At 66.8% G+C, this 57324-nt stretch carries 50 protein-coding genes and 1 tRNA gene (2 of these 51 running past the window's edge); 21 read left to right on the top strand and 30 right to left on the bottom strand.

Features of this window, described 5'->3' with window-relative positions:
* Both EQZ23_RS17785 and EQZ23_RS17780 read right to left on the bottom strand, forming a co-directional pair.
* A protein-coding gene (locus EQZ23_RS17785) for an ATP-binding protein (RefSeq protein ID WP_240663676.1) crosses the window boundary here: on the bottom strand, positions 1-1360 show its 5' portion. Its footprint begins 572 nt before the window's first position; only the first 1360 of its 1932 coding nucleotides appear in the window; it begins with the start codon at positions 1358-1360; its stop codon lies off the left edge, out of view.
* Positions 1361-1419: 59 nt separating this feature from the next.
* Positions 1420-2142, bottom strand: a complete 723-nt coding sequence (locus EQZ23_RS17780; RefSeq protein ID WP_128455786.1) for a S24 family peptidase — start codon at positions 2140-2142, stop codon at positions 1420-1422.
* 85 nt (positions 2143-2227) lie between these two features.
* On the opposite strand from EQZ23_RS17780, the gene EQZ23_RS17775 reads away from it, so the two are divergent.
* The 7 genes from EQZ23_RS17775 (at position 2228) to EQZ23_RS17750 (ending at position 4990) form a co-directional block, all read left to right on the top strand.
* Complete coding sequence (locus EQZ23_RS17775) at positions 2228-2590, top strand: hypothetical protein (protein ID WP_128455785.1); 363 nt, start codon at positions 2228-2230, stop codon at positions 2588-2590.
* The gene (locus tag EQZ23_RS17770) at positions 2587-3084 is read left to right on the top strand and encodes a hypothetical protein (RefSeq protein WP_128455784.1); all 498 of its coding nucleotides are present in this window, start codon (positions 2587-2589) and stop codon (positions 3082-3084) included. Before EQZ23_RS17775 ends, EQZ23_RS17770 begins: the two co-directional genes overlap by 4 nt.
* Entirely contained in the window at positions 3081-3401 is a 321-nt protein-coding gene (locus tag EQZ23_RS17765; RefSeq protein ID WP_128455783.1) for an ogr/Delta-like zinc finger family protein, read from the top strand. Before EQZ23_RS17770 ends, EQZ23_RS17765 begins: the two co-directional genes overlap by 4 nt.
* A gap of 111 nt (positions 3402-3512) precedes the next feature.
* Entirely contained in the window at positions 3513-3968 is a 456-nt protein-coding gene (locus EQZ23_RS17760; RefSeq protein ID WP_128455782.1) for a hypothetical protein, read from the top strand.
* A 151-nt stretch (positions 3969-4119) separates the two neighbouring features.
* Positions 4120-4290: a hypothetical protein gene (locus EQZ23_RS19930; protein WP_164913490.1), complete on the top strand. Its 171-nt coding sequence runs from the start codon at positions 4120-4122 to the stop codon at positions 4288-4290.
* A 90-nt stretch (positions 4291-4380) separates the two neighbouring features.
* Positions 4381-4569: a hypothetical protein gene (locus tag EQZ23_RS17755; RefSeq protein ID WP_121886724.1), complete on the top strand. Its 189-nt coding sequence runs from the start codon at positions 4381-4383 to the stop codon at positions 4567-4569.
* An 85-nt stretch (positions 4570-4654) separates the two neighbouring features.
* Positions 4655-4990, top strand: coding sequence for a hypothetical protein (locus EQZ23_RS17750; RefSeq protein WP_164913489.1), 336 nt, complete (start codon positions 4655-4657; stop codon positions 4988-4990).
* Between the two features lie 11 nt (positions 4991-5001).
* Here EQZ23_RS17750 and EQZ23_RS19925 read toward each other — a convergent pair whose 3' ends face one another.
* Positions 5002-5154 carry a hypothetical protein gene (locus tag EQZ23_RS19925; protein ID WP_164913488.1) on the bottom strand — a complete coding sequence of 51 codons (153 nt, stop codon included), beginning with the start codon at positions 5152-5154 and terminating at the stop codon, positions 5002-5004.
* Between EQZ23_RS19925 and EQZ23_RS17745 the strand changes: the two genes are divergently transcribed.
* Complete coding sequence (locus EQZ23_RS17745) at positions 5154-6491, top strand: tyrosine-type recombinase/integrase (RefSeq protein WP_128455780.1); 1338 nt, start codon at positions 5154-5156, stop codon at positions 6489-6491. The genes EQZ23_RS19925 and EQZ23_RS17745 overlap by 1 nt on opposite strands.
* A 21-nt stretch (positions 6492-6512) precedes the next feature.
* On the opposite strand, the gene EQZ23_RS17740 is transcribed toward EQZ23_RS17745, so the two are convergent.
* A tRNA-Thr gene (locus EQZ23_RS17740) sits at positions 6513-6588 on the bottom strand.
* Between the two features lie 133 nt (positions 6589-6721).
* On the opposite strand from EQZ23_RS17740, the gene EQZ23_RS17735 reads away from it, so the two are divergent.
* Together EQZ23_RS17735 and EQZ23_RS17730 are read left to right on the top strand one after the other, a co-directional pair.
* A complete protein-coding gene (locus EQZ23_RS17735; RefSeq protein WP_128455779.1) occupies positions 6722-7864 on the top strand; it encodes a hypothetical protein in 1143 nt (380 codons plus the stop codon).
* A 76-nt stretch (positions 7865-7940) separates the two neighbouring features.
* Entirely contained in the window at positions 7941-12557 is a 4617-nt protein-coding gene (locus EQZ23_RS17730) for an NAD-glutamate dehydrogenase domain-containing protein (RefSeq protein WP_128455778.1), read from the top strand.
* Between the two features lie 156 nt (positions 12558-12713).
* On the opposite strand, the gene EQZ23_RS17725 is transcribed toward EQZ23_RS17730, so the two are convergent.
* The 8 genes from EQZ23_RS17725 to EQZ23_RS17690 form a co-directional block, all read right to left on the bottom strand.
* Positions 12714-13829, bottom strand: coding sequence for a PepSY-associated TM helix domain-containing protein (locus EQZ23_RS17725; RefSeq protein ID WP_128455777.1), 1116 nt, complete (start codon positions 13827-13829; stop codon positions 12714-12716).
* Positions 13830-13948: 119 nt separating this feature from the next.
* Entirely contained in the window at positions 13949-14737 is a 789-nt protein-coding gene (locus tag EQZ23_RS17720; protein ID WP_240663661.1) for an OmpA family protein, read from the bottom strand.
* Between the two features lie 107 nt (positions 14738-14844).
* The gene (locus EQZ23_RS17715) at positions 14845-16062 is read right to left on the bottom strand and encodes a DNA replication/repair protein RecF (protein WP_128455776.1); all 1218 of its coding nucleotides are present in this window, start codon (positions 16060-16062) and stop codon (positions 14845-14847) included.
* Between the two features lie 45 nt (positions 16063-16107).
* Complete coding sequence (locus EQZ23_RS17710) at positions 16108-16911, bottom strand: Coq4 family protein (protein WP_128455775.1); 804 nt, start codon at positions 16909-16911, stop codon at positions 16108-16110.
* Between the two features lie 52 nt (positions 16912-16963).
* The gene (locus tag EQZ23_RS17705; RefSeq protein WP_128455774.1) at positions 16964-17392 is read right to left on the bottom strand and encodes a type II toxin-antitoxin system VapC family toxin; all 429 of its coding nucleotides are present in this window, start codon (positions 17390-17392) and stop codon (positions 16964-16966) included.
* Positions 17379-17636, bottom strand: a complete 258-nt coding sequence (locus EQZ23_RS17700; protein WP_128455773.1) for a type II toxin-antitoxin system prevent-host-death family antitoxin — start codon at positions 17634-17636, stop codon at positions 17379-17381. Before EQZ23_RS17700 ends, EQZ23_RS17705 begins: the two co-directional genes overlap by 14 nt.
* 55 nt (positions 17637-17691) lie before the next feature.
* On the bottom strand, positions 17692-18810 hold the full coding sequence (gene dnaN, locus EQZ23_RS17695) for a DNA polymerase III subunit beta (protein WP_128455772.1): 1119 nt from the start codon (positions 18808-18810) through the stop codon (positions 17692-17694).
* Positions 18811-18954: 144 nt separating this feature from the next.
* Positions 18955-19608, bottom strand: coding sequence for an outer membrane beta-barrel protein (locus EQZ23_RS17690; RefSeq protein WP_128455771.1), 654 nt, complete (start codon positions 19606-19608; stop codon positions 18955-18957).
* A gap of 142 nt (positions 19609-19750) precedes the next feature.
* On the opposite strand from EQZ23_RS17690, the gene EQZ23_RS17685 reads away from it, so the two are divergent.
* Positions 19751-20434: a histidine phosphatase family protein gene (locus EQZ23_RS17685; protein ID WP_128455770.1), complete on the top strand. Its 684-nt coding sequence runs from the start codon at positions 19751-19753 to the stop codon at positions 20432-20434.
* An 83-nt stretch (positions 20435-20517) separates the two neighbouring features.
* A complete protein-coding gene (locus tag EQZ23_RS17680; RefSeq protein WP_128455769.1) occupies positions 20518-20982 on the top strand; it encodes a hypothetical protein in 465 nt (154 codons plus the stop codon).
* Between the two features lie 75 nt (positions 20983-21057).
* On the opposite strand, the gene EQZ23_RS17675 is transcribed toward EQZ23_RS17680, so the two are convergent.
* The 3 genes from EQZ23_RS17675 to EQZ23_RS17665 form a co-directional block, all read right to left on the bottom strand.
* On the bottom strand, positions 21058-21801 hold the full coding sequence (locus tag EQZ23_RS17675) for a class I SAM-dependent methyltransferase (protein WP_164913487.1): 744 nt from the start codon (positions 21799-21801) through the stop codon (positions 21058-21060).
* Between the two features lie 64 nt (positions 21802-21865).
* Positions 21866-22138 (bottom strand): DUF1488 family protein, encoded by a 273-nt coding sequence (locus EQZ23_RS17670; protein ID WP_128455767.1) that lies wholly within the window; start codon positions 22136-22138, stop codon positions 21866-21868.
* 95 nt (positions 22139-22233) lie between these two features.
* Complete coding sequence (locus EQZ23_RS17665) at positions 22234-25440, bottom strand: autotransporter outer membrane beta-barrel domain-containing protein (protein ID WP_128455766.1); 3207 nt, start codon at positions 25438-25440, stop codon at positions 22234-22236.
* 150 nt (positions 25441-25590) lie between these two features.
* On the opposite strand from EQZ23_RS17665, the gene EQZ23_RS17660 reads away from it, so the two are divergent.
* Positions 25591-26076 (top strand): hypothetical protein, encoded by a 486-nt coding sequence (locus EQZ23_RS17660; protein WP_128455765.1) that lies wholly within the window; start codon positions 25591-25593, stop codon positions 26074-26076.
* A gap of 37 nt (positions 26077-26113) precedes the next feature.
* On the opposite strand, the gene EQZ23_RS17655 is transcribed toward EQZ23_RS17660, so the two are convergent.
* The 4 genes from EQZ23_RS17655 to EQZ23_RS17640 all read right to left on the bottom strand — a co-directional run bounded on the left by EQZ23_RS17655 (position 26114) and on the right by EQZ23_RS17640 (position 31448).
* Positions 26114-28483, bottom strand: a complete 2370-nt coding sequence (locus tag EQZ23_RS17655) for a TonB-dependent receptor (protein WP_128455904.1) — start codon at positions 28481-28483, stop codon at positions 26114-26116.
* 2 nt (positions 28484-28485) lie between these two features.
* Positions 28486-29463 (bottom strand): FecR domain-containing protein, encoded by a 978-nt coding sequence (locus tag EQZ23_RS17650; protein ID WP_240663660.1) that lies wholly within the window; start codon positions 29461-29463, stop codon positions 28486-28488.
* 51 nt (positions 29464-29514) lie between these two features.
* Positions 29515-30030: a sigma-70 family RNA polymerase sigma factor gene (locus EQZ23_RS17645; protein WP_128455764.1), complete on the bottom strand. Its 516-nt coding sequence runs from the start codon at positions 30028-30030 to the stop codon at positions 29515-29517.
* A gap of 95 nt (positions 30031-30125) precedes the next feature.
* Positions 30126-31448, bottom strand: coding sequence for a S1 family peptidase (locus EQZ23_RS17640; RefSeq protein WP_240663659.1), 1323 nt, complete (start codon positions 31446-31448; stop codon positions 30126-30128).
* Positions 31449-31607: 159 nt separating this feature from the next.
* Between EQZ23_RS17640 and EQZ23_RS17635 the strand changes: the two genes are divergently transcribed.
* Positions 31608-33638, top strand: a complete 2031-nt coding sequence (locus EQZ23_RS17635) for a S9 family peptidase (protein WP_128455763.1) — start codon at positions 31608-31610, stop codon at positions 33636-33638.
* A gap of 161 nt (positions 33639-33799) precedes the next feature.
* Here the strand turns inward: EQZ23_RS17635 and EQZ23_RS17630 are convergent, their stop codons facing one another.
* Positions 33800-34735, bottom strand: a complete 936-nt coding sequence (locus EQZ23_RS17630; protein ID WP_128455762.1) for a DUF808 domain-containing protein — start codon at positions 34733-34735, stop codon at positions 33800-33802.
* A gap of 136 nt (positions 34736-34871) precedes the next feature.
* Here EQZ23_RS17630 and EQZ23_RS17625 point away from each other — a divergent pair, with 136 nt between their 5' ends.
* The 3 genes from EQZ23_RS17625 (at position 34872) to EQZ23_RS17615 (ending at position 39093) form a co-directional block, all read left to right on the top strand.
* Positions 34872-35882 (top strand): adenosine deaminase, encoded by a 1011-nt coding sequence (locus tag EQZ23_RS17625; protein WP_128455761.1) that lies wholly within the window; start codon positions 34872-34874, stop codon positions 35880-35882.
* Positions 35879-36859 (top strand): bile acid:sodium symporter family protein, encoded by a 981-nt coding sequence (locus tag EQZ23_RS17620; RefSeq protein WP_128455760.1) that lies wholly within the window; start codon positions 35879-35881, stop codon positions 36857-36859. The genes EQZ23_RS17625 and EQZ23_RS17620 overlap by 4 nt, the downstream gene beginning before the upstream one ends.
* Before the next feature lie 77 nt (positions 36860-36936).
* Positions 36937-39093, top strand: a complete 2157-nt coding sequence (locus EQZ23_RS17615; protein ID WP_128455759.1) for a histidine kinase dimerization/phosphoacceptor domain -containing protein — start codon at positions 36937-36939, stop codon at positions 39091-39093.
* A gap of 58 nt (positions 39094-39151) precedes the next feature.
* Here EQZ23_RS17615 and EQZ23_RS17610 read toward each other — a convergent pair whose 3' ends face one another.
* The 8 genes from EQZ23_RS17610 to rpmI all read right to left on the bottom strand — a co-directional run bounded on the left by EQZ23_RS17610 (position 39152) and on the right by rpmI (position 48068).
* Positions 39152-39967 carry a TonB-dependent receptor gene (locus EQZ23_RS17610; RefSeq protein ID WP_164913486.1) on the bottom strand — a complete coding sequence of 272 codons (816 nt, stop codon included), beginning with the start codon at positions 39965-39967 and terminating at the stop codon, positions 39152-39154.
* A gap of 449 nt (positions 39968-40416) precedes the next feature.
* On the bottom strand, positions 40417-41985 hold the full coding sequence (locus EQZ23_RS17600; RefSeq protein WP_128455757.1) for a peptide chain release factor 3: 1569 nt from the start codon (positions 41983-41985) through the stop codon (positions 40417-40419).
* Positions 41986-42333: 348 nt separating this feature from the next.
* A complete protein-coding gene (locus EQZ23_RS17595; RefSeq protein ID WP_128455756.1) occupies positions 42334-43218 on the bottom strand; it encodes an aldose 1-epimerase family protein in 885 nt (294 codons plus the stop codon).
* A gap of 182 nt (positions 43219-43400) precedes the next feature.
* Positions 43401-45815, bottom strand: a complete 2415-nt coding sequence (gene pheT / locus EQZ23_RS17590; protein ID WP_128455755.1) for a phenylalanine--tRNA ligase subunit beta — start codon at positions 45813-45815, stop codon at positions 43401-43403.
* Positions 45812-46927 carry a phenylalanine--tRNA ligase subunit alpha gene (pheS, locus tag EQZ23_RS17585; RefSeq protein WP_128455754.1) on the bottom strand — a complete coding sequence of 372 codons (1116 nt, stop codon included), beginning with the start codon at positions 46925-46927 and terminating at the stop codon, positions 45812-45814. The genes pheT and pheS overlap by 4 nt, the downstream gene beginning before the upstream one ends.
* Before the next feature lies 1 nt (position 46928).
* Positions 46929-47255, bottom strand: coding sequence for a GIY-YIG nuclease family protein (locus tag EQZ23_RS17580; protein ID WP_128455753.1), 327 nt, complete (start codon positions 47253-47255; stop codon positions 46929-46931).
* 224 nt (positions 47256-47479) lie between these two features.
* Complete coding sequence (gene rplT / locus EQZ23_RS17575; protein WP_031395288.1) at positions 47480-47845, bottom strand: 50S ribosomal protein L20; 366 nt, start codon at positions 47843-47845, stop codon at positions 47480-47482.
* A 19-nt stretch (positions 47846-47864) separates the two neighbouring features.
* Positions 47865-48068, bottom strand: coding sequence for a 50S ribosomal protein L35 (rpmI, locus tag EQZ23_RS17570; protein WP_031395289.1), 204 nt, complete (start codon positions 48066-48068; stop codon positions 47865-47867).
* Between the two features lie 182 nt (positions 48069-48250).
* On the opposite strand from rpmI, the gene EQZ23_RS17565 reads away from it, so the two are divergent.
* Positions 48251-50398, top strand: coding sequence for an AsmA family protein (locus EQZ23_RS17565; protein WP_128455752.1), 2148 nt, complete (start codon positions 48251-48253; stop codon positions 50396-50398).
* 455 nt (positions 50399-50853) lie between these two features.
* Here the strand turns inward: EQZ23_RS17565 and EQZ23_RS17560 are convergent, their stop codons facing one another.
* Both EQZ23_RS17560 and EQZ23_RS17555 read right to left on the bottom strand, forming a co-directional pair.
* Entirely contained in the window at positions 50854-52647 is a 1794-nt protein-coding gene (locus EQZ23_RS17560; protein WP_128455751.1) for a M14 family metallopeptidase, read from the bottom strand.
* Positions 52648-52658: 11 nt separating this feature from the next.
* Positions 52659-54803, bottom strand: a complete 2145-nt coding sequence (locus EQZ23_RS17555; RefSeq protein ID WP_128455902.1) for a TonB-dependent siderophore receptor — start codon at positions 54801-54803, stop codon at positions 52659-52661.
* Positions 54804-54975: 172 nt separating this feature from the next.
* Here EQZ23_RS17555 and EQZ23_RS17550 point away from each other — a divergent pair, with 172 nt between their 5' ends.
* The 3 genes in view from EQZ23_RS17550 to EQZ23_RS17540 are tightly spaced (each overlapping or abutting the next) and all read left to right on the top strand, a layout consistent with a single transcriptional unit that may run on beyond the window.
* Positions 54976-55704, top strand: a complete 729-nt coding sequence (locus EQZ23_RS17550; protein ID WP_128455750.1) for an ATP-binding cassette domain-containing protein — start codon at positions 54976-54978, stop codon at positions 55702-55704.
* Positions 55701-57137, top strand: coding sequence for a DUF3526 domain-containing protein (locus EQZ23_RS17545; RefSeq protein WP_128455749.1), 1437 nt, complete (start codon positions 55701-55703; stop codon positions 57135-57137). Before EQZ23_RS17550 ends, EQZ23_RS17545 begins: the two co-directional genes overlap by 4 nt.
* Positions 57137-57324, top strand: partial view of a DUF3526 domain-containing protein gene (locus EQZ23_RS17540; protein ID WP_128455901.1) — the start only. 1075 nt of this gene lie beyond the right edge of the window; the window shows 188 of its 1263 coding nt (coding positions 1-188); the start codon lies at positions 57137-57139; the stop codon falls past the right edge of the window. Before EQZ23_RS17545 ends, EQZ23_RS17540 begins: the two co-directional genes overlap by 1 nt.

Below are 57324 nucleotides of genomic sequence, written 5' to 3'. Positions count from 1 at the left end.
TGGTTATAGCTCCCTCCTCAAGGGCCATAACCAGTATCTGTATCTCATCCGGTAATAAGGAATCGCATTTCGTACCGAACATGCTGCGCAAGCCGGTCAGAGCCTCCTCCGGCAAAAGGCTGACCATCGGCAGCGTCAACGTTACCCGGTCAGGACGCTGTGTCTCCCTAATGCGAGGCGTACGAAGCTTTGCCCCATCCCAACTGGTTCGGATGCGATCCATCCCCGATCCCGCCTTATCTCCGGCCCCCATCATCTGGAACATGACCTGGAGAGCTTTATTCCGGCATTCACTTACCCCACCGCGGAGTAGTTGTTCTAATGACAAAAGTAGAGTTCCGGGATTCGACAGTTCGATCCTGTCTCCGTACCGATCATAAACTATGCCACCTTGCCCGAAATAATCAGAATGAATAATCGAGTTAACAACCGCCTCACGCAAGCCTTCTGCAACCGACGACTCATCAATTCGGTACGAATTAGCATCAAGCTGGAACGGCGTTTTTAACGTCATCGCGAGCCGGGGCATAATACGATTATAAAATTGGAAAAGATTGCCTTCCCAAGTGCCATCAAGGGTTATTCTATCGGACCAGCGCTCACTGGGTTGCGCGCCAAGGCGTTCTCGATAATCTAGATGAAATTGCGGTAAAGCCTCAGGTGAACGTATCGCTTGCTCCTGACCAAACATCAGAAGACCAGCAACAGTTAATCCTTCCTGATTGCTAACCCGGTCTCTACGCCAGCCGCCAAGCCGAGTTAGCAGCGATAAATCGTTTTCCAATAGCCAAGGATGGTTTGGCTGCGAGCTAGCGAAACGATTACGATACTGCGCTAAAGATTGAGCGTGGAGGTCTGATAGCGTGAACCCTTCTAGCAATCTGCTATCTGCTGACAAGATAGACTGATCGGCAAACATTCTGCGAACCTCTTCAGGGCTGCACTTGTAATCGCCGGTGTGATCTCGCCGATAAGTCCCACTAAATGGATCGTTATTTATATAAATCGGGCGCTGCTCACGCGACGCGCGGGGTACATTTATACGAATAACTGGGTTTAAAGACCCCATATCAACGATTGTTATCTCGTTGCTACTGAGGATATTAATATTTACTTTTTTGGAGTTGTGCAAACTGCTCCAAATATTATCCACCTGCTGGCTCGCGTCAGACACGCCATGCATGTCCAACGTAGTACCTTTTTCCGCGATGCCGAGATAGATCGTTCCGCCATTAGTATTTGCGAACGAGCTATAGGTTTCCCATAACGACCCAGGAACACCTCCTTTTGCGCTTTTGAACTCGAGATCACCGCTTTCATAGAAAGAGGGATCATCAAATAGGGACAACTGTTTTGGCATGTCGCTCAACCGATATTTTCGCTAAGATAATTATTCATGATGATCACCTAATAATTAGGTTAAAATCCCATCGCCTCATCCCAAGGCATCACGCGGTGGACTGAGGATACCTGTTCGTTCGGCACCTCGAACTCGGCAGCAGGGTTGAACTGACGCAGCACGACGACACCGGGGCGGCGTCGCACGAGCTGCTTGATCAGGACGTGGCGAACCTCTTCCCCATCGAACGTCGGGCCACGCAGCTGGACGACCACGTCGTCGCCAACGCCAGGTGAGCGCTTGGGGTCGACGAGAACGCGACGACCCGAATCGAAGCGTGGCTCCATCGAATGGCCTGCCACCGAAACAACGTAGAGGTCTGGCCTGCCGGTCACGCCGATCGGGCGTGCCATGAAATCGATAGGTGCGGACATATGCACCTCGGTTTGCTCGACATTCACTACGATCCCGTTGCTATCGCCGAATTCGAGATCGGCGCCGAGCGCGCTACCATAGATCGGCAGCGTTTTTGGCAAGCGGCGGAACGCGTCCTGTGAAAGCGGTTGATCCGCAAACGTGCGTTCGATGCCCTGTTCGCGACCGAGCAACCAGTCTGACGACGTGCCCAGATGTTCTGCAATAGCCTCAAGGCGCTCCGCGCCAGGCATAACACCGCGCTTCAAGATATTTCGGATCGCGTCGGGCTGGCCCGCTGCCGCCATCGATATTTCGCGTGCCGATACGTTAAGCTCGTCCAGCTTAGCCTGGACGCGTTCCTTCAAAATATCCGGCGTTCGCTTCATGCGGCACTCATGCCGCACACAAATACCCTGCGCGAGCGGAATATATTCCGTTGACACTGCGGACTAAAATCCGCATCAGTGCGGAATGGAAGCTGCATATGAGAACGCATTGCGAACGGTCGCCGAGGCGTATGACGTTGAAGTCGTCCGTTGGGGAGGCAAATCGCTCTCGCGAGTAGCGACTATCGTCGTCAATAGCGGCACATTTTTTAGTCGCTTGCGGGATGGAAAGACATTCTCTGTCACCAACCTGGAGAAGTTCGCGTCGTGGTTTCGTGTACCGGCCAACTGGCCCGATCGCGCGATCCCTCATGACGCGGCCACCGCGTTGACCAGTATCGGTCGCCCCCCTCTTCCTGCCAACACCATGCCGCACCCGTACCGCACGTATGACGCATCGGTCGATTGTAATCGCCCTGCGGTTTTCCAGTCGAAGGCCGCGCGATGACTAAGCCACGTATTCCCGACAGCTTTCCCGACGCGATGGGCAAGGTCCTCGCGCAACTCGGTCGCGAACGCGCGGCTGCGGTCGTCGGTAAATCGGTCAGCACGGTCTATGAGTGGGCGAAAGAGGACACGCCAACGCTCCCGTCGCTGATGGAGGCACTCGCTCTCGATACCGCGCATCGGCTTGCTGGGGGCGAGGACGCACCTTTCCGCGACGCCTTCAGCCATCAGCTCGATATCGAAGTTGATCAGCAGGACGCCTGCCGCCGCGCGCTTATCAGCGACTCGGTCGAGTTCATTGGCGAGGCAGGCGATCTGCAAGCCGCTCTTTTCATTGCCGTTCAACCCGGCGCTTCCCCGCTCGACCTCCATCGCGCGCTGGTTGAGGTAACGCAGGTTGAAGGCGTCGTGCGCCGCCTACGTCGGCGCCTGCCCCGTTTCCTTCGTCCCGCCATGTCGACGGGGCCGGGGAATGCCGGGGGGACCCATCAGTGACGAAGAAGAGAAACTACACACCCCGCGTTCCCGCGACGGTGTGCCCGCACTGCCTGACGCGCTCGATCGCCTATGACTCGGTCGAGATCGACCGGCTGACGCGCGAGATCCGCTATGTCTGCCAGAACGCCGATTGCGGCCACACCTTCGTGGCCCAGCTCGGCATCTTCCGCACGGTGCGGCCCAGCATGATCCCGAGCCCGGCGATCCGCCTGCCGCACGGCCAGTGGCGCTCGAAACCCGCCAACGACGACAACCGCCTGCCGGCCAACGATGATCAGCCTGACGCGGCGGAGGCTGCTCCTTCGCCCACCTGATCCCGTGACCTGATCCCCGCGGCCTCGGCCGCGCACGTCCTGAACCATCCCCCCGCCATCCGGAAGCACCCGCTTCCGGCACCGCTACCCCTTTGCCGAAAGGAATGCCCGATGATGCACGTCTTCCCGCGTACATTCACGATGCCGATGCAGCGAGGCGAGCGTGCCGCGACCGCCAGCGCCGCCCCCCTGACGCCGGCCAGCTACATCAAGCTGCGTCGCGAGGCTTCGGGAATGTCCACCAAGGAAGCGGCCGGCATGCTTGCACGGAACGCCGATGAGGTGGCACCCGCACTGGATCTGATCCACGCGCTGGAAACGCCCGGCAACACGGCTCGCCGCCCCGAAACGCTGGAAGCCCTGCGCAGCGTCTTCCCGTTCGATCCGGACGTCTACCGCCAGCTCGTGACCGATCCGGCCGACAGCCACCCCCGCATCTGCCGTGGCTGCGGTTGCAGCCTGTGGGATCCCTGCACCAGCGAAGAACATGGCGCGTGTGCCTGGGCGAGCGACAAAGCCTGCACCGCATGCCTGCCCGACACCGCGCCGGTGGAGTGCTGCCAGTGATCGCCGCGGCACCATGCAGCCCCGCCCGGCTGGAGCGCCGCATGCGCAACCGCCGCATCGCCAAGATCGTCGTGGCGATCCTGTTTGCGGTTGTCTGGATCCCCGTTGCGATCGTCATGGTCGTCGCCGGCACATCGGATCGGCGTCGCTGATGCTGCACGATGTCCTCACCGGCTTGGCGCTGACGCTGTTCGGTAGCGCAGGCGCAACGGCGATCGGCGTGATCCGCACGTCGCTCGCGCCGCAGTGGAGCCGGATTTGTCGGCTTGCCCTTGGCCATGTCGAACCGGCCAGCACGCCTCTCGTTGAAGCGGTGCGCTGATGCGCTGGTCCGCCACGAACAAGTCGCGCGCGATCGTTGCCACCGTGCTGCTCGCTTGGTTGCCGATCGTAGCGTGGTTGGTTCTGTGACGTGGCGGACGTCGCGGTCAGCGGCGGCGATCGCGCTCTCTTCGAAGGGCTCGGCCGCACTGGAAAACAGTGCGACGTCCTCGCCGTCCGCAAGGCTTTCGCCTCGGTCCGCTTCGACGACGGACAGGCCGTCCTCTGCCTCGCCAAGGATCTGCACCCGATCCAGCGACGCCCGCCGCCCATGTTCTGACCCGCTCGCCGCTCTTGGCGAAATGCTTTCTACAAGAACGGCCGCTGGCGCGACCGCTCGATCCCCTCGCACCAACAGGATCTCCATGATGATCAGCGCCGCTCCCTCCGAAGCTCGCCAGTCTCAGTCATCGTCACACCCAACCAACTGTTCCCCAAAGCGGGAACAGCGTGGCTTCCCGATCGAGATGCCACGCATGATGGGGCTGCAAACTGCCTACGAAATTCTCGGAGGCAAGAAGCAGACGCTGGCGGACATCTTGGGCGTCACCCCGCGCAACGTGAATTTCAAACTCAATGCCGAACGCGGCATCTCTAACCTTGACCTTCTGCTCACGGCAAAGTCGCTCGAAACCCGCGGCAACAAAATGCTGGAGCATGCCGCCAAGCTGCGCGCCGTGCTTGCCGAGGCAAAGGGCTGATGAACGCCCCGTCACTGATCAAACTGTCCCGCAAGCTGATGCGAGCGGCCGACGTCGGGAAAGGCGTCCGAATCGAGTCCCCCGACCTCGATCTGCTCGGAAGCCTCGGACTTTTCGACATCATCAATCGCGCCGTAGCCGACTACCTGAAAGAACAGACACAATGCCGCGACGCACTCCGCCGGTTTACCAAAGAGGGAAATATTGGCTCGCCCACGACGAACGGGCAGACGGAACCCTTCGGACACCCAATCTCTACATCTGGTGGTACGACAGCGGAACGCGACGCGAGCGCAGCACGTCGACGGCTACAAGCGACGTAGCGGCCGGCATTCTGGCGCTCGACAAGGTCTACCTTGCCGACAAGGATGAAGCGCCGGCATTCTGCCACGCATGCGGCCAGCCGCTCGCGCAGGCGCAGGCGTATTTGCTGACCGACGCCATCGCAGACTATAAAATCGAGTGGGGCAACACGCGCGCCTCGGCTGACACGATCTCGGGTCGCTTAGCGCACGCTGTCGCGTTCCTTGACGCGGAGCAGGCCCTTGGTGCGGAAGGCCGGTTCGGCCACTCCACCAGCTGCGCGACGGCGTGCGGCACTGTGTTCGTTAACGCCTTCCGCGCCTGGTCCCGCTTGCAGCCAGTCGAATGGCGCAACGGCAAGGGCGAAGTCACCGTGTCGCGCCCACGGTCGCCGTCCGCGACCGAGGCATCGATCGCGCAGCTGATCGCCGTGCTGAATCACGCCGCCAACGCAGAGCCGGCGCGCTCCGATAAGCGGCCGATCTACAAGCCTCTTCCCGCCCGCCAGGTGCAACGCCAGCGCCGCACCCGAATCGGTGTCGAGGAATTGGCGAAGATGTTCGCCTATGCGGCCCAGCCCGATCGTCAGCGCGGATCGCTCCACGCGTTCCTCGTCGCTTCGGTCTGCACGATCGCGCGGCCCGGTGCCGTCGTCGACATCAACGTCGCGCCAGATCGCGAGCAGTGGTGGCCAGGCGCGCCGACGATCGACCTGAATCCCCAGGGCCGCACGCAGAACAAGAAGCACCGCGCCGTCCTGCCGGTTCTGCCGCTGCTCGATCGCTGGCTGCGCGAAGAATACGAGACGTACATGGCGCTTCCCATTCCGGATCGCGCCGGTCGGGGCTGGCTCGTGAACTATCACGGCCGCGCCATTCAGGACGTCGATCGCGCGTGGGATACAATGCTCACGAACCTCGACATGCCGGCCGGCCGCGAGTGGCGTCCATACCTGCTGCGCCACAGCCTCGCGACGCTCGTCCGTAACAACGGCGCGGAGAAGTGGGATCTCGAAGGCTTCATGGGCCACCGCGCCGGAAGCCAAACCGAGGTCTACGCCATCGGTGAATTCCCAACCGTCGTGCGCGCCCTGAATCGCATCATCGCCAAGATCGAGAAGCGTGCGCCGGGCTCGATGCACCGGAACGCTACCGGAGCCGGCGTCGCTAAAAAGCTCGCTGGAGACAATAAAATGTGAGTGTTTTCAACAACTTGTCGATGGTGCCGCTTACAGGACTCGAACCTGTGACCCCCGCATTACGAATGCGATGCTCTACCAGCTGAGCTAAAGCGGCCCGACGGCGGATGTCTCCGGTCGAGGGGGCGGCGCATAACAGGGGGTTTTCGTGCTGACAAGCGGTTTGCGTATTTACGGGTCTTTTACCATGGCTTCGTATATGCCCGACCGTGAACTTGGGGGCGTTTGGCATGGATACGGTACGCGGGCGAGATGACGGGCGGGCCGGCGCTACGACCAGCGCGCACGACGCGGCGGACGCAGGCGTCAACGACGTGATGTTCGATCTCGGTGGCGACGAGCGGCGGATGCACGTGCGCGCCTACAACCACTGGGTGTCGCTGCTCGACGGACGCCCCTATCCGTCGATCGCCAACCTCGAGCCCGAGACGATCACCGATTTCGGACCGCACAGCGTGCTGCTCGATTTCAGCCACGGCATGGGCGACCCGAAAATCGCGTATCTGGGTCGTGCCCTGCGCGAGGAATGCGGCCTCGAAGGGCCGATCGCGACGATCGCCGACGTACCGCCCCGATCGCTGCTGTCGCGGCTGACCGATCATTATCTCCAGATCATCGCCAATCGCGCGCCGATCGGCTTCGAGGCGGAATTCGTCAGCAGTCGGGGGCGCACGACGCTGTACCGCGGGATCCTGATGCCGTTCGCATCGGCCGGCGAGACGATCGACTTCATCTTCGGCGTGATCAACTGGAAGGAACTTGCGGACGCCGACATGCAGGCGACGCTGTCGGCCGAACTGGACGCGGCCGTCCGCGCGACGCCGCAGGCCTCGGGCGAGGCCGCGCAGGTCTGGGCCGATGGTCCGAGCGGCGGCTTCGACAGCGCGGCTCCGGCCATGCAGGAGCTCGTGCTCGACGAACCCCTGTCGTCGGATACGCTGTCGTCGGATACGCTGTCCTCGGATACGCTGTCCGCCGGGATAGTGCCGAACGGGCCGCTGGGCGAGCAACTGGCGATGGCACGAGAGAGCGCTGCGCATTTCCGTGCCGCCGAAGCACGCGGCCGCGCCGCACTCCAACGGGCACTCAGCCGGGCACATGATTTTGCCGTCGCGGCCGAGCACGAAGGCGACGATCTCGCCGCCCTGCTGTCCGTCGCGGGCCTGCCGGGCGAGTCTGCGGCGATGGCGCAGATCGTCCAACTGGTCTTCGGCGCCAATTTCGAGGCGGGTCGGCTCTCGCTGTTCACCGACGTGCTGCGGCATGCGCGGCGGCATCAGGTGCCGGTCGGCGGGCTGCCGAGCTTTCTCGATGGCTATGACGGGGACCTGAGCGCGATCGCCGCCGCCGCCGCCGAGCACGCCGCGACGTAGGTGCACTGCAGCATATCCCTTCGCACCTGCCACAAGCCTTGAGATAGCTGGACGGCGGGCGCATAGGCCCCGACCTATGGCGAACCAATCGTTGAAAACGCTCACCGAAACCCTTGCGGGCCGGTTGACCGAACGGGCCCTTCCGGGCGAACTCAAGGACTTCGGCGCAAGCGAGGTCGCGCAGGCCGCGGCGTTCGTGGCCGCTACCGCCGCGCACCGCGACGACGGTGCGCCGGCGATCGCGATCGAGCCGATCAGCGCGGACGATACGCGGCGGCGCATGCGCCTCGCGATCGTCAACGACGACATGCCGTTCCTGGTCGATTCGATCGCCGCGGCGATCGGCGCGCAGGACATCGCGGTCGATCGGATCATCCACCCGGTCGTCCGCACGACGCGGACGCCCGATGGCACGCTGCACGCGATCGACGCCGATGGCCAGGGCGCGGGCCGCCCCGAATCGATGATCTATCTGGAGATGGAGCGTGCCGACGCGCGCGACCGTCGCGGGTTGATCGAGGACCTGACCGCGGTGCTGGCCGACGTCCGTGCGGCGGTCGGCGACTGGCGGGCGATGCAGGCGGCGCTCGACGACGATATCGCGAAGCTGCCCGAAGGCGAGGGCGCGGCGCTGCTGCAGTGGTTCCTCGACGGGCACCTGACGCTGCTCGGGCATCAGATCTGGCACCGCGACGGGAGCGGTCGTGCGGCGCTGGGCATCGCGCGCAACGAACACCGCGTGCCGATCCTCGCCACCGCGTCGCGCGCGCTGGCGATCGAATGGTTCGAGGCGGGCAACGATGCGCCGCTGTTGCTGAAGTCGAATCTGATCTCGACCGTGCACCGCGCCGTACCGCTCGACCTCGTCGTGGTGCCGGTGATGGAGGGCACCACGGTCGCCGGTCTGTCGATCTACAGCGGCCTGTGGACCAGTGCCGCGCTGGCCGCGATGCCGCGCGACGTGCCGGTCTTGCGCACGCGCCTGACGGCGATGAAGGCGAAGTTCGGGTTCGATCCGCGCGGTCATGCCGGCAAGGCGCTGACGCACGCGTTCACCGCGCTTCCGCACGATCTGGTGATCGCGTTCGCACCCGACGCGCTGGAGGATCTGGCGCTGACCGCGATGAGTCTTGCGGATCGGCCGCGGCCTGCGCTCGTACTGGTCCAGTCGGCGCTCGGGCGTCACCTGTTCGGGTTCGTCTGGCTGCCGCGCGACGAAGTCACCACCGGCCGCCGCGTCGCGATCGGCGACATGCTGGCGGAGGCGGCGAATGCGAGCATCCTGAACTGGTCGATCGCGCTGGAGGACGGCGAGGTCGCGATGATCCGCTACACGCTCGATCTGCGCGGCGAGGGGCGGATGCCCGACGCCGCGCCGCTCGCGCTCCGGTTGCAGCGGATGGTGCGCGGCTGGGTGTCGGACGTCGAGGCCGCCCTGGTCGAGACGTTGCCGCCGCCCCGCGCCGCCCGCCTTGCGCTGAAATGGGCGGCCGCGTTCCCGCAGAACTACCGCAACCTCAGCACGCCCGCGGAGGCCGCCGAGGACATCCAGCGGATCGCCGCGCTGACCGATGCCGATGCACGCGGTGTACGCCTCGTTCCGGGCGAAGCGGACACCGATCCGCAGCTGAAGATCTACAAGCTGGGCGGCGCGCTACCCCTGTCGGACGCGGTGCCGGTGCTCGAGAATTTCGGCTTCCGCGTGATCGGCGAGCTGCCGACGCGGTTGCGCGACGACAGCGTGCCGTTCGTGCATGATTTCGTGCTGGAGGCGAACGCCGCCGCACAGCAGAGCGACGCGAGCATTCTGGAGGGCGCGATCGCGGCGGTGCTGGAGGGCGCGGCCGAGAACGATGCGTTCAACCGGCTGATCGTCGAGCTGGGGATGCGTCCCGAAGCGATCGTATTGTTCCGCGCGTGGTTCCGGTACCTGCGCCAGGCCGGGCTTCCCTACGGGCTGACCACCGTGGTCGACGCGCTCCGGCGTGCGCCAAAGGTCGCCGCGGCCTTGATCGCGCGCTTCACCGCCGTCCACCACCCCGATCATCCGGGCAATGCGATCGAAGCGGATCAGGCGATCGACGCCGGGCTCGACGCGGTCACCGCGATCGACGACGATCGTATCCTGCGCGCCTATCGCAACCTGATCGCGGCGACGCTGCGGACCAACGCGTTCACGCCTGCTGCGTCCGAAGCGATCGCGTTCAAGCTCGACAGCCACTTGATACCGGGGCTTCCCGCGCCGGTGCCATGGCGCGAAGTGTGGGTCTATTCGCCGCGTGTCGAGGGCATCCACCTGCGCGCCGGCCCCGTTGCGCGCGGCGGCCTGCGCTGGTCCGATCGCCGCGACGATTTCCGCACCGAGATCCTCGGGCTGATGAAGGCGCAGCGCGTCAAGAACGCGGTGATCGTGCCGACCGGCGCGAAGGGCGGCTTCTATCCGAAACAGCTCCCTGCCCCGTCGAACCGCGACGCGTGGCTCGCGGAAGGCACCGAGAGCTACCGGATCTTCATCCGCACGTTGCTGTCGATCACCGACAACATCGTCGAGGGCGAGGTCGTGCATCCCGAGGGCGTGACGATCCTCGATGGCGACGATCCCTATTTCGTGGTCGCCGCCGACAAGGGCACCGCGACGTTCAGCGACGTGGCGAACGCACTGGCGCTGGAACGCGACTACTGGCTGGGCGACGCGTTCGCGAGCGGTGGTTCGGTCGGCTATGACCACAAGGCGATGGGGATCACCGCCAAGGGCGCGTGGCTGAGCGTCCAGCGGCACTTCGCCGAACGCGGCCTCGACGTGCAGCGCGAGAGCATCACCGTCGTCGGCTGCGGCGACATGTCGGGCGACGTGTTCGGCAACGGCATGCTGCTGTCGAAGACGCTGAAGGTGATCGCGGCGTTCGACCACCGCCACATCTTTCTCGATCCCGATCCCGATCCGGCGGCGAGCTGGACCGAGCGCAACCGCATGTTCGCGCTGCCGCGGTCGAGCTGGGCGGATTACGATGCGACGCTGATCTCGAAGGGCGGCGGCGTATTCGCGCGCACCGACAAGGTCATCAAGCTGTCGCCGCAGGTACAGGTGGCGCTCGGACTCACGGTGAGCGAGCTCGAGCCCGGCGCGCTGATCTCCGCGATCCTCAAGGCGCCGGCGGACCTGCTCTGGTTCGGTGGCATCGGCACCTATGTGAAGGCCGCGTCGGAGGCGAACGTCGCGGTCGGCGATCCGGCCAACGACCGGTTGCGCGTCAATGCCGAGGATCTGCGCGTCATCGCGATCGGCGAAGGCGCGAACCTCGGCGTCACGCAGGCGGCGCGCATCGCGTTCTCGGCACGTGGCGGGCGGATCAACACCGACTTCATCGACAATTCGGCAGGCGTCGACTGCTCGGATAACGAGGTCAACATCAAGATCGCGCTCAACCGCGAGATGATCGAGGGGCGCCTTGCTTACGAGGATCGCAACACGCTGCTCGCCAGCATGACCGACGACGTCGCGCACCTCGTGCTGGAGGACAACCGCCTCCAGACGCTGGCGCTGTCGATCGCCGAGGCCGACGGCGCGGTCGCGGTGCCGAGCTATGTCCGCGTGATCGAGATCTTCGAGGGCGCCGGGCGGCTCGACCGTGCGGTCGAGGGGCTGGCATCGAACGACATCCTGCTGCGTCGCGGCCAGGACGGGCTCGGCCTCACGCGCCCCGAACTCGCCGTGCTGCTGGCGACCGCCAAGCTCGGCTTGCAGGATGCGATCGAGCATAGCGATATCGCCAAGGACGATGCGCTCAAGCCCGACCTGCACGCCGCCTTCCCTGCGGCGATGCGCGCGCGGTTCGAGACGGCGATCGACGAGCATCGCCTGCGCCCCGAGATCGTCGCGACCAAGCTCGCCAACCGGATCGTCAACCGACTCGGCATCCTCTACCCGTTCGAACTGGCGGAAGAGGAAGGCGCGGCGATGGGCGACATCGCGGCGATGTTCGTGGTGGCCGAGCGCCTGTTCGACCTCCCGGCGCTGTGGGCCGAGATCGAGACGGGGGTGATGCCCGAAGTGGCGCGGATCGCGCTGTTCGATGAAGTGGCTGTCGCGACGCGCTCGCAGATCGCCGACCTGTTGCGCGTGTCCGCGCCGGGCACCGCTCCTGGCGAGGTGCTCGCGCGGCTGGCGAAGGGTATCACGCAGCTCGACAGCCAGACCGCGGCGTTGCTGCTGGAGGAGGCCAGTGCGCAGAGCAGTCGCATCGCGGGGCAGCTCGAAGCGGTCGGGGCGCCAGGCGATCTGGTGCGCAAGGTCGTGCGGTTGTTCGAGATGGACGGCGCGGTCGGCCTGGCCGATCTCGGCGAACGCATGAAGCTCGACGAAGCGGTGCTGACGCGGGCGTTCACGCATCTCGGCCAGGCGCTGGGGCTCGACTGGGCACAGGCGAATGCGGCGCGGATCAGCCCGACCGATCCGTGGGAGCGGCTGCTGATCGCCGGCCTCGCGCGCGATTTCCAGCAGTTGCGGCTCGAATTCCTAGCGCGGCGCGGGGCGCAGGATCCGCAAGGTGCGGTCGAGGCGTGGCTGACGGCGAACGCAACGCGGGTGGCGCAGTTCAAGGCGGTCATCGACCGCGCGCGCCACGCGGCGGTGCCGAACGCGGCGATGCTGGCGCAGATCGCCGGGCAAGCGCGGGTGCTGCTGGGGCGGTAACACGAGAAGCACCTCTCCCCCGCGGGGAGAGGGAGGGGCGCGCGCTTGCGTGTGGGAGGGCGAGGGGCATGAGGCTCGGGACGTTGATCCCAACTACCCCTCACCCTTCCGTCGCCTACGGCTCCTCCTTCCCTCTCCCCGAAGGAGCGAGGGAAGTCAGGCGGCCCGCGCGGCGCTCTTGGCGGCCAATTCCGCCTTCCATCCACGCGCGCGCCACCACATGATCACCCCGGTCACCGCCAGCACGGCCGGCAAAATACCGCCCAGGAAAATAACGACCTGCCACAGCCCACCCATGTCGGTGCCGTCGTGGATCCGCCGCATCCACCGCGCCACACCGCCCTGAGGCCGGGCGGGTGCCGCGGTCGCGCCGCCGGTGTCGTCCGCGATCTTCACCCCGACCGGCGTAGTCCCGCGCTCGAACGTCACGGTCCAGTCGGCACTGAGATCGGTCGGCCAAACCACGCTGCGCAGCGGAGCACCACCCGCCAGGGTACGCGCCTTGCCGATCGCCACGGCGAGCGGCTGCGCGGGCTTTGCCAGCGGTTTGGCGCGCATCATCGCCCCGCGATCGGGACCAGTTCGCGGCCGCGACGCCTCGCCGGTAATCTTGCCGAAGAACTGCGGGAACGAGATCCAGGCGCCGGTCAGCGACAGCACGAACAGCGGCAGCGCGATCCAGAACCCGAACAGGTGATGCAGGTTGGTATCGACGTCACGATGCCGCCTATACCGCAGCCCGCGCGACCATTTGCCGATCGTCGGCCACCACAGCCACAGCCCGGTAAAGCACGACACCATCATGAAGACGCCGATCCAGCCGACGATCGACCGCCCGACCCCGGGCAGTTGCAGGCTGCCGTGCAGGACATGAAGGAAGCGCACGAGCCCGCCGTTCGAAGGCGACACCTCCAGCACGCGCGCGGTCGGCGGATCGAGATACACCATCGTGCGCTGCGGCGGCCCAGGCCGCTTGGGCGCGGTCCCGGCAGCGGCGGCGATGACGACCGGTCCGCCATCCTCGGGCATCGTCAGCTGCGCGATCCGCTCGCCGTGCGTGAGCCGAGCCGTCGCTGCGGCGACATAGGCGTCCGGGCTAAGCACCGTCGTACCCGACACCGCATAGCGGCTCGGATCGACGATCCGGTCGAGCGCATCGTGCCACACCAGCGCCGCACCGCTCAGCGACACCGGAATGACCAGGATCGCCAGGATCAGCCCGATCCACTTATGGACCTGGAACCACGCCCGTCGCATCGCCAGCTTGCTCATCGATCGAATACCCCCTGTCCGCCGAGCGTGGCACGACAGGCAGCCTCAAGTCCATTCGCTCGCACGCCGGGGACCGCATTGCCGCTCCTTGAAAAGGGCAAGGAGCGGCAAGCACGTCGTCAGAACCGGTCGGCGCGCTGGCCGAGCAGAGTCACCTCGACGCGGCGGTTGAGGCGCATGCCTGCCGCGGTCGCATTGGTGGCTACGGGATCGCGCTCGCCGTGGCCGACGACGCTGAAGCGCGCGCGGACGACGTCCATGTCGTCGAACGCCTGGCGGACGCTGGATGCGCGCCGCTCGGACAGGTCCTGGTTATGCGCGTTGGTGCCGCGCGAATCGGTAAAGCCGTCGATCGCGACGCGGACGCCGGGGTTGGCGCGCAGATACCGTGCGAGCGGGCGAAGTTTCTCGATCGCGCCGGGGCGGAGCACCGCGCTGTCGGTGCGGAACAGTACGTCCTCCTGCAAGGTCAGCGTCGCGCCGCGCGGGGTCTGGCGGAAGCCGTAGTTGCGCATCGCGCCGCGATCCCAGGTCGTGGTGGTCTCGACGACCACCTCGCGCCCGCCGCGAAATCGATCGGGGTTGCGGCCATACGCGTCCCAGTCGAACCGGTCGCGGCGCGGGCCAGCGATCCGCGCGAATTCGCGGTTGGCGTCTTCGGCCTCGCGGGGGCTGATCCGACCGTCGCCGTTCGCGTCGAAGTTCGGCATCACGAACGCGCGGCCGCGGGGGCTGTCGCGGAGTTCGGGAAACAGCATCGGCACGCCGGCACCGACCAGCCGGTAGCCCGGGCGCGTCCACGGCGCCGTGCGCGGGTCGATGCGGGCCTGGCCCTGCGCGAGCGCGGGGGCGATTGTGACGGTCGCCATCAGCATGCCGAGGGCGGCGCGGGCGAAGTTGCGGGTCATCGTGGACTCTCCATTATCGTCGATGAGACGGGCATTGCCCGCGGCCGCTTGAACGCCCGGTGACGTCGATCGACAGCCCGCGTTCAGTCGACCATTATCTTCTTCTTTCAGTGGGTAGCGCGGCCGACGGCGATCCGCGTCGCGCGGCCGTCGATCGCATCGAACAGCGCGTCCTCGGTCCCGGTCATCCACACCTGCCCGCGTCCCGCCAGCCGGTCGAACAGTGCCGCGCGCCGCGCCGGGTCGAGATGCGCCGCGACCTCGTCGAGCAGCAACACCGGCGGCTGGCCGGTCCGCTCGGCCACTAGCTCGGCGTGCGCGAGGACGATGCCGAGGAGGAGCGCCTTCTGCTCGCCGGTCGACGCCAGCGAAGCGGCGCGCGCCTTGTCGAGATGCGTCACGGCGAGGTCGACGCGGTGCGGTCCGCCGAGCGTGCGGCCGGCGGCGGCATCGCGTGCGCGGCCTTGGGCGAGGTCGGCTTGCAGGCGCGACGTGTCGCCGGCCCAGCCTTCGAGTGCGAGGCCGGCGCGGGGGAACGCTCCGTCGGCTTGTCCCGCCAGTCGTGCGCCGAGCAGGTCGATCGTCTCGCGTCGGGCCGAATCGACCGCGGCGCCGTGCTCGGCCATTTGCGCCTCGAGCGCGGAGAGCCAGTCGCCGTCGGGTCTGCCCTCGTCGGCGAGCAACCGGTTCCGGGCGCGCATCGCCGCGTCGTAGCGGGCGGCGTGGTGGGCGTGGCTGGGGGCCAGTGCGAGCGTGAGACGATCGAGAAAGCCGCGGCGCTCGCCGGCGGGGGCGACGAACAGGCGGTCCATCGCCGGGGTGAGCCAGAGGATGGTGAGCCATTCGGCAAGCGCGTTGGCGGTGGTGGTGGCGCCCTGGATGCGGACGATGCGACGCTCAGGGGCGGAGGCGAGCGCGCCGGTCGCGACGTCGATCTCGCCGCTACCTTTTGGCACCCCGCCCACCTCTAACTCCCCTCCCGCTTGCGGGAGGAGGGGCGCGTCCTCGGAAGCGGACGCCAGTACATACGTCGCGACCTCCCCTGCCCCCTCCCGCAAGCGGGAGGGGAATGACGTGCCGCCCTCTCGTTCGCGGTGTGGGGACAAGGTGGCCGCGACGCCGAAGCCGCCTGCCCCGCTTTGTCGCGCCATCTCGCCGAGCGCGGCGCGGCGCAGCCCGCGGCCGGGCGCGAGCAGCGATACTGCCTCCAGAATATTCGTCTTGCCGGCCCCGTTCTCGCCGGTCAGCACGATGAAGCCCGGCCCGGCGGCGAGCGTCAGATCGGCGTGATTGCGAAAATCGGTGAGGACGAGGCGCGACAGCATCGCACCGCCCTTAGCGGCAATTTCCGCGCGCCGTCAGCCTTTGCCTCAGGCTGCAATCCGTTCGGGGACGATGGTCGCCTGTTCGAGCTTCGCCTTTTGCATGCTGAGGTACGAGGCGAGTTCGGGGCCGAGTTCGCGCTGCGCCCGCAGATAGGCGACCGGCGTGACGATCCCGAGCCGCGCACGCGCCGCGTCGAGCGGTTCGTGGAGCAGTTCCAGATAATCCTCGCCCGAAATCCACTTCGCTTTTCGCCCGTTGCGATAGCCTTCCCAGACCGCCTTCGCGAACAGCTTGCTGCCGGTGACGCGCATGCTCTTCAACGCTGCCGCCGTGCCGATCAGCGCCCAGCCGAGCCCGCCGACCTGCGCGAAACTGAACGCGACCAGCGCCGCCTCGCCCATGCTCTCGTCGGCCTTGTACCCGGTCAGCACGTGCCAGATGTCGTGCGTGTCGCGCACTCGCCGACCGAACCACGCATAGGGGTGCGCGATATCGTCCTCGCTCGGCTCGAGCCGCGAGACCTCGACCAGACCGTCGGCGGAATAGCCCGTCGTCTCGAGAAAGGTGCGATACGCCGCCCCGACCGTGCCGGGCGCGAAGCTCGCGACGAACGCGGGGTCGGAGAAACGCTGCGCCAGCTCGACCCGGTCATAGGCGATCCGCCCGCCCTGCTCGGTGGCGAGCAGCCGCGCGTAATTCATCGGCGCGTTGCCGACGTTGAGCGCGCGCATGATCCGGAACACCTGCGTCGTGTCGTCGCCGTTCGCCATGAGTTTCCGAACCGCGTCGATCGCGGTCGGCCAATCGCGACGACCCGAGGTACCGGGAAACGGAGGAAGCTTCGCCATCGAGTCGACTCCTTACTGACATTGCTGTTAGTATTGGGACCGTTCCTCGCGGTCAAGCTAGCAATAAATCGACAACCCCCACACCATTGTGGCGCGCCGCATTGGCCAACTGCTTGTCAAACGTCGCCAAACCCAGCGCGTGGTCGACCACGATAGCCAGATGCAGTGCATCACCTGATCGTAGACCCTTGGGTGGCGATGAAACGAGTCGCTGGGCGTCGACAAAATGGCGGGTTTCGATCGGTATCGATGATAACGAATTGAGCAGCACTACCGCAGCTCTCGTGGCTTGTGCGTGAGCGACGTCGTCTAGCTGACCAAGTCGATGCTTTAACGCGAGCGCGCCGGCTATCTCGGTGCCGACCCACGCGCTGGCGAACACCGCACCCGCCGATCGTTCGCGCATCCAAAGATCCGCGACGACACTGTGTGCCTCCTCGACAAGGAGGGCGACAAGCAGCGACGTGTCACAATAAATCATGACGGCGCATTTCCTCGACCGTCATGCTGCCATTGATTCCCCCGGCGTAATTGACCGTCGTCGCGCGCAACGCCTTCAGCGCGACGAAATCGATGGGCTGGCGGGGTGGCAGAGGCGGCGCCGCGGGCGTGACGCGAGCGAAGTACCGGCCATCACGCATGATCTGCACCGCCTCGCCAGCTTCGAGCCGGTCGATCAGCGTGTCCAGTTCGTCCCTGAGATCGGCAATGTTGATCGAGTCCATGATCCGGCTCCTGCCTGCCGCTCCGCCTATAGCACGGAGCGGCAGGCCAGCCGAATCACACCCGCATCGGCATCAGCACGTACAGCGCGGGCGACTTGTCGTTTTCGCGGATCAGCGTCGGCGCAGCGGCGTCGGCCAGATGCACCTCGACCATGTCGCCGTCGATCTGCGCGAGGATGTCCATCAGGTAGCGGCTGTTGAAGCCGATCTCGAACGGCAGCGCGACATACTCGCCAGGGACTTCCTCCGCCGCGGTACCGTTTTCGGGCGAGGTCACCGACAGCGTGATCTTGTCGCGGTCGAGTGCCATCTTCACCGCGCGGGTCTTCTCGGTGGCGATCGTCGAGACGCGGTCGACGCCTTCCATGAAGCTCTTGGGGTCGATCTTCAGGATCTTGTCGTTGCCGGTCGGGATCACGCGGCTGTAATCGGGGAAGGTGCCGTCGATCAGCTTGCTGGTCAGGATCGCCTGGCCGAGGTCGAAGCGGATCTTGGTCGGCGACAGCGAGACGCCGACCGAACCGTCGACCTCGTCGAGCAGCTTGCGCAACTCGCCGATGCATTTGCGCGGCACGATCACGTCGGGCATCGATTCGGCACCCTCGGGACGCGGCAGCGTGACGCGTGCGAGGCGGTGGCCGTCGGTCGCGGCGGCCTTCAGCACCGGCGTCGAGCTGTCGCCGTCCGCGACGTGGAGGAAGATGCCGTTGAGATAATAGCGCGTCTCTTCGGTCGAAATCGCGAAGCGCGTCTTGTCGATGATCTGCTTGAGCGTCTCGGCGGGCAGTTCGAACTGGGTCGGCAGCTCGCCTTCCGCGATCACCGGGAAATCATCGCGCGGGAGCGTGCCGAGCGAGAAGCGCGCGCGGCCTGCGACGATGCTCATCCGGCCTTCCGACGCGGCGAGCTGGACCTGGCTACCCTCGGGTAGCTTGCGCGCGATATCGAACAGCGTGTGCGCGGACACGGTGGTCGCGCCGGGCTGGTCGACCGCCGCGGCGATCGACTCGTTGATCTGGAGATCCAGATCGGTCGCCATCAGCTTCAGCGTGCCCTCGGCGGTCGCCTCGATCAGCACGTTCGACAGGATGGGGATGGTGTTGCGCCGCTCCACCACGGACTGGACATGGCTCAGCCCCTTGAGGAGCGTTGCGCGTTCGATCGTCGCCTTCATCAAATTTCCCCCCGCCACCGCAGCCGGACTCGGGGCTGGGGGCAATCCGCAGATGGCTTACCCAACAACAAAGGGTCGGAGCAAGCGCCCCGACCCTTCTTTGATCACGGTAAACGTCGCGTTAAAACACGCGCACCGTTTCGATCAGAAACGGAAGCCGTAGCTGGCGACCACCTGGTGACGATCCGTGTCGACGTCGAACCGCCCGCTGGTGCCGCCGTTCGCATAGTCGATGTTGCCGCGCTCATAGTTCGAATAGCGATATTCGAGCTTGGCATAGCTGTTCGGGCCGACCGCATGCTCGGCACCGGCACCGACGCGCCAGCCGCCCAGCTTGAAGTTGTTGTCGGTGGTCTGGCTGGTGCTGCCGGCGAGCACTTCGAGCTTCGAGTTGGTGTAGCCGCCCTTGACGTACAACATCGTCGTCGGGGCGACGACATAGCCCGCGCGCGCGCCGACATAGATGTCGCGGCCCTGCTTGACGCGGCCATAGCCGAAGTCGCTGGTATAGTCGTTGCGGTCGCTCTTCGCGGTCGAGCCGGTCAGTTCGGCCTCGGCGCCGAGCACGATGTTGTCCGACGTGGCGATGTCGTAGCCGATGCCGCCGCCATACAGCAGGCCGCCGATCTTCTGGTCGTCGCGTCCGTTGTTGTTGGACACGCTGCTGCCGGCGCCGGTGTGGTCGTAGCCGAGCGTGGCCTCGACGCGGGGACCGGTGAAGGTCGGGTTGGTCTGGGCGAGCGCGGGGGCTGCGACAGCCGTGGTGGCGAGCAGCGAAACGGCGATAAACTTACGCATTGGATACTCCATGATGTTCGTATCACCTCCAGAACACGAGGTGGACACGGGCCCAATGAACCAATCCGCTGGGCGTTGCATGAACCCCAGATAAACGTGGAAATCCGTTGCTTTTGCGCCACAGGGGGTTGAAACGCGGGCAATGATTCCAAGCCATCGGCAGGGTGAAACGGACGCCCGATCAACCGCAAACGCACCGGTGCGCAAGGGCCGCGATTTCGTCGCGCGGCACGGCGAAACCGTGTTCAACGCGGCGCACCGGTTGCAGGGGACCGCGGCCCATACGCCTTTGACGCGCGCCGGGTTCGCCCAGGCGGACGAGCTCGGCCGAGCGCTGCGGGGGTCGCTTGGGGTGAAGCCGGCACTGACGTTATGGGCGTCCCCGACCGGGCGAGCGTTGCAGACGCTGGCGGTGATCTGCGAACATCTGGACCTGGACTGGCATGATGCGCGGACCGATTCGCGGCTCGTCGAGATCGACATGGGGTCCTGGGGCGGGCGATATTACGCGGACGTCGTCGACCTGGTCGGCCCGGTGATGCTGCCGGGCGGCCTGCTGAAGACCGCACCCGACGGCGAAACCTATCCCGAGATCGCGGCACGAGTCGGCGGGTGGCTGGCCGATACCGCGGACGATCCGGGCGATCGGCTGGTGATCATGCACGGCATTTCGAGCCGGGTGATGCTGGGCGTGATGACCGGGGCAATGGTCGATCCGCTGCTGGGTGCGCCGATCGCGCCGGGGTTGCCGCAGGGGTCGGTGACGCTGGTCGCGGGGGGGCGCGCGACCGTCCCGCATCTGGGCACGGGATTCGCGCCAGCGTGAAATTCGGATGGCGTGACGACAGGGCGGCGAGCCGGCGCTGCCGTTTTACCCTCTCTGGCAGGGAGGGGCCGATACGTTTTTTGATGGCGGCGTTGTCACTGGCGGTCGCCGCGCCGGTTGCCGCGCGCGACACGATCGGCATCTACAAGCGCTGGGGCGCTTTCCGCGATGCCACGCCCGATCGCTGTTTCGCGATCGCGCGTCCGGTCATGGCGGGAGGGCGATCGAGCGGGTTCGCCAGCGTTGCGACCTGGCCCAAACGCGGCCTTCGCGCGTCGCTGCATATCCGGCTCAGCCGCGCGCGTGATCGGTCCGCCGGGGTGACGCTGACGGTGGGAGAGCGTCGGTTCACGCTGGTGGCGAACGGGCTGGATGCGTGGGCGGGCGATGCGCCCAGCGACCGGGCGATCGTCGCGGCGCTGCGCTCGGGCCGGAGCATGAGCGTCGAGGCGGTCGGTGCCGGCGGGCGGCCGTTCGCAGACGTCTACGCGCTGCCGGGCGCGGCGACCGCGATCGACGCCGCGGTGCTGGCGTGTTCGACGCGGTAAGGCGCGCTCGCCCACAAAGCCGCCCGGCGTGCCGGTCGACGATCGCGGCAACGTCGATCAGCACGGACCGCCCGCTTACGGCTTCCTGAACTTGTAGACGAACTGATCGGTCTGGCCGCGGATCGCCGGATCGAACACCGCCTTGCTGTGATCGTCCGCAGGGTTGCGCAGCACGGTCGATTCGCCGACGAACTTGAACCCCGCCGCCTGGACCTGCGCCTTTACCGCGGCCGGATCGATCCGGTGACGCGTCTCGGTGCCGCCCATGCCGCTGCCGGATGCGTCGGCGTGATCGATGACGATGTACGTGCCGCCCCGCCTGAGCATCCGGAATACCGCAGCATCGAACGCTCGCAACGCCGGCTCACCCGCGCCCTTGTTGGGAATGTCGTGATAGTTCTGCGCAGTCCAGAACACGTCGACCGGCCTGGGCGAGGTCGGCAGGTTGGTCGGCTGCACCTCGGCAGTCACATTGCCAAGGCCGCGTGCCTGCAAGGCCGGGAGCGACGTCTCGGCGTATTTCGCACCGGCCGCCGGCCAGATCGCGTAGACGTGCCCCTTGGGACCGACGATCCCGGTGAATATCCGCGTCCAATAACCTGCACCGGGCAGATAATCGACGACGACGTTGCCCGGCTTCACGCCCGAGAAGGCCAGCACGTCGGCTGCCTTGCGGCGGGCATCGTCGCCCTGCTGATCGGTACGCGCGGGGTCGGCCAGCGCCTTGGTGATCGCCGAACTCGCCTTCTGGGCGTCCGCAGCACCCGTGCCGGCCACGACCGCCATGATCAGCGCGGCGCCTGTCCAGATCTGCTTCATCATCCGTCTCCCCGGTCCGGACGACAATGCCGGATCGGTAGGCAGGATCGTCCCGAAGCCGCCGCTAGTCCAGATCGTTCTCGCTGATCACGACCAGCTCCCGGTCGGGATCGCGGGCGAGCGCGGTTGCCCCCAGTCCGGCGATCTCGTCGGCATGCTGCCTGAAGATCGCCACGGCATCGCCCTCCGGCGACACAGCGCTCAGCGCCTCGAGCACGTCGTACTGGACCGCGAACTGATAACGCTCGTCGCTGATCGCCGCTTCGAACTCGACCTGGCGGAGGTCGCTATTGTCCTCGATCGTCTTCATATCGATGTCCAACCGGTCTTCGGGCATGTGCCTTCGCTCCTTATCTTCTGCGCCGACAACCGTCCGGGGGCGGAATCGAGCCATCGCCCGCCCCCGAAAACAGTCTCCGAAAACAGCCCCCCCTACAGCCCGATCTGCAGGCTCGCACGCAACGACAGCGCGACCCGACCCTGTTGCTGCTCGGCGTTGAACTCGCCCCCCATCCGGAAGATGCCGTTACCGCCGACGCCGCGCAGCTTGCCGACCCAGCCGCTGGTGCGCTTTTCCGGGGTCAGCGTGAACGACTGGCCACCTTCGAACGACGCGGTGGTCGCGCCGAGGCCGCCACCGACGATCTGGCGGCGTCCCCCCTCGGCCTCGACGCGGAACCAGCCATTCTCGTAATCGGGACCGCCGAAGTTCAGCCCCAGCGCACCGCTGCCGGTGACCGCGAGTTCGTCGCTGGTGCGCGACTGGACGACGAGGTCGATCGCCTTGCCGCCGCCGGTCTCGCTATAGCCGTCCTCCTTGAGCTTATAGTAGTCGATCGCCAGGACGGGGCGGAAGATCAGCTTGCCCTTGCCGGTCTCGTACGACAGGCCGCCGGATGCTGCGTAGAGCGTGCCGTTCCAATCGCCGTTCGTGGTCCGATCGACCGCTTCGCTACCGATCGCACCGCTGAAATTACGCGAACCATCGAATGTGATCGTGGCGCCCGAGACGCGCGCATTCGCCTGCAGACCGCCCCAATGCCCGCGCCAATATCCGGCCAGCTCATACTGGTTCGATCGCACTTCGTTGTTGGTGCCGTCATCGGCATCCTGCCCGTTCAGATAGGCGAGCGAGGTGCCGAAATTGCCGACGCCGGTCTTGTACTCGGCGCCTGCCGAGACGCCCCAGCCGCTGATGTCATAGCCCGCGGTGTCGGCGACGCTCTTCGACGTGCCCCACGCGACCTGCGTCACCCAATAGCCCCATTTGCCTTCGTCCTTGAACGGACCATGCGGGTCGGCGAGCACGCGAGCGGTCGCGCGCGAGCCCATCGTGACCGCCTCGAACGTGCCGCCGGCGTGATCGGGCAGCATCTGGCGGACCGAACCGCGGAACGCGTCGCCATCGGTGATGTTGAGGAACGCGCCGCCGATCTTGGCGTCGCTGCCCAGCGCCTTGTAGATCGCGTCATAGGCGGAGGCCTGCGAGCGGTTGAGGCCAAGTTCGGTCGACGATTTGCGCGCGACGTCGACCGCGAGGTCGTTGCCCGTGCCGGTCGCGATGCTGCCCTTGTAGAGGAACGGGAGCAGGGTCGTGGTGGCGGTCAGGTTCGCGGCGCCCGTCAGCGTGCCGGCGCGCAGCACGGTGTAGCGCCCCTCGGCATCGACGACGCTGGTGAGCTTCAGCGCGAGCTTCGAATCCTTGTCGAACGCCGCGGTGCCGGCGACCTGGATCATCGTGCCGGTGCCGCCGGCCTTGTCGAGCGTCACCGCGAGCACACCGCCGCCGGCGATCGAGAGCGAGGCGATCGACGCGGCCCTGGTGATGTCGAGCGTACCGCCGTTGACCGCGACGGCGAGCCCTTGCGCGTTGGCGAGCGTGCCGGAAAAGCGCGAGGTGCCGCCCAGCGTCAGCGTGTCGGTACCGCCGCCGAAGTCCGCCGCGCCGTTGAATACCGACGTACCGGCCAGCGCGAGCGCGTCGTTGCCCGCGCCGAACACCGCGCCGCCGGTGAAGTTCGCGTCGCCCGACAGCGCCAGTCGGTTGGTGCCGCTCCCGAACCGTGCGGTGCCGGTGACGGTGCCGTCCGCGACGTCGAACAGGTCGTTGCCGGTGCCGAAGCGCACGTCGCCGACCATCGCGGGCGCGGCGATGCCGGTCGCGACCGCGGTCTGGCGGACGATCGTGCCGGTGGTGTTCGCCGAGAGATCGATCGCGACGTTGCGCTCGGATGTGGCGAGCGCGCCCGAAGCGCCGATCCCGCCGCTGTTCTCGACCAGCGTGACGGTGCCCGATCGGTCGAGAATACCGATCGCGGTGCCGTCGGCGGCTTGCGCGGTGGCCTTGATCGTGCCGCTGTTGCGGACCGTGGCGACCGTGGCGCCGGTATCGATCAGCACCGCCGTCGAACGCGACGCCGCCGTGCCGCCACCCGCAGCCGAGATCGTGCCGGCGTTGCGGATCTCGGGGGTCGATGCACCGCTGCCGAGCTTCAATGCGGTCGCACTCGCGCCGTTCGCGGTGGCGGCGACGGTCCCGTTGATGCCGATCCCGCCGGCGATCGTCACCGCGCCACCGAGCCCGCCGATCGCGAGGCCGTTACCCTCGACGCCGCCATAGACGCCGCTGCCCGCGATACCGCCGTCGACGATCAGGCCGTACCCGGTTCCCGTCCCCGCCACCGCGCCGATCGCAACGGCACGCGTGGCCGAACCGACCTGCACCGCCGGCGCCGCGCCATAGGAGGTGATAGCGGCCGAGCCTTCGGTGGCGTCGGGGAGGCCGTCCTTGTCCTCGTCGGTATCGGTCGTGCTGGCGTCCTTCGGCGGCACCGCGAAGATGATCCCGCCCGAGACATTGCCGGCGACGACCAGTGCGGAGCCGCCCTGCAACAGGTCGTCCGCGTCGAGCTTGGTCGTGTCGGCAGGCGCCGTCACATAGCGATAGCCGGTCGAGCCCAGCGCCCCCTGCACCACCAGCGCACCCGCGATGTCGCCATCGACGCGCGCGGCGACCGCGCCCTGCCCGATCGCCGCGATCGTTCCCGCGAGCCGGACGTTGCCGGTGACCTCGGCGATTCGCACACCGGTCGATCCGTTGCCGGTAACCGAGGTCTGGCCGTCATGCGTGAAGGCGCCGGTCAGAGGTCCGCCAAGCCAGATGCCAGCGGAATTATTGCCCTTCACCGTGATCGCGCCACTGTTGACGATCGCGCCCGTGTACGCGCCAGAGGTGCGGATTCCGGTCCGCCCGGTGCCTGCCGCGAACGGGCCGTCGAGGTCGCCGTCCTTGTCGGTGTCGATCGCGACATAGCTCTCGTCGACGATGATCTTGCCCGCCGCCGCATTGGTGATGCCGCCGCCGGTGCCTGCGGTCGCGAGGATACCGGTCGAACCATCGGCGTTGGTCACCTGGATCGTGCCTTCGTTCGTCACCGAGTTGACGCTGTCGACCGTCACCGCTGTGCCGGTGGTCGGCGTTACCGACCCCGCCGCGACGATTTTCAGGTTGTTGGCCGCGCCCGCCTTGATCGTCGAGGTCCGCACCGCATCGGTCCGCTTGGTGTCGATCACGGTCTGCGCGTGCAGCGGGGACGTGACGGCAAACAGGCAAGTGGTGGTCAGCAGGAGACGACGCATACGGAACCCTTTTCGAATGTGTTTTCGAAAGGAGGACGGAGGCGTGGCGCGCGAACCTTGAAGCGCCGCTATTGTCCCGTGGCATTATCCCGTGGCACCAGGACCCCGGCGGCGCGTTGTCGGCCTGAAATCTTCAGGGAACATGCGACCATGATCACCACCATCGCCGAACTCGACCGCATCCGCGACGACAGCAAGCGCCTCGTCACGACGCGCTCGATGATGTCGGCGGGCGCGGCCGTCGTGCCGATCCCCGGCGCGGATATCGTCGCGGACATCGGCCTGCTCACCAAGCTGCTGCCCGAGATCAGCAAGCGCTTTGGGCTCGATCACGACCAGGTGCAGAAGCTCGAGCCGCAGATCGCGCAGCAGGCGCTGGTGATGGCAACGAGTCTGGGCAACACGATGATCGGCCGGATGGTGACGAAGCGCATCGTCGTCGCCCTGCTCCGTCGCGTCGGCGCGCGCGTCGCGGCGGGATCGATGGCCAAGTTCATCCCCTTCGCCGGCTCCGCCGTGGCCGCGACGATCAGCTTCGGCGCGATGAAGCTGGTCGGCAATTCGCATGTCGAGGATTGCTACAAGACCGCCCTGGCGCTGCTGCCGGCCGACCAACGCGCCCTGACGAACGCCTGACGCCTAATCCTCCCCCGCAAAGGGGGAGGATCGAGAGTTAAAACGCGGCGTCCAGCCCGATCCGCAGCGTCCTCGGACGCTGCGGCGTGATCTGCCCGCTCCCGACCTGGAACGGCGTCCCCAGCGCGAACCGGTTGCCGACGCTATCGGTCAAATTCGTCACCCCGAGCGTCACGCCCAACGAGGGCCGCCCGACCCGCACCGTCAGCGCCGTATCCAGATAGTCCCCTTGCTCCTCGCCGAGCACCGGCCCGACCCCAAGCCGCGACCGCCCGACATAGCGCGCCCAGCCATACACGCGCAGTTCCAGATCACGCCCGATGTCACGCCGATAGTCCGCTCCCAGCCGCCCGGCATAGCGCGCGATGTTCGGCACCTGGCTCATCCGCGCAAGCGCCACGAACAGCGCCGCGCTGGGTTCGGTAACGCGACTGTCGTTATAGGTGAAACCGGCATCGAGGGTCAGCCCGACAACCGGCTTCCACCCCCCCGCCGCGCTGAACGTCCAGATTCGCCCGTCGCCGATATTGGCGGTGCTCGGCAGGCCGGTCGCGTCGATGAAGTCCGCCTGGATATCCTGCCAGATCGTGTGCGACACGCTCGCCGACAGATACGCGCTGTCGACCCCGGCCAGCCCATAGCGCACGCCGCTCTCCAGCGTCCGCACGCGATCATTCTCGAACCGCCGCACGAAATCGCTCTCGATCGCCAGCCCGCCCGGGCGGAACCCCTGCTGATACCGCCCGTACAACGACACCTTGGGCAGCACCGCCGCGATCAGCGAGGCGGACGGCAACAGGCTCGTCTCGATCCGGTCCGCCGTCACGCGCGCACGCGCCAATGCGACCGTTTCCAGCCGCGCGGGCGCGACGTCCTCGCCGGTTCCTGCCAGCGACGCGCGCGTCACCCGCGCGCCGGCGGTGGCGGTCAGTCCGGGCATCAGTTCCAGGCTCCCCTCGCCGTACAGCGTCGCCTCGTCGATGCGGTTGGTCACGCCGGTGACTGGCGCGGGCGCATCGACGGGCCCTAGAGAGCGCGACAACCGGGTGCGGTTGTGCGTGAAACTGCCCCCTACGACCCAGCCGAACCCGTTCCGCATCGGCCGCCATAGTCGCGTCTCGTTCGCGATCATCGACGTCGCGTTGCGCTGCGTGAACACGCGGGCCTCGCCTTCGGGCAGCGTCGCATCGTACCGCTCGGTCAGCGCCTGGCCGACGATCCCGGTCGAGGATTTGACCTTCAGCCCGCCGATCGCCCCCGACACGACCGCCTGCCCCATCGTGTAGTCCGCCGAGAAACCCTGCACGATCGCGCTTGATCGTATCAAAGCAGGCGCATCGCGATCGGCATATTGGCTGTCATCGCCCTTGGTCCATTGCCCGATCCCGCCGAGATCGACCATCCAGCCATTCCCCGCATCGAGCCGCAGCATCGCACGACCGCCGCCGATCCGCGTCCGGTTCACGTCGCGCCGGTCGCGCACCGGATTGTCGATATACCCGCCTTCGCTGACGCCATAGCCGACGACGCGCAGCGCCACGCGCTCGCCGAGCGGCATGTTCAGTGTCGCACCCAGGTCCGCGCCCGGATCGCCGTGCCACGTCGCCGAGAGACCGCCCGCGATCGACGCCGACACCGCGCCCAGCTCCGGCGCATTCGGCACGGTACGGATGATCCCGCCGAGCGACCCTGCGCCGTACAACGTCCCCTGCGGCCCTTCGAGCACCTCGACCGAAGCGATATCGTACAGCCTCAGGTCGGGATCGGGCGCATTGTAGCTCAGCCGCAGATCGCCGAAATACTGGCCGACGGTCGTCTGCGTCGGCCCCGTGAAGCTGGAATCGGCTATGCCCCGAATGAACAGCTTGTTGCGCCCGGCGCCGAGATGCGTCGACGACACGCTCGCCAGCCGCGCGAGGATCGCGTCGGTCCCGCCGGCGCCGCCGAGCGCGAGATCGACCCCGTCGAGCAACGCCACCTGCCCCGCGAAATCGCGCAACCTGACGTCGCGCTTGCTGCCGGTGACGACGATGTCCGCGCCTTCCGCCACCGGCGCAACGACGGGAACGACCTTCGGCCGCCTCACGCGAACCGACGCGACACGCGGTGCGCGCGCCACGAGCCGCCACCCGATCGGACCCGCCGCGACCACATCCGCATGCGCCGCCGATGCCAGCCGATCGAGCGCCGCACGCGCACTCATCCGCCCGCGCACCGCCGGTACGCGCCGCGCCCATAGCCCCGGATCGCCGATGACGATGCTCGTCCCCGACTGCCGCCCAAGCGCCAGCACCGCATCCCCGAGCCGCCCCGCCGGCAGATCGACCACCGGCGCTCTGGTGGTCAGAGGGCCCGCCAGGGCCGGAGTGGCGACGACCAGCGCCGCGACGACCAGACATCCGCGCATCCTCACGAGCGCGAGGACATCACCCAGTGACCGCCACGCTTGCGGATCGCCACCCCAAGCAGCGGCCCAGCGAGGCTCGGATCGCCCGCCAGCTTGGCGGTCGCGATGCTGCCGCTGAACGACCGCTTCGCCACGGTCGGATCGGCGCGCAGGTCGATGCCGAGCGCGCGCGACAGATCGTCCGCGACCTCCGCCAGCGTCGCGCCCTGATAGGCCAGCACGCTGTCGCGCCACGATCCGACGCTGGCGACATCGACCGCGCTCACGGTCGCCTTGCCGTCGCGCACGAACAGCCCCTGCCCCTTCACGAGCCGGATGCCGCCCTGCCCCGGATTATAGTCGACCGCGCCCTCCGACACCGCGACGCGCGTTTCGGGGCCCGTCTCGCCACGCGCGTGCTTGACGTCGAATGCGGTGCCGACATCGACCAGCCGCGCGTCGCCGACGATCACCTCGAACGGATCGCTATCGTCGTGCCGGACCACGAACATCGCCTCGCCGCGCTCCAGCGTCGCGATCCGCGGGTCGTCGCGATCGAGCATCAGCCGCGTCGCACCGCCCATCGCGATGCTGCTGCCATCGGCAAGCTGCACCGTGCGCATGGCCCCCGCCGCCGTCTCGACCGCATAGGGGTGCGACCGGGTCTCGATCGCCTCATAGCCGACGAACAGCGCCAGCGACGCCGCGATCGCCCCGCCGGCCCAGACCGGCCAGCGCCGCCGCGCGGGCATCGCCACGACGACCGGTGCCGCCACCTCGGCCGGGACGTAGGCCGCCATCTCCTCGATATCCGCCGACATCGCATGATACGCCGCCGCATGGCGCGGGTCCGCCTCCAGCCACGCGTGGAACGCCGGCCAGTCGTCGAACGCATCGCTGCCGGTCCGGACCACCCAGTCCAGCGCGGCCCCGTTCAGCGCAGCCCCGTTCAGCGCAGCCCCGTTCAGCATAGGGGCGTCGATATCGTCATGCTCCGCCATCATGGCCTCCTATACGCGAAGACGGAGGCGATCGCGTACGCCCTTGAAGATTCAAGGTTCGTCATAGCGTCGCTTCGCCTCGATCATCGCACGATAGGCTTTCCGCAGGTCGCCCTCGACGGTGCTGAGGCTCACCCCGAACTCCGCCGCGACCGCGCGCTGCTCGATCCCGTCGATCCGGTGGCGACGGAATATCCGCGCGGCGCGGTCGCCGACCGACTGCAATGCGGTCTCCGCCAGCGCCGCCTGCTCGCGCGCGATCACGACCCGCTCGGCGGATGGCTCCTCCGACCGATCGAGCGAGGGGCCCCCGGTCGCCTCGGTCCATTCCCGATCCCGTTTCTCCGCCTGGCGCACCGCGCGGTGGCGGTCGAGCATCAGATTGTTCGCCATCCGGTACAGATACGACAGCGGCGACGCGATCGGCCCGGTCGGCGCCGACTGTATTCGCATCCACAGCTCGTGCAGCAGATCCTCCGCCGCGTCGCCCGCGCCGAGCGAGCGGAGAAACCGCACCAGCGTGTCGCGGTTCGCGAGGAAAACGGCCTCAAGGCCCGAGGAGTCCATGTTCCGCCCGTGTCGATAGGCCGCCGATCGGCGCTCGGCGGCACCGTGTTCCCGGCGGGACTACAGCGCTTGGCGAGGAGACACAATCGGCCGCCCTATTGGTGCAGCAGCGTCCAGCCCTGCGGCAGATAGTCCGTCGACATGTAATAATAGAACAGGCACGTGCCGTCGCGGCGATAGGTACCGCCCTTGACGATGCCGAGCGCGGTGGTGCCCTCGAACACCGGCGCACCGCTGTCGCCGGCCTTGCACGTCGGCCCCTCGACCGCGACCCAGGTCGGCAGGCACGCGCCGCCGCACAGGTCGCCCGCCGGCGCGAAATCGACCATCGCCACCACCGCGCAGCTATAGCCGGTCCGCTCGCCGCGATGGCAGACGAAGTCGCCCGCGCGGGTGCTGGTGCGGTAGCGCCACGTGGCGACGGGCCGCGCGAGCTTCCTGGCGGTATCGGCGTAAAACAGCGGTGCGTAGCCGACGCCCGGGGCGGTCGCGACGTTGACCTGCACGTCCTGATGTCCCCAGCCCCATTGCCCGACGAACGCCAGCGGCCATTCCTCGCGGCTACCGTCCGCTGGGCGCTTGCCGACATAGGACAGCGTGTCCGGGCAGTGCGCCGCGGTGACCACGCCGTTCCGGATGCCATCGGACACGACGAAGCCCGTCGTGCAGGCATAGCGCTTGCCATCGACGGTACCGACCACGCGTCCGCCGCCCTCGATGGCTCCGCCTGGGACAGGCGCCACGTCGGGTGCGGCGGGTGCAATTGCTGCCTGCATGTCGACCGGCGGTCGATCGACGACATCGATGCGTACCGGCACGCCGGTCATCGCCGCGATCCGCGCGCGCGCGGCGTCGTTCCGGTCGCGATCGACGTCGGCGCTGGCGGTCATCACGACGAGTTCGCCGGTCCGCTGGTCCACGCCCAGCCCGGGCGGATGCGGCAGCGAGTCGCGGATCTTCGCCTGGTAGGTGGTGATCGCGGCGAGCACGGCTTCGCGCGTCGCGGTCGCGCCGGTGCGAAAGACGATCGGAACGGTCATCCCGCCCGCGACAATCGACTGGTCCGGAACGGGATCGGTGCCGGTCAGCAGCACGACGATCCGGTAGCTCGGCAGATGCTCGATCGCGATCCCGGCCCAGCGATCCTTGAAAGTCTCGCGGATCGCGTCGGTCGCCGGCACGCTGTCGCCCTGCGCGCGCAGGCGCCGCAACGCCTCGTCGAACGGCACGCCGAACAGGCGGGCATACTCCCCCGCATCCTGCATCAGCGCATCGACCGGCAGTTGCACCTGCGCAGCTGGGGCCGCGGGCGGTGAGCCGGTCGGGTCGCTGCGGGGCACGATCTGCGCAGCCGACGCGGATGCCATCGCCCCCGCAAGCAGCGCGCTCGCCGTCCAGCGAACCAAAGTCTTCAACATACGCGGCGATCCTGCAGGCGATAGGCGGTTCCGCCCTGATAGCGCCATGATCTGAACCGGCGCTGTCGTGCAAGTAGACCAGGCGCGCAACCAGCCTGGGGAGGAGCAGGGGATCGAGGTGATTGCGCGCGATCTCGCAAGCATCCTATGCAGTCGGGCATGAAAATCATGCTCTCCGCCAGCCTCGCCGTGCTCGCCTTTGCGAGTGCCCCCGCCGCCGCCCGGCAACTCACCATCGACGACGTGACGATGCTTGCCCGAGTCGGCGCACCGACCGCGTCGCAGGACGGGCGCTGGCTCGTCTGGGCGCAGCGCGAGACCGATCTCGCCGCCGACAAGGGGCGTTTCGATCTCTGGCGGCTCGACCTGAGCAAGCCGGGCGCCGCGCCGGTGAAACTGCTCGCCGATCCGCAGGTGAACGAGAACGACCCGCAGATCGTCGGCAGCACGGTCTATTTCACGTCGGACAAGGGCGGCGAGGATGCGGTCTGGTCGGTGCCGGTCACCGGCGGCACGCCGCGCAAGCTGACCGCGTTCAAGGGCGGGTTCAGCGGCTTCAAGGTCGCGCCGACCGGTGACAAGATGCTCGTCTGGGCGGATCGCCGTCCGGGTGCGCCGAGTCTCGAGCCGGCGATGGTGAAGAAGGATCCGAACGCCGGGGCCGGCCGCACCTACGACCAGTTGTTCGTGCGGCACTGGGACACATGGGCGGACGGCACGCGCTCGCAGCTGTTCGTGCTGCCGCTGACCGCTGCGGGTGCGACCGGCAACGGCGTGCCGCTGGTCGGCGCATTGGTCGGCGATACGCCGTCCAAGCCCTATGGCGGGGCTGAGGAAACCTCGTGGAGCCCCGATGGCCGCACCGTGTATTTCGCGATGCGCGAGGCGGGCCGGATCGAGGCACTGTCGACCAATCTCGACATTTTCTCGGTCCCGGCGGACGGCTCGGCCGCGCCGGTCAACCTGACCGCGGCGAACAAGGCGACCGACAATCTGCCAACGGTATCGCCCGATGGCCGCACGCTCGCCTATTTCGCGATGCGCCGGCCGGGGTTCGAGGCGGATCGCCAGGTACTGACGCTGCGCGATATCGCCAGCGGCAAGACGGTATCGCTGACCGAACGCTGGGACCGGTCGGTTGGCTCGATCGCGTGGGCACCCGATTCGAAGTCGCTCTACGTCACCGCCGACGATACGCAGGAGACGCCGTTGTTCCGCGTCGACGCAACCAGCGGCCAGGTGACGCGACTGACGCAGGAGGGTCACGTCAGCGCGGTCGCGATCACGCCGCGCGGACCTGTAGTGGCGATCGACAGCCTCACCGCACCCGCCGACTTCTTCCGCGTGGGCACCGGCGCACCGCAGCGCCTGACGCAGGTCAACGCCGCCAAACTCGCCGGGATCGACATGCCGACCGTCACGCGGTTCAACTTCAAGGGCGCCAACGCCGACACCGTCTGGGGCTATGCGGTGAAGCCGTATGGCTCCACCGGGAAGGTCCCGATCGCGTACATGGTGCACGGCGGACCGCAGGGATCGAGCAACAACAGCTGGTCGTACCGCTGGAACCCGGCGCTGTTCGCAGGCGCGGGCTACGGCTTGGTCGCGGTCGATTTCCACGGGTCGACCGGGTACGGCCAGGGCTTCACCGACGCGATCAGCAACAATTGGGGCGGCTGGCCGCTTGAGGATCTGCAAAAGGGTTTGAAGGCGGCGACGGACAAGTTCGCCTGGCTCGACGCCGATAACGCGTGCGCGCTCGGTGCGTCCTATGGCGGCTATATGATGAACTGGTTCGAGGGGCAGTGGCCCGATCGCTTCAAGTGCATCGTCCAGCATGACGGCGTGTTCGACGCCCGCGCGATGGCGTACGAGACCGAGGAGCTCTGGTTCGACGAATGGGAGCATGGCGGGAAAGCCTATTACGAGGACCCGCAGGCGTTCGAGAAATGGAACCCGGTCAATTACGTCGCCAAGTGGAAGACGCCGATGCTGGTGATCACCGGCGAGAAGGACTTCCGCATTCCCTACACGCAAGGGCTGGCGGCGTTTACGGCGCTGCAGCGGCGCGGGATCCCGTCGCGGTTGCTGGTCAATCCGGGCGAGAACCACTGGGTGCTCAAGCCGAAGAACTCGCGGCAATGGTATGGCGAAGTGCTGGGGTGGATGGATAAGTGGACGGCGAAATAGGGACCTAATCTCTTCCCAAAGAGCCACCACCCCGGCGAAGGCCGGGGTGGTGTTTTTTATAACCACCCGCGACGTGTTTCCCCGCGAAGGCGGGGACCCAGACTGGGCTCCCGCCTTCGCGGGAGAACAAGGAGGTGGGAGGGCCTCCGATTGTCGGCGGCTCAGTGCGCCTTCTTGCCCTTCACCGCATGCAACCCCAGCGCGATCGCGCCGCCCAGGATCAGCCCGACAACACCCGAGAAGAACGCGTTCACCGCCCAGTTCACCGCGCCCTTGGCAACCGGCACCGCCGCCGCCGCGTGCTCGGCCGTATCGTGGATCCAGTGCGGTATCGCCGTGAACCCGAACGTCTCGACCCCGTGGACGATGATCTGCCCGCCAACCCAAACCATCGCCGCCGTCCCGATCACCGACAGCGCGGACATCACCAGCGGCATGCCCTTCACCAGCCCGCGCCCGAGCGCCTGCACGGCTGCCCCGTTCCGCTGCGCCAAGTGCAGCCCGATATCGTCCATCTTCACGATCAGCGCGACGACGCCGTAGACGACAATCGTGATGACGATGCCGACCAGCGCGAGCACGATCGCCTGTTCCCAGATCGGCTTGGTCGCCACATCGGACAGCGCGATCACCATGATCTCGGCGGACAGGATGAAGTCGGTGCGGATCGCGCCCGAGACCTTCTGCGCCTCCAGCGTCTTGGCATCGACCGGCGCGGCGACGACCTCCTCGGCATGAACACCGCCGAACGCCTCCAGGATCTTCTCCGCACCCTCGAAGCACAGATACGTGCCGCCGACCATCAGCAGCGGCGTCAGCAACCACGGCGCGAACGCGCTCAGTGCCAATGCCGCGGGAAGGATGAAAAGCAGCTTGTTGCGGAACGATCCGAGCGCGATCTTCCAGATCATCGGCAGTTCGCGCTTGGGCTCGAACCCGACCATGTAGCGCGGCGTCACCGCGGCATCGTCGACCACCACGCCGATCGCCTTGCTTCCCGCCTTGCCGGTCGCGGCGCTGATATCGTCGAGGCTGGCGGCCGCCAGCTTGGTGATCCCGGCGATATCGTCGAGCAATGCTACCAGTCCGGTGGCCATCGAGGGGGTCCTTCGTCATCGGGGTGTCGGCGCTGCGTAACGTGACAGGATTGTCATGCAACGCCTTTCGCACTTGCGGTAAGCCGCGGTGCGCGGAATGGTTGCAGCCGACATGCCCCTTGCGACTGGACGGATCATGACCGACGACTTCATCACCAACCTGCCCAAGGCGGAATTGCACCTTCATATCGAGGGCAGCCTGGAGCCCGAACTCATGTTCGCGCTGGCCGAGCGCAACAAGGTCGCGATCCCGTTCAAGAGCGTCGAGGACGTCCGCGCGGCGTACAGCTTCACCAACCTCCAGACCTTTCTCGACATCTATTACGCCGGCGCCGCGGTGCTCCAGACCGAGGAGGATTTCCGCGATCTCGCGGTCGCCTATTTCGACCGCGTCGCGCAGGACGGCGTGGTCCATGCCGAGATCTTCTTCGATCCGCAGACGCACACGCACCGCGGCATCCCGTTCGACGTCGTCGCACGCGGGCTGTTCGCGGGCATCGACGTCGCGCAGGACAAGCACGGCATGAGCGTCGGCCTCATCATGAGCTTCCTCCGGCATCTCGACGAGGAGGACGCGTTCAAGACCTTCGCGCAAGCCGAACCCTGGCTCGACCAGTTCATCGGCGTCGGACTCGATTCGTCGGAGGTCGGCCATCCCCCGTCGAAGTTCGCGCGCGTGTTCGCGGCGTCGGCGGATGCCGGGCTGATGCTGTGCGCGCATGCCGGCGAGGAGGGCCCGCCCGCCTACATCCAAGAGGCGCTCGACATCCTCCAGGTCGACCGGATCGACCACGGCAACCGCGCGCTGGAGGACCCCGCTTTGGTCGCACGCCTCGCCCGCGATGCAATGACGCTGACGGTATGCCCGCTCTCGAACGTCGCCCTCCGCAACGTCGACACGCTGGAGAACCATCCGATCGACCGGATGCTCGATCTCGGGCTTCGCGCGACGATCCATTCGGACGATCCCGCCTATTTCGGCGGCTATATCGGCGAGAATTTCCGCCAGACCGCGCGCGCGCGCAACCTGTCGCGCGAACAGGTCGTGACGCTGGCGCGCAACAGCTTCCTCGGCAGCTTCCTCGACGACGACTCGCTCAGCGGCCACCTCGCGACGCTCGACGCCTATGTGAAAGCGCATCCGTGATCGGACGCTTCCTGTCGATCTTCGAGCCGTTTATCCTGATGCTGCTCGGCACCGTCGTGCTGGCAAGCCTGCTCCCGGCACGCGGCGAGATGGCGACGATCGTCGGCTATGCGGCGGACATCGGCATCGTGCTGCTGTTCTTCCTGCACGGCGCCAAACTGTCGCGCGATGCGATCCTGTCCGGCCTGCGCAACTGGAAGCTACACCTCGCCGTGCTGGCGGTGACGTTCGTCGCCTTCCCGCTGTTCGGCCTCGGGCTTAGCGCGTTGCCGTTCGTGAACGGGCCGCTCGCCGCCGGGCTGCTGTTCCTGACCCTGCTTCCCTCAACCGTGCAGTCGTCCATCGCCTTCACCGCGATCGCGCGCGGCAATGTCGCCGCGGCGGTATGCAGCGCCTCCTTCTCCAACCTGCTCGGTATCCTCGTCACGCCGGCCCTGGTCGCGCTGCTGATGCACACGTCCGGCAGCGGCGGGATCTCGATCGACAGCGTCGAGGCGATCATCCTGCAACTGCTCGTGCCGTTCGTCGCCGGGCATCTGCTCCGGCCATGGATAGGCGCGTGGGTGACACGGCGGAAAGCGATGTTGACGGTGGTCGATCGCGGCTCGATCCTGCTGGTCGTCTACAGCGCCTTCGGGGCCGCGGTGGTCGAGGGGCTGTGGACCAAATTGTCGCTCGGCGACCTGATCCTGATCGGCCTGCTCTGCGCCGCGCTGCTCGCCTTCGTGCTCGCGCTCACCTTTGCAGTGGCGCGCTTGATGAAGCTCCCCCGCGAGGACGCGATCGTGCTCCAGTTCTGCGGCTCGAAGAAGAGCCTCGCGTCGGGCGTACCGATGGCCGGCGTGCTGTTCCCGCCCGCGCAAGTCGGCGTCATCCTGCTCCCCGTCATGCTGTTCCACCAGTTGCAGCTCATCGCCTGCGCCGTGATCGCGCGCCGCTATGCCGAGTCCGCGCCGGCCGATATTGCGCCACATTAACGCCCTAAGTCGTTGCCGGTATTTGCTTTATTTCCCCAGTTTGGGCATGGCGGTGCGATCACGAGAGTATCAAGGCCATGAGCGCGTCGAGCGATACTGCCATCCCCCCTGCGGACGTGGGGCTGGATGTGACCGCGTGCGACCGCGAACCGATCCATATCCCGGGCGCGATCCAGCCCCATGGCCTCTTGCTGGTGGCCGACGCCGCGACCCTCGCGATCGTCGCGGGAGCCGGGGATATCGAGAACCGGCTCGCCGACGACTGGCTGGGCCAAGACTTGTCCGCGCTGTTGGCGCAGGACGTCGCCGCGCTGATCGCGAGCGGCGAGACGGTCGCCGGGGTCGCGCTGACGGGCGCGCCCGTAGCGGGAGTTTCCGAACGGTTCGACGTCACGATCCACCGCAACGCCGATCATGTGCTGGTCGAACTGGAGACGATCGACGGCGTGCCGGTCACCGCCGCCGCGATGCTCGGCCGGCTCAACGCGATGGCGATGACGTTCGAGCGCGCGGGCAATCTCCAGGCGCTGTGCGAGCGCGCGGCGATCGCGTTCCGGCAATTGACGGGCTTCGATCGCGTGATGGTCTACCGCTTCCTCGACGACGAAGCCGGTCGCGTGATGGCGGAGGACAAGGCGTCGGGTCTCGGCACCTTCCTCAACCATCACTTCCCCGCATCGGACATTCCGAAACAGGCGCGCGCGCTCTATGTCCGCAATCGGACGCGGACGATCCCGGCGATCGACTATGTACCTGCGGTGCTGCGACCGACCGGGTTCGAAACGCTCGATCTCAGCGACGTTGCGCTGCGCAGCGTCTCGCCGATCCACCTGCGCTATCTGACGAATATGGGCGTCGCGGCGTCCGCGTCGATCTCGATCGTCAAGGATGGCCTGTTGTGGGGCATGATCGCCTGCCATCACCGATCGCCGCGCGGGCTGTCCCCCGATGTCCGGGCCGCGGCGACGACACTGGCCGGCGGCCTTGCACGCCAGATCCGCGCGAAGGAGGAAGCCGAGGCCTACCGCGAGCGGCTCCGGCTGCGCGCGGCGGAGGACGCGGTGATCCCGAAGCTCGCGACCGATCCCGCCCCCCGCAGCATCGTCACCGATCTGCGCGACGACCTGCGTCGGATGCTCGACGGCGACGGCTTTGCGCTAGTCGACGGCGCGGTGGTTGCGATGCACGGCGTGTGCCCGGCCGAGGACGACATCCTCGATCTGGCGGAATGGGCGCTGACGCAGAACGGGGTCGAGCCGTTCGCCACCCACGAACTTCCGTCGCTCTATCCCCGCGCCGAGAGCTACAGGCCATCGGCCAGCGGCGTACTGGCGCTACCGCTCGTCGACGAAGGCGCGATGCTGCTGTGGTTCCGTGCCGAGCAGATCGAGGAAGTCGAATGGGCGGGCAATCCGCACAAGGCGGTATCCCTCGATCCGAACGCGGTACTGACGCCGCGCAGTTCGTTCGAATCCTGGACCCAGGCGGTCAGCGGTCGATCGCGACCCTGGACTCGCGAGGAGATTGAGGCGGCGCATCGTCTGCGCCGGGCGTTCCACGACGCGCACGTCAACCAGCGCCTCCGCCTTCTAAACGTCGACCTGCAACGCACGCTCGCCGACAAGGATATCCTGATCGCGCAGAAGGACGTCCTGATGAAGGAGGTCAATCACCGCGTCCAGAACAGCCTCCAGCTGGTTGCCGCATTCCTGTCGCTCCAGGCGAAATCGTCGGACGACGCGAAGGTGAAGGAGCATCTCGCCGAGGCGCAGGCGCGGCTCGCGGCGGTCGCGCTGGTCCACCGCCGGCTATACCGCGACGACCAGGTCGAATCGGTCGACCTGTCGCGGTATCTCGAGGAGCTGACCGGCGACATGAAGACCTCGCTCGGCGAGGATTGGGCGACGCGGATGACCCTGGATCTTGCGCCGATCCTGGTCGCCACGGACCGCGCGGTGAGCATCGGACTGGTGCTGACCGAACTGGTGATCAACGCGAGCAAATATGCCTATGAGGGTCGCGCCGGACCGATCGAGATCGTGCTGGAACGGCATCGCAACCGGCTGCGCCTGATCGTCGCGGACCAGGGCGTCGGCAGATCCGGCACGCGCGAGGGCTTTGGCAGCCGGATGATGAAGGCGATCATCGCGGGATTGTCGGGCACCATCGAGCAGGACGACAACATGCCGGGCCTGCGAGTCATCCTGACCGCCCCGATCGAGGATGGACGCTGACGCCAACCTGCGACGGTCCCCCTGCGGGCCCGTAGCAGGTCGGGTCAGCGCCCCCGCCTCACCAGTTGAAGCGCAGCGATCCGACGACGGTCCGCGAGGCACCGAAGTAACAGCTGTTGACGAAGAAACAGCTGGCGATGTGGCGCTTGTCGAACAGGTTGGCGACGTTCGCGGTCAGGCTCATGCCCTTGAGCGAGTCGTCGAACGTGCCGAGATCATAGCCGAGCACCGCATCGACCAGGACATAGCCCGGCGACTGGAACCGGGTGGCGAGCGTCTGGCCGGCCGCCACGCGCGTCGCAGTGCCATCCGACTGGCCGACATAGCGGACGCCGCCGCCCATGTTGAACCCCGACAGCGCCCTGCCGCCCGTCCGTGACAGGTCGTAGTTGACGAAGCTCGACGCGCTCCAGGTCGATATGCCCAGCGGCCTGGTGCCGGTGACGCCGCTGAGCTGGTCGCCGGTGCCGACGACCGGCGTGCCCTGCGTGACTTCGGGATCGGTATAGGTGCCGGCGACCGTGACGGTCAGGCCCGGCGTGATCTCGCCCCGGCCATCGAGTTCGATGCCGCGCACCGCGACTTCGCCGATCTGGATCGAGAAATTGGGGTTGGCGGGATCGGTCGTCGGCACGTTCTGGCGACGCAGGTCGAAGGCGGACAGCGTGAACAGCGCACTGGTACCGCGCGGCTGGTATTTCAGGCCCGCTTCGTACTGGCGGCCGGTGACGGGCACGAACGCTGCGCCGTCGAACGCGGTGCCGGTCTGCGGCTCGAAGCTTTCCGAATAGCTGACGAACGGCGCGAGGCCGAACTTTGTCTCGTACAGCGCGCCGAGCCGGCCGGTGAACGCGGCCTGGTGGAGCCGAGTCACGCCACTCGCCTGCCCTTGCGCGTGGCGGCTGGGGCGGACATCGCGAGTTGGCGCTGATGGTGGAGGCCGGACTGACGCCAGCACAGGCCTTGCAGGTGGCGACGGCCGGGGCTGCCGAACTGCTCGCGCTCCGCGACCGCGGTGTCCTTGCGCCGGGGATGCGTGCGGATCTGGTCGTGATCGAGGGGGATCCGATCCGGTTAATTGGGGGATGCGGACAAGGTCGTCGAAACCTGGGTCGCCGGGCGTCCCGCTGCGTTCTGGCCTTTATAAGGTATGTAATGGTTCGCGCGGCTTGCCCTATTGCGGGAACGGTCGTCACGCTCAAAGTCGGCGAATGCAAATCCGGTCAGCAGCGCGACGCTGAAGTGGCTCAGGCATATTATCCTGCGGCACCTGCCGGTGCACAGGACTCGGGAAAGCCCACGGCGCCCGCCCAATGGTCGAGTCTATCGCTCCCGCGTGGCGGCGAAGCGGATCTTGGGGTAGCGCTCGGCGATGTAGTTCACTTCCCACGCGCTTTTGGCGAGGAAGACGGGGTTCGCGTCGCGATCCTTGGCCATGGCGCCGCGGTTGATCTCGGCGAAGGTCTTCAGCTCCAGCGGGTCTTCCGCGGAGATCCAGCGCGCGGTCTCGTACGGCGCGGGTTCGAGCCCTGCCGCAACCTTGTACTCCGCATCGAGGCGCGAGAGCAGCACTTCGAGCTGCAACTGCCCGACCACGCCGATGATCCAGTTCGAGCCGATGTCGGGATAGAAGACCTGAGTCACGCCCTCCTCGGCCATGTCGTCCAAGGCCTTGCGCAACTGCTTGGTCTTGGTGAAGTCCTTCAGCACCACGCGGCGCAGGATTTCGGGGGCGAAGTTCGGCAGCCCGGTGAAGCGGATCGCGGCCTTTTCGCTGAGCGTATCCCCGACGCGCAGCGTGCCGTGGTTGGGGATGCCGATGATGTCGCCGGGAAACGCCTCGTCCGCCAGCTCGCGGTTCTGCGCGAAGAACAGGATCGGCGAATGGACCGCGATCGGCTTGCCGTGGCCGGTCGGGGTGAGCTTCATGCCGCGCTTGAACACGCCCGAGCAGAGCCGCATGAACGCGATCCGGTCGCGGTGGTTGGGGTCCATGTTCGCCTGCACCTTGAACACGAAGCCGGTGACTTCGGGCTCTTCGGGCGAGATAGGCGCGGGCTCGGCCGGCTGCGCGCGCGGTGGCGGGGCGTAGTCGGCGAGTGCCGCGATCAGCTCGGCGACACCGAAATCCTTCAGCGCGGAGCCGAAATAGACCGGCGTCAGGTTGCCCGCGCGATAGGCCTCGGCATCGAAGCTCGAATAGCCGCCTTGCGCGAGTTCGGCCTCATCGTTCAGGCGGATCATGGCTTCGGGGCTCAGGATCTTGGCGAGTTCCGGATCGTCGATGCCCTTGAACGGAATCGCCTTGCCCATGAACTCGCGGCTGTCGCCTTCGGGGCGGCTGAGCGTGTTGGCGTAGAGATCGTAGACGCCCTCGAACTCACCGCCCATGCCGACCGGCCAGCTCATCGGGCAGACGTCGAGCTGGAGCATCTCGGCCACCTCGTCGAGCAGCGAGAACGGATCGCGGCCCTCGCGGTCGACCTTGTTGACGAAGGTGATGATCGGCACGTTACGCAGGCGGCAGACCTCGAACAGTTTGCGCGTCTGCGGCTCGATGCCTTTCGCGGCGTCGATCACCATCACCGCCGAGTCGACAGCGGTTAGCGTGCGATACGTGTCTTCGGAGAAGTCCTCGTGGCCCGGCGTGTCGAGCAGGTTGAAGGTGATCCCCTGCCGCTCGAACGTCATCACCGACGAGGTGACCGAAATGCCGCGCTGCTGCTCGATCTTCATCCAGTCGGAGCGGGCGCGGCGAGTCTGGCCGCGCGCCTTCACCTCACCGGCGAGATGGATCGCGCCGCCGAAATACAGGAGCTTCTCGGTCAGCGTGGTCTTGCCGGCATCGGGATGCGAGATGATCGCGAAAGTGCGACGCGGGGATATGGTCATGATACGGGTCCGGGGCGCCGAGTCGGGGCTCGGAAGGTAAGGAAGTTCACGCTACGTACCGCTCGAAATCCCCTTCCCGCGCGGGACGCGGCGGGAGCGGGAGGAGGCGGCTTGCAGCGATCATCGCGTGCTATTGGCAGATGCGGGGCGTGTAGGACAGAGGAAGACGCTTGTCGTTCTCACCCGGTTGGAACCGTTTTCGATCCTCCCCCGCCAGGGGGAGGTGGCGCGAAGCGTCGGAAGGGGGAGGACACGAAGCAGATGCAACTCTTACCTCCCCCTCCGTCTGGCAAGGGCCAGCCACCTCCCCCTAGCGGGGGAGGATAGGGGAGGTCCGATGCGTTTTGCTCAGATAGGGGTAGCCAACAGCGTTACCCGCATTTCGATGCGCTCGACCCCGCCGGCGGGGATTTCGAACACGCCGGGCTTGTCGCGATAGTCGCCGGTATAGCCTTCGGGATCGGCGATGCCGTGCCAGGGCTCGACGCAGACATAGGCCGCGCCGGGCTTGGTCCAGATGCCGAGCTTGGGGGTGTCGGGGAAGGCGATCTTCAGCTGCGGGCCGGTCCTGGCGCCGTAGGTGAGCGCGTCGGAATGGATCGGGTCCCAGACCAGCGCGTCCTTGGCGAACAGGTCGTCGCGCAGGGCGATGACGCGGTTCTCGACCGGCGAGGGGCGATCGTCGACGGCGATCTGGCCGTCGGAGCTGATCGCTTTCAACGTGCCGGGTTCGTCGGCAGAGAAGGTGATGCGGTGGTCGGCGCGGGGCTCGCCGTAAGGGAGCGGCCAGGCGAAGGCGGGGTGGAAGCCGAAGCTCGCCGGCATCGCCGCGTCGGTGCGGTTGTGGATATGCGCCTCGATCGCCAGCGTCGCGCCGTCGAGCGTGAAGACGATGTCGAGCGCGAAGGCGAACGGATAGGCTTTGCGCGTTTCTTCGCTGTCGGTGAGGCGGAAGGTGGCCGACGTTGCGGTCTGCGCGATCACCTCGAAGGTCGAATGGCGGGCGAAGCCGTGCTTCTGCATCAAATAGGCTTTGCCGTCGAGGCGGATGACGCCTTCGTTGACGACGCCGACGACGGGGAAGAGGATCGGCGCGTGGCCGGTCCAATAGGCCGGGTCGGCGTTGGTCATCAGCTCGCGACCGGCTGCGTCGTGGAGGTGGGTGAGTTCGGCGCCGTGGGGGTTGATCGCGGCGGTGAGGTGGTCGTTGGCGATGGTGATCAGGTCGGTCATGGAGTTCCTTCCGTCATGCTCGAACGCGCGGGTCTTCAAAACGCTCATCGGACAGCCCGCCGGCATCACCCCGGCGAAGGCCGCGGTCCAGTTGGAAAGGTCGAAGTAACGAGGGACGGTCCGCCGTTACATCTGTCCCCCAACTGGGCCCCGGCCTTCGCCGGGGTGGTGTTGGGGCGAGGTCAGACGCGCAGGGTCGCGCCCTGTTTCGCTGCCGCCGCTACGACCTTGTCGGCTACCGCCTTCAGTTCCTCGTCGGTGAAGCTTTTCGCGGTCGGTTGCAGGACGATTTCGACCGCGACGGACTTGTGGCCGTCCTCGACCCCCTGCCCGGTGAACACGTCGAACACGCGCGCCGAGACGATCGCGGCCTTGTCGGCACCCTTTACCGCGCGGACCAGCGTGTCGGTGGCTAGCGCTGCCGGCACGAGGAAGGCGAAGTCGCGGCGGACGGCCTGAAGTGCGGGGGGCGCGTAGGCAGCGCGCGCGAAGCCAGAGGCGCGCTTGGGCGGGATGGCGTCGAGGTAGACTTCCACCGCGGCGACGGCGCCGTCGAGGTCGAACGCCTTCAGCACCGAAGGGTGCAGCATGCCGAAGCTCGCCAGCACGGTCTTGGGGCCGAGGCGGAGCGTGCCGGACTGGCCTGGGTGCCATGCGTCGCCGGCTTCTCCCATCACTTGCAGATTGTCGACCGGTGCGCCTGAAGCCGCGAGAAGGGCCAAAGCCTCGGCCTTGGCGTCGTAGGCGTCGAAGCTGGCGGCCTTGCCTTCGCGCCAGCCGCGGGGGCGGCGATCGCCGGCTAGGACGACGCCTAGCGTCGGGCGCTCGGCGTCCGCCAGATAGCGGCGGCCGATCTCGAACAGGCGGACGCTCTGCGCGCCACGCTTGAGGTTGCGGCCGGTCGCGGCGAGCAGGCCGGGGAGCAGCGAGGGGCGCATGACCTTCAGGTCTTCGCTGATCGGGTTGGCGAGCGTCCAGGCGCCGCCACCGAACGGTGCGGCTTCGGCCTCCGACAGGAAGCTCCAGGTGATCGCCTCGTCGAGACCACGGGCCGCGGCGGCGCGGCGTGCGCGGCGTTCGAGCTTCTGTTCGGGGGTGGCGGTCGGCTTGGCGACGCCGGGCATGCGCGGCAGCGGCGTCGAGGGGATGTTGTCGATGCCCTCGATCCGGACGACTTCCTCGACCAGATCGGCGGGGCCGTCGACGTCGCGGCGCCAGGTCGGGATCGTGACCGGCCATTTGCCCTCGATCGTCGAGAACAGCGCGTCGCTGAACGCGTCGGCCGATGTGATCGCGCCGATCGTGAAGCCGAGCGACAACAGCGTGCGCGCCTGGCGTTCGGGGGCGACGTGGAGCCCGCCCAGGTCTGCCGACAGGCGGGGGTCGTAGTGGATCACGCGGGGTTGGAGCGGGGGTTCGCCCGAGCGAGTGACGTCGCTGGCCGTGCCGCCGCAGACGTGGAGCACGAGCGCGGTGGCAATGGCGAGGCCGTCTTCGAGGAAGGCGGGGTCGACGCCGCGTTCGAACCGGCTGCGCGCGTCGGAGGTGAGCGTGAGTTTCTGGCCGGTGCGCGCGATGTGGTCGGGATCGAAATAGGCACATTCGATCAGCACGTCGGTGGTCTCTGCCGAGACACCCGAATGCTCGCCGCCCATGATGCCGCCGATGTCGTGGACGCCGGTGTCGTCGGCGATGACGGTCATGCTATCGTCGAGCGTGTAGGTCTTGCCGTTGAGCGCAACGACCTGTTCGCCGGGCTTGGCCTTGCGTGCGACGAGGCCGCCGGAGAGTTTCGCGCGGTCGTAGACGTGCAAGGGGCGGCCGAGGTCGATCATCAGGTAATTGGTGATGTCGACGAGCGCGGAGATGGGCTTCTGGCCGATCGCGATGAGGCTGCGGCGCATCCAGTCGGGGGACTCGCCGTTGGTCACGCCGGAGACGGTCCGCGCGAAGAAGGCGGGGCAGCCTGCGGTGTCGTCGGTACGGACCGATGGGCCCGCACCGTCGGTGACGATGGGATCGAAGATCAGCGGCGTGAGCGTGCCCATCCCCGCCGCGGCGAGGTCGCGCGCAATGCCGCGGACGCCCATGCAGTCCTGGCGGTTGGGGGTGATCGCGACGTCGATGACGGGATCGGTCAGCCCGGCATAATCGGGGTACGGCGTGCCGATCGGCGCGTCCTCGGGCAGCTCGATGATGCCGTCATGATCCTCGCCGAGCTCAAGCTCGCGCGTCGAGCACATCATGCCGTTCGATTCGACGCCGCGGATGCTCGCGAGCTTGAGCGTCACGTCGAGACCGGGGACGTAGGCGCCGGGCGCACCGAACACGCCGACCAGCCCGGCGCGCGCGTTGGGCGCGCCGCAGACGACCTGGAGCGGGCCGTCACCGGCGTCGACCGACAGGATCTGGAGCTTGTCGGCCTGCGGATGGCGTTCGGCGCTGAGCACCTTGGCGATGCGGAACGCGGCGAGCTTCTCGCCGGGATTCTCGACGCCTTCGACCTCGAGGCCGATACGCGTGAGCGCATCGACGATCTGGTCGAGCGTGGCGGTGGTGTCGAGATGCTGCTTGAGCCAGCTGAGCGTGAACTTCATGCGCCGACTCCGGCCGACAGAGTGGGGACGTCGAGGCTCGAGAAACCATAATGTTTCAGCCAGCGGATATCGCCGTCGAAGAACGGACGGAGGTCGTCCATGCCGTATTTGAGCATCGCGAGCCGGTCGATCCCGCAGCCGAACGCGAAGCCCTGCCACTCGTCGGGATCGAGCCCGCACGCCTCGATCACTTTCCGATGGACCATGCCGCTGCCGAGAATCTCTAGCCAGCCATCGGGCTCGGCGCCGCCGACGACACGCTTGCCCTTCACCAGCGTGTAGCCGACGTCGATCTCGACCGAGGGTTCGGTGAACGGGAAATAGCTCGGGCGCATCCGGAGCACGATGTCGTCGCGCTCGAAGAAGGCCTTGACGAAGGTTTCGAGCGTCCACTTCAGATGGCCGAGCGTGATGCCCTTGTCGATCACGAGGCCCTCGACCTGGTGGAACATCGGCGTGTGCGTCGCGTCAGAGTCCGAGCGGTAGGTGCGGCCCGGCGCAATGATCCGGATCGGCGGCTTCTGGCTCAGCATCGTGCGGATCTGGACGGGCGAGGTGTGCGTGCGGAGTAGCGAGAAGGTCGTCTTCTCGTCGGCGGTGCCCGCGCCCTTCGCATCGATCCCCTGCTGGAGATAGAAGGTGTCGTGCATCGCGCGCGCCGGATGCGTCTCGGGGATGTTCAGTGCGGAGAAGTTGTGCCAGTCGGTCTCGATCTCGGGACCGGTCGCGACCGCGAAGCCGAGATCGGCGAAGATCTCGGCGAGTTCGTCCATGACCTGGCTGACCGGGTGGATCGTGCCGGCGGGCGTGGCGTCCGCGGGCAGCGTCATGTCGAGCGTTTCGCTGGCGAGGCGCGCGTCGAGCGCGGCGCGTTCGAGCGTCGCCTTGCGCTCGGCGATGCCGTTGGCGACGGCTTCGCGCAGGCCCTGGATCTGCGGGCCTTGGACGAGGCGTTCTTCGGGCGTCATCTTGCCGAGCGTCTTCAGCAGTGCGGTGATCGTGCCCTGCTTGCCGAGCGCCTCGACCCGGCACGCGTCGAGCGCGTCGAGGCCGGACGCGGCGCCGATCGCCGTCAGCATGTGTTCGCGCATCTGGTTCAGGTCTTCGGTCACGTCATACTCCCAGGGGTTCGGCCATGCGGGGCAGGCCCAGCCCGATACCCAGATCGTCCCAATTTTCGTTGTGCGCTTCGATCAGGTCGATCTTCCACGCCCTTCGCCACTCCTTCAGCCGCTTCTCGCGAACGATCGCGGCCTCCATCGTGTCGAACATCTCGTAATAAGCGAGACGTTTGATGCCGTACCGGCGAGTGAAGCCGGGGATCAACCCCTCGCGGTGCTGAACCAGCCTTGCGAGCAGATTCGAGGTGACGCCGATGTAGAGCGTGCCGTGGCGGCGGGAGTGGAGGATGTAGACGCAGGGCTGAAAGGTTTCGCGCATGTCGTGCTCCCCTTACCCTCTCCGTCATCCCGGCGGACGCCGGGACCCATGGTAGCGGGCCGGGTGATGATAGCACGGTATCGCCGGGTCCGCCGTAACCATGGGTCCCGGCGTTCGCCGGGATGACGGAAAGGGGGAGCGTTCGCCAGGATGACGCTCTTCATGAACGCAGAAAGGGCGCCGGTATTGCTACCGACGCCCTCCCGAAACACCTCAGTCGCGAATTACGCGGCCTGGGGAAGTGCTGCCTTCGCCTGGGCGACGATCGCGCTGAAGGCTGCGCCCTCGTGCATGGCGATGTCGGCCAGGACCTTGCGGTCGAGTTCGATGCCCGCAAGCTTCACGCCGTGCATGAACTGCGAATACGTCAGACCCTCGGCGCGGACGCCGGCGTTGATGCGCTGGATCCAGAGGCCACGGAAGGTGCGCTTCTTAACCTTGCGGTCGCGGTAAGCGTACTGTCCGGCCTTTTCGACGGCCTGACGGGCGATGCGGATGGTGTTCTTGCGACGGCCATAATAGCCCTTCGCCTGAACCAAAATACGCTTGTGCTTGGCGCGGGTGGTAACACCCCGTTTTACGCGTGCCATTGTCTAATTCCTTCTCAGCTCAACGCAGGCCGTAAGGCGCCCAGGCCTTAACCGCTGCGGTATCGGCCTTCGACAGCAGCTTGGTGCCGCGGTTCTGACGGATGTACTTGCCGTTGTGATGCGCCAGACGGTGACGCTTGCCCGCGACGCCGTGCTTGAGCAGGCCGGTGGCGGTGAGCTTGAAGCGTTTCTTGACGCCGCTCTTGGTCTTCAGCTTGGGCATTTTTATCCTTTCGGTTGACGAGAGGAACGCTGAAATCGCCGCGGCAGCCCACACTGGCCGGGCGATTCGTCGAACGCGTTCCCTTCGAAGAGACGGGCGCACTATCCGCATTGGTCGCAAATATCAACCGGCGGCGACCCGCCATTGTGGAACTCACACGATTGCCATGCGATAGGGCCTGCATGGACGCCAGCCCGACGCCGCCGATCGACGCCCCCTCCCCGGCTCCAGCACCGGAGCCGATCGCAGTCGAGACACGAAAGCGTCGCAAGCGGCGGATACTGCGCAATATCCTGATCGGGATCGTCGCGGTGATCGCCGCGATCTGGCTAGTGCTGTATATCACCAAGGGCCGCTTCCTGAAGCATCCCTTCGAGCGCGTCGTCGGATCGCTGACGCACCGGACGCTCAAGGTCCGCGGCGATTTCCAGCTCTATTTCGCCCCTTTCCGCATCAAGCTGTACGCTGAGAACTTCACGCTCTCGAACCCCGATTGGGCGAGCCGGCCGAACCTGTTCCGCGCCGACAAGCTCGACACGCGGATCGCGCCGCTGTCGCTGATCTTCGGCAAGCGGCGTCTTTATTGGCTCGATCTCGTCAACGGCGACGTCGATCTGGAGTGGAACAAGGCGCACAGCGCGAACACGTGGACGTTCTCCGAGAAGACGGGCGGCGATCCGCTCGGGTTTCCGCGGATCGACGTCGCGACGGTGACCGGAACGTCAGTACGCTATCTCGACCCGCGGATGCGGATCGTCGCGGACCTCAACATCGCCGACATCCGATCGGTCGACGCGACGATCGGGCGTGCCGTGGGGCTGACGGGCAGAGGGCGGCTGCGCGACACGCCGTTCACGCTGTCCGCGCAGCTGCTGTCGCCCGACGCGACCGCCAATCGGGGTGAGAACAAGTTGGTCGCGCGGGCGCGGGCGGCGGGCAACGTGATCGACGTCGCCGGCACGCTGCCGAGCATCGCCGATATCGAGAACGTGCCGCTGGCGGTCACCGCACGTGGCGCCAACCTGTCGACGCTGCTCGGCATCATCGACGTCGCGATCCCGAACACGCGTAAATACACGCTGCGGGCGCAACTCATCAAGCAGGGCGACGCATACGCGTTCACGCGGCTGCGCGGCATTGCGGGCGGGACCGATCTCGCGGGGAAGCTGACGATCGTCAACGGCGAGCGCATCCATCTCGATTCGGTGCTGACGACCAAGAGCCTCGACATCATCGATGCGGCCCCGTTCATCGGCTTCAATCCCGACATCCTCGAGACACGCGGCGCGGTGGCGGCCGCTGCCGCGACGGGCGCCGCACCACAGCGCCTGCTACCCAACGGAAATCTACCGATCGAGACGATGAAGCTGTTTGATGCCGACCTGAAATGGACGATCGGAACGGTCAAATCGCGCAACCTGCCGATCTCCAACGTCGACCTGACGCTCGATCTGGAGCGCGGGCGGCTAGCGCTATCGCCGCTGACCTTCTCGATGGCGCGCGGCAACGTATCCTCCGACGTGGTGTTCGACACGCGGCAACGGCCTAGCGCGGTCTCCTACGATATCCGTCTCGCGCCGACGCCACTGGGCCAGTTGCTCAAGGGCTACGGACTCGCCGAGGCCGGCACGACCGGGACGATCAAGGGCCGAATCGAGCTGAAGGGGCGCGGCGATTCGATCCATCAGTCGCTGGCCTCGTCGCGCGGACGGATCGCGTTCGTGCTGCCGTCGGGTGCGCTGTCGGTCCGCAACGTGCAGTTGGCCGAGCTCGACATCGGCACGTTCGCGCAGCGGATGTTCCAGGGCAAGCTCGACGAGCCGGTGCAGATGAATTGCGGGCTGATCGGCTTTACCGTGCGCGGCGGGGTCGCAGCGGCGGACCCGATACTGATCGATACGCGCAAAAATGTGATCGTCGGGCGTGGCGGGTTCAGTTTCCGCAACGAGGCGGTGGACCTCGCGTTTCGCGCGGATTCGAAGAAGTTCAGCCTGTTCGCAGGGCAGTCCCCGGTGGGCGTCGGCGGGATGTTCGCGGCCCCCAAGATGAACGTGATCTCAAAGGACCTGCTCGCACGCGTCGGCAGCGGCCTCGGGCTGGCGCTGGTGGCGACACCGGTCGCGGGAGTGCTCGCGTTCGTCGATGTCGGCGATGCGAAGTCGACCGCGTGCGGCCCCGTCCTGGCGGGCGCAACGGCGAAGGCACAGCGCACGACCAAGGGTGAGGCGCGCGACGACGTCGGGCGGGGAACCACCGCGAAGGGCGAGGACGGCAAGACGAATGCCGCGGAGAAGAAGGGGCAGAAGAAGAAGTTTCTGGGGATTTTCTAAGCATCTTCGGCCGCGAGGGCATCCCCTACCGATTTGCGCCATTCCGTCACCCCTGCGAGTATCGGGAATCGCGGTCTGGGTCGCTCACAATGGCCTAAGTTACGCATCCGGGAGCCCAAACGCCCACCGGGATTACGGACGTAGGGTTGGAATCGAGGCTGACGGTAGTGCACGCGGATGCTGCGTTCTGTTCCGCTTATGACACGGGCTGCGCAGAAACTCTTCATGTGTCGAGCCGTCCTATACGGCCTTGCGTTACCTGTCGTCGCTTGCACAACAGGTACCTGCCGCGCGATCGAAACCTTCGCTAGGGGGAAAAACCGTCACTTTCGGCCCGGGGATCGGAGCAAAGTCGCGGATACCCGCGTCGAGATCGGCCGACGTCGTCGTCGTGTTGCTTGCTTCAGCCGGCGATACCTTGCTGACCCCCCCAGCAAGGTTCGAGGGCCAGATCGCTATCGTTCCCGCAGGATCGGGTACATCAGATGCATGGTCTTGCGGTCGGGCAGGCGCGCCATGAGCCAGTCGAGCCGTGCGTCCGGGTCTTTTGCGAACGCAGGGTCATCCCCGAGTTTCGCTGCGAACGCCGTGCGGACCGTGCCGTCTGCCGCGAGCAGCGCTTCGGCGAGTGGTGCGCGGACGAAGTCTTCCGCACCTGGCGGGGAGGCGAGCATCTCAGGGAAAAAACCCCAGGCGAGCAGGGAGTCCGGGGCCTCCGGTTCCAGCAACGCGGCTGCGAGCAGGCCGAGCGGCTGGTCGGAGGGAACGCGGACCGTACCGGCAAGTAGCGTCTCGGTCGCAGCGACATGGTCGAACGCAGCCTTGAGCGGCAGCCGCCCGTCCTGGGCCCGCTGCACTGCGGCATCGCGCAGACGGACGCGGTCGAGCGTCAGCGTTCGCGGGCTCTTGATCGGATCCAACCGGATACCGTGGAGACGCAGGCGGGCGAGCACTTCGGTCTGTTCCGCCGGCACCCACCAGGCGGTCGGCAGCGTCACAGTCTCGACCGGGTCCTGCCCGATGATCGGCATGCGGATCGTGATCGGCTTACCCGTCCAGCGCTGTTCGAGCCGTCCGCTCGCCGGCGAGCGATAGGTCTCGAAGCCGATGCCCTTGAACCGCTCGATCCACCCGATCGGGGTCGCCGCCGGTTTCCAGCGCGCGAGCATCCTTGCGGGCCGGCTGGCGCGATCGGTCGCTTTCGCGACGACGATCCGGTCCCGGTCGGTCGCCGCTAGTTTCAGCGCCGCTTCGAGCAGGACATAGGTGCCGAGCACGCGCTGCCGATAGGGTTTCAGCAGGTGGTTCTCGACCAGCACGGTCGGCACGCCGATGAAGTCGCCATAGCCGGTCGAATAGCGCGGGCCCTCGGGGGCCTGGCGGATGCCCTTGGCGGGATCACGCGTGTCGACCGGGCTCGGGTAGAGCGTCGGAACATGCCCGGCGTCTTCCAGCGCTGCCGTCACCGTCGGTCCGAACCGTGCCGTCAGCCAGTCGGCGGTGGCGCGGTGATAGGCGTAGCGGCCCCAGCCGGCATAGGTGAAGGTGATATCATACTGCATGTCGAAGCCGTCGCTGACATGGCAATCAACATAGAGGATCGGATCAAGCCGACGCAGCAACGCGATCATCGCGCGCGTCTCCGGTGCGTCGGCCTTGGCATAGTCGCGGTTCAGGTTGATGCCGCGCGCGGTGGCGACATAGCCCTTTTCCAGCGGTCCGCGCAGCGCCGGGAAGTTCCAGCGGCTCATCGCCTCGTGCCCGTCGATATTGTAGATCGGCACGAACACCAGGTCGACTGAATCGAGCAGGCTGTCCTTGCCCCTGAGCGCGATGTCGCGCAGCAGCATCAGGCCGGCATCCTTGCCGTCGATCTCGCCGGAGTGGATGCCTGCCTGGACGAGGACGACAGGTTTTCCCGCGCCACCCTTGCTGGCGCGGACCATCAGCATGTCGCGTCCTTGCGCGGTGCGACCGAAGGTCTCGACCCGGATCCGCGGCGAGGCGGCGGCGAGCCGTTCCAACCAGGCGCGCGTCTCGGCATAGCGCGGCGTCGTCGCGAAGCCCGCGCGTTCGGCCGGCGTGATCCACGGATCGTTCGCCGCGACGATCAGGCGCTCGCTCGCGCCCGACCAAGGCTGCAATGGTGGCAGGATCGCGGCCGGCAACCCCGATAGCGGCGCGCTCGATTGCCCCCAGGATGCCGACGCGGCGGACAGGGCGATGATCGCGAGGGGGATAAGACGCATGGGATTCGTACTCAGAAGCTGGCGCGCAGGCCGATCGTGGCAGTGCGCGGGGTGCCCGGCTGCACCCAGACGGGCGAATAGCTGTTGGCGTACCAATGGTCGTCGAACAGGTTGGCGATCGAGCCGAACAGCTGGACGCCGTCGATCAGGTCCGCCTGGCCGAACACGCGGAACAGCGTGTGCGACGGCAGCGTGAAATCGGTCCCGGTCTCGCCGTTGCGCGCGCCGACATGCTGGACGCCGGCCCCGACCAGCATCTCGCGCGAGCCCGCCTTGAAGTGCTTGGCCGCCTGCATGTTGAAATTCTGCTTCGGGATATTGATCAGCGGATCGCCCGGCTCGATCTGGAACGAGAAATTCGGGTCCAGCACACGCGACCGCGCCTCGGCGTCGGTATAGGCGTAGCTCAGCAGCAGCTCGATCCCGCCCGGCAGCCGGCCGTTGAGATCGGCCTCGATCCCGCGGCTGCGCGCCTTGCCGATCGCGATCGAGAAACCGGGATTCGCCGTGTCGGTGGCCAGCACGTTGGACTTGTCGAGCTGATAGGCCGCCAGCGTACCGGTCAGCCGGCCGCCCAGCGCGGTCAGCTTCACCCCGGCCTCGATCGATTTGCTGGTTTCGGGTTCGAACACGTTGCCGTTCGCGTCGGCACCGATATTGGCGCGGTAGCCCTCGCCATAGGCGGCATGGAGCGACAGCGGCGTGCTGAGTTCGTAGAGGATCCCGGCCTGCGGACTGAAGCGGCTCCGCTTGCGCCGGCCCAGCACGCTGGTCAGGCGGTTGTCGACGCGGAGCAGGAAGTCGTCGTAGCGACCGCCGACGCGCACCTGTAGCCGATCGGTCAGGCTGACCTGGTCCTGCACATAGGCGCCCATCGTGCGCTGTACGTCGAGCCGGTTGGTGATCGGCGCGGTCGCGGGCACCGGATAGCGGCCATAGACCGGGTTCTGCAGATCGAGCACATAGCCCGCCTGATCGGTCGTGGTCGCGGTGACGACTGGCCCGCGATAGCGCGTGAACAGCTGGTCGGTATCGAAATAGTCGAAATCCCCGCCCATCAGGACACGGTGACGCAGCGACCCCGTCGCGAACTCGCCGGCCAGTTCGGCGCGCAGCACGCTGTGCTCCGACGTGTATTGGCGGGTGCGCCGCTGCCGCGACAGCGATCGGCCGTCGATGTAGAGCTTCTGGCGCGACCGCAGCGTCTCGGCATCCGACGATGCGCCGGTCAGTCGCGTGTCGCGGTGGCTGGCGCCCACCGACAGCGACCACCTGTCGCTGAAGTCGTGCTGGAGACGCAACTGGTGGCCGGTCGCGCGCGCGACGGTGTCGCCGTCGCTCGGTTCGCCGAGGAACCGCGAGCGCGGCACCGTGTCGAAATTCCCATTGAGCACGACAATACCGCGATCGAACGGCACCTCGACCCGCGTCCATTCGAAATCATAGGTGACGCGCGTGGCACTGCCCAGCTTCAGGCCGATCGACGGGAGGAAGCCCCAGCGCTTCTGCGCCACCGTATCGCGGAACGTGTCGCCGCTTTCGGCATAGCCGATCAGCCGCGCCGACAGCGTGTCGGTCAGCGCCAGGTTTGCATCGCCCTCGGCACGAACGGTGTCGAAGCTGCGATAGTGCAGCGATGCAGTGCCGAAGGTCCGGCCGATTTCCGCCTGCTTGGTCACCAGGTTGATCGAGCCGCCGGGTTCGCCGCGCCCCAGCACCGCAGCGGCCGGGCCCTTCAGCACCTCGACCCGTTCGATGCCCGCGACGTCGCGCTGCCCGCTGAACCCGCGGCCGGCGTTGAAACCATTGACCAGATAGCCGCTGGGCAAATTCTCGTCGCCGGCAAAGCCGCGGACGGCGAAACTGTCCCATAGCCCGCCGAGCGTGTTCTGCCGCACCACCGAGGCGTTCAGATCGAGCGCGTCGGTCAGCCGCGTGATGGCGTTCTCGGCGATCACCGTGTCGTTGATCGTCGTGATCGCCTGCGGGATTTCGCGCAGCGTGAAGTTGCCGCGGTACGGCTGCCGCACGCCGGTCACCGTGATTTCCTCGCGTTCACGGTCTGGGCGGCCCTCCTCGTCCGACTGCGCGAAAGCAGGGGCGTAAGACAAGGCAACGGCAAGCGGAATGGTACCGACCATCGAGGCAGCACGCATGGACAGACGCAAGACAATATCCCCTTCGGCAGTTCGGATCGAGAGCGCTGCGACGCCCCCGCGCTGCGTGCCTATGAAGGTTATGATGTAACATCGTCAATGATATCTTGTTACATGGCAGCAGACCGGGCATTGAGCGTCGATGTTCATGGCCGAGGATCTGATACGCCCGATGACCGAACCGATCCTGATCGACGATCTGAGTTTCGCGTACGACACGCACTACGTCCTCAACGGCCTGTCGCTGCGCGTACCGGCGGCCAGTATTACCGCGTTGCTGGGTGGCAATGGTGCCGGCAAGTCGACGACCTTGTCCGCGCTGCTCGGATTCACGCGGGCACGGTCGGGGACGATCAAGGTTTGCGGGTTGGATCCGGCGACCGATGCCGACGCCGTGCGACGGCGGATTGCGTACCTGCCGGAGAATGTTGCGCTCTACGAGCATCTCACGGCGGTGGAAAACGCCGACTATCTGCTTGCGCTTTCCGGGGAGCGGCAGGGGCATGATGCCATCGCCGCGGGACTTGCTGCGGCCGGGTTGCAGGATCAGGCGTGGCACCAGCGGCTTGGCGGCTTTTCCAAGGGGATGCGTCAGAAGGTCGCGATCGCGGTGGCGCTGCTGCGGCGGGTGCCGGTGCTGCTGCTGGACGAGCCGACATCGGGGCTCGATCCGCGCGCGACCGCCGATTTCTCGCAGCTTCTCTTGCAGGTCCGGGAACGGGGCACCGCGATATTGATGGTGACGCACGACCTCCTCTCCGCCGCCGACATCGCCGACCGCATCGCCTTTCTGGAAGCGGGACGCGTCGCGCACGAAGTGCGTGCGGATGGACCCGAGCGGTTCGACGTCCGCGCGCTGCACGCCCGTTTCCAGCTCGGCGGCGATCGGTTGGCGGCATGAGCGCGGTCGGACTGATCGCACGCGACGAAATCCGCCTGATGACGCGCAACCGCGTCGCCATCATCGCCTTCGTCCTGGTCGTGCTGCTGACGTTGGTCGCGGCTGCCAGTTCCTGGGCGCACCAGCGCGGGATCGCCGAACTGCGCGCGCGTCATGCCGAGGCGGCAGAGGCGGCGTTCAAGGCGCAGCCCGACCGGCACCCCCACCGGGTTGTCCATTACGGCACCTTCATCTTCCGCCCGCTAGGGTCGCTCGCCGCGTTCGATCCCGGTGTGGATGCGTTCACGGGCAACAGCATGTTCCTGGAGGGGCATCGCCAGAACAGCGCCAATTTCGGCGATGTGCGACAAAGCTCGCTGCTGGTGCGCTTCGGCCAGCTGACGCCCGCCTTCGTCTTGCAAGTGGTTGCGCCGCTGCTGCTGATCTTCCTAGGCTATGGCGCGCTGGCGCGGGAGACCGAGCGCGGTACGGTGCGCGTGCTGATGCTGCAGGGCGCCGGCCGCGGACAGATCGTTCGGGGCAAGTTGCTGGCGCTGGGCGCCGCGGCGCTGCTCGCCGGGCTGCCCGCGATGATCGGTCTGGTCGCGATCGCCGGCCAACCCGGCGCGCTCATCTGGCCCATGCTGGTGATCGCGCTCGGCTATGTCGGCTATCTGGCGCTGTGGACCGTGCTGATCCTGGTCGTGTCGGCGTCGGTCCGCCGCAGCCGCGACGCGCTGCTCGCGTTGGTCGCGTTATGGGCGGTCGCGGTGGTGCTCTTGCCCCGCGTCGCACCCGATCTCGCCAGCGCCGCGATTCCGCTGACCAACCGGTTGCAGACCGAAGTCGCGGTCGCGCGCGACCTGCGCACCATGGGGGACAGCCACAATCCCGACGATCCTCATTTCGCGCAGTTCAAGCAGGCGCTGCTCGCGCGCTACGGCGTGGCGAAGGTCGAGGATCTGCCGATCAACTACAAGGGCGCGCTGGGCATCGAAGGCGAGCGGCTGACCTCGGCGGTCTATGGCCGCTATGCGATCGCGAACCACGCCGCGCAGGCGCGCCAGAATACCCTGGTCGACGCGATTGGGTTGCTGAGCCCGGCCATCGCCCTGCGGTCCCTGTCGATGGCCGCCGCGGGTACCGATCTCGCCGGGCACCAGCGGTTCCTGGAGCAGGCGGAGGCCTATCGCTACGCGCTCGTCCAGCGGCTGAACCGGATGCAGATGGAGGACGTCAGCTATGCCGACGACGGCGCGACCGATGCCGGCGCGGATCGGCGCAAGCGCGTTGCCGCGCGCAATTGGCAGGCCATGCCGGACTTCCGGTTCATCGCGCCCGACGGTCGCACGCTCGCCGCCGCCGCGCTGACCGGCCTCGCCGTGGTGTTCGCCTGGCTGGCAGGGGCGCTGATCCTGCTCGTGGTCGCGTCGCGCCGACTGGGAGCACGATGATGGGCCTGCTCCGCTATGAAGTGCGACTGTTGTTCCGCCAGCGCCTGACGGTCGGCGCGCTGGCCCTGCTCGCGCTGCTGACCGCGGCGGCGCTCGCCGCGGGAACCGGCGAAATCGCCCGCCAGCGCGCCGCCATCGCCGCCATCCCGGCGGCACAGGCCGAGGATATCGGGGCGATCGCCGACTA

Source organism: Sphingomonas sp. UV9, from assembly GCF_004101245.1.
GTDB lineage: Bacteria > Pseudomonadota > Alphaproteobacteria > Sphingomonadales > Sphingomonadaceae > Sphingomonas.
The sequence above is the reverse complement of the archived record's forward strand: the minus strand, read 5'-3'. Positions and strand labels throughout refer to the sequence as shown.

Bases quoted from the DNA above. Each gene is read 5' to 3' on its own strand.
- dnaN (WP_128455772.1), bottom strand. From the start codon at position 18,810: ATGAAGGCGACGATCGAACGCGCAACGCTCCTCAAGGGGCTGAGCCAT.
- EQZ23_RS17640 (WP_240663659.1), bottom strand. From the start codon at position 31,448: ATGTTGAAGACTTTGGTTCGCTGGACGGCGAGCGCGCTGCTTGCGGGG.
- EQZ23_RS17745 (WP_128455780.1), top strand. From the start codon at position 5,154: ATGCCGCGACGCACTCCGCCGGTTTACCAAAGAGGGAAATATTGGCTC.
- EQZ23_RS17630 (WP_128455762.1), bottom strand. From the start codon at position 34,735: ATGGCCACCGGACTGGTAGCATTGCTCGACGATATCGCCGGGATCACC.
- EQZ23_RS17750 (WP_164913489.1), top strand. From the start codon at position 4,655: ATGATGATCAGCGCCGCTCCCTCCGAAGCTCGCCAGTCTCAGTCATCG.
- EQZ23_RS17720 (WP_240663661.1), bottom strand. From the start codon at position 14,737: ATGACCCGCAACTTCGCCCGCGCCGCCCTCGGCATGCTGATGGCGACC.
- EQZ23_RS17690 (WP_128455771.1), bottom strand. From the start codon at position 19,608: ATGCGTAAGTTTATCGCCGTTTCGCTGCTCGCCACCACGGCTGTCGCA.
- EQZ23_RS17595 (WP_128455756.1), bottom strand. From the start codon at position 43,218: ATGACCGACCTGATCACCATCGCCAACGACCACCTCACCGCCGCGATC.
- EQZ23_RS17645 (WP_128455764.1), bottom strand. From the start codon at position 30,030: ATGGACTCCTCGGGCCTTGAGGCCGTTTTCCTCGCGAACCGCGACACG.
- EQZ23_RS17650 (WP_240663660.1), bottom strand. From the start codon at position 29,463: ATGGCGGAGCATGACGATATCGACGCCCCTATGCTGAACGGGGCTGCG.
- EQZ23_RS17725 (WP_128455777.1), bottom strand. From the start codon at position 13,829: ATGAGCAAGCTGGCGATGCGACGGGCGTGGTTCCAGGTCCATAAGTGG.
- EQZ23_RS17635 (WP_128455763.1), top strand. From the start codon at position 31,608: ATGAAAATCATGCTCTCCGCCAGCCTCGCCGTGCTCGCCTTTGCGAGT.
- EQZ23_RS17760 (WP_128455782.1), top strand. From the start codon at position 3,513: ATGATGCACGTCTTCCCGCGTACATTCACGATGCCGATGCAGCGAGGC.
- EQZ23_RS17680 (WP_128455769.1), top strand. From the start codon at position 20,518: ATGGCGGCGTTGTCACTGGCGGTCGCCGCGCCGGTTGCCGCGCGCGAC.
- EQZ23_RS17560 (WP_128455751.1), bottom strand. From the start codon at position 52,647: ATGCGTCTTATCCCCCTCGCGATCATCGCCCTGTCCGCCGCGTCGGCA.
- rpmI (WP_031395289.1), bottom strand. From the start codon at position 48,068: ATGCCCAAGCTGAAGACCAAGAGCGGCGTCAAGAAACGCTTCAAGCTC.
- EQZ23_RS17710 (WP_128455775.1), bottom strand. From the start codon at position 16,911: ATGGCGAAGCTTCCTCCGTTTCCCGGTACCTCGGGTCGTCGCGATTGG.
- EQZ23_RS17615 (WP_128455759.1), top strand. From the start codon at position 36,937: ATGAGCGCGTCGAGCGATACTGCCATCCCCCCTGCGGACGTGGGGCTG.
- EQZ23_RS17600 (WP_128455757.1), bottom strand. From the start codon at position 41,985: ATGACCATATCCCCGCGTCGCACTTTCGCGATCATCTCGCATCCCGAT.
- EQZ23_RS17775 (WP_128455785.1), top strand. From the start codon at position 2,228: ATGGAAGCTGCATATGAGAACGCATTGCGAACGGTCGCCGAGGCGTAT.
- EQZ23_RS17655 (WP_128455904.1), bottom strand. From the start codon at position 28,483: ATGCGCGGATGTCTGGTCGTCGCGGCGCTGGTCGTCGCCACTCCGGCC.
- EQZ23_RS17625 (WP_128455761.1), top strand. From the start codon at position 34,872: ATGACCGACGACTTCATCACCAACCTGCCCAAGGCGGAATTGCACCTT.
- EQZ23_RS17685 (WP_128455770.1), top strand. From the start codon at position 19,751: ATGATTCCAAGCCATCGGCAGGGTGAAACGGACGCCCGATCAACCGCA.
- EQZ23_RS19930 (WP_164913490.1), top strand. From the start codon at position 4,120: ATGCTGCACGATGTCCTCACCGGCTTGGCGCTGACGCTGTTCGGTAGC.
- EQZ23_RS17780 (WP_128455786.1), bottom strand. From the start codon at position 2,142: ATGAAGCGAACGCCGGATATTTTGAAGGAACGCGTCCAGGCTAAGCTG.
- pheT (WP_128455755.1), bottom strand. From the start codon at position 45,815: ATGAAGTTCACGCTCAGCTGGCTCAAGCAGCATCTCGACACCACCGCC.
- EQZ23_RS17550 (WP_128455750.1), top strand. From the start codon at position 54,976: ATGACCGAACCGATCCTGATCGACGATCTGAGTTTCGCGTACGACACG.
- EQZ23_RS17665 (WP_128455766.1), bottom strand. From the start codon at position 25,440: ATGCGTCGTCTCCTGCTGACCACCACTTGCCTGTTTGCCGTCACGTCC.
- EQZ23_RS17670 (WP_128455767.1), bottom strand. From the start codon at position 22,138: ATGCCCGAAGACCGGTTGGACATCGATATGAAGACGATCGAGGACAAT.
- EQZ23_RS17735 (WP_128455779.1), top strand. From the start codon at position 6,722: ATGGATACGGTACGCGGGCGAGATGACGGGCGGGCCGGCGCTACGACC.
- EQZ23_RS17675 (WP_164913487.1), bottom strand. From the start codon at position 21,801: ATGAAGCAGATCTGGACAGGCGCCGCGCTGATCATGGCGGTCGTGGCC.
- rplT (WP_031395288.1), bottom strand. From the start codon at position 47,845: ATGGCACGCGTAAAACGGGGTGTTACCACCCGCGCCAAGCACAAGCGT.
- EQZ23_RS17715 (WP_128455776.1), bottom strand. From the start codon at position 16,062: ATGCTGTCGCGCCTCGTCCTCACCGATTTTCGCAATCACGCCGATCTG.
- EQZ23_RS17565 (WP_128455752.1), top strand. From the start codon at position 48,251: ATGGACGCCAGCCCGACGCCGCCGATCGACGCCCCCTCCCCGGCTCCA.
- EQZ23_RS17580 (WP_128455753.1), bottom strand. From the start codon at position 47,255: ATGCGCGAAACCTTTCAGCCCTGCGTCTACATCCTCCACTCCCGCCGC.
- EQZ23_RS17730 (WP_128455778.1), top strand. From the start codon at position 7,941: ATGGCGAACCAATCGTTGAAAACGCTCACCGAAACCCTTGCGGGCCGG.
- EQZ23_RS17700 (WP_128455773.1), bottom strand. From the start codon at position 17,636: ATGGACTCGATCAACATTGCCGATCTCAGGGACGAACTGGACACGCTG.
- EQZ23_RS17545 (WP_128455749.1), top strand. From the start codon at position 55,701: ATGAGCGCGGTCGGACTGATCGCACGCGACGAAATCCGCCTGATGACG.
- EQZ23_RS17555 (WP_128455902.1), bottom strand. From the start codon at position 54,803: ATGCGTGCTGCCTCGATGGTCGGTACCATTCCGCTTGCCGTTGCCTTG.
- EQZ23_RS17705 (WP_128455774.1), bottom strand. From the start codon at position 17,392: ATGATTTATTGTGACACGTCGCTGCTTGTCGCCCTCCTTGTCGAGGAG.
- EQZ23_RS17770 (WP_128455784.1), top strand. From the start codon at position 2,587: ATGACTAAGCCACGTATTCCCGACAGCTTTCCCGACGCGATGGGCAAG.
- EQZ23_RS17660 (WP_128455765.1), top strand. From the start codon at position 25,591: ATGATCACCACCATCGCCGAACTCGACCGCATCCGCGACGACAGCAAG.